The following is a 57,671-nucleotide window of genomic DNA, read 5'->3' as shown; positions in this document are numbered from 1 at the left end:
GGCACCCGCCCCGACGCCGCACGGGCATGGAGCAAGCCCCGGCGGACTGCTGCCCGCCGGGGCTGAAGGCTCTGCGTGGTCTGTGGTGTCAGGCCGCGACGACATCCACGACGTCGGCCGGGGGCTTGATGGTCACGCGCTCCTCGGGCATACCGGCCAGGGACGCGACGGACACCGAATTGAGCTTCGGCCGCACCGGTGCCGGCACCGTGTCGGTCGCCGCCGCGGAGGCGGCCAGCTCGGCGAGCGCCAGCTCGTCGCTGACCTCTCGCATCAGCTCGGACATGCGGACATCCAGCGCGTCGCAGATCGCCGAGAGCAGCTCGGAGGACGCCTCCTTCTGCCCCCTCTCGACCTCGGACAAGTAGCCGAGCGACACCCGGGCGGAGGACGAGACCTCGCGCAGGGTGCGGCCTTGGCGCTGACGCTGTCGGCGCAGCACGTCACCCAGCAGGCGACGAAGCAGAATCATCGCTGGCTCCCTCCTCGGACCTCGGATGCGGATCCTTCTCGCCCCACCGTACCGCCTCGGGCCGTAGCCGTGCCGGGAGCAAGTACGTGTTCACTCAGGGCTGCAAACATCCATTCCCCCCGTGTTGTTCCGTATCCTGTGCCCGCGCATTTTCTGTGAGTTCGCTCAACAGCAGCGCGAGCACGGCCTGAACGCTGTCACGACGGATCCGGTCACGATCCCCCGCCAGCGCCAGCCGTCGTACTGATTCCTGGCCGTCCGGGCCCTGGACGGCCACGTAGACGGTGCCCACCGGCTGCCCGTCCTGCGGATCGGGCCCGGCCACGCCGGTGGTGGCGATGCCCCAGTCTGCGCCGAGTACCCGCCGCACCCCGCGCGCCATCTGCCGCGCGACCTCGCCGTCCACGGCCCCGCGCGCGGCCAGCAGCGCGCCGTCCACGCCGAGCAGTTCCCGCTTGACGTCCGTGGCGTACGCCGTGACCGCCCCGCGCACCACCCGTGAGGCCCCGGGGACGGCGGTCAGCTCGCCGGACACCAGCCCGCCGGTCAGCGACTCGGCCACCGCCAGGCTCTGCCCGCGCCCGGCGAGCACCTCCAGCGCCCCGGCCGCCGCAGAGCCCGGCGCGCTCACCGGGCGTCGGTCCTCTCGGCGGTTCCGGCCCGCTCGGCGCGCTCCCGGGCCAGCCCGGCCCGCCGCAGCACCACCGCCTGCCGGACGTAGTCGAGCCCGGTCACCACCGTCAGCACCACCGCCACCGCCATCACCCACCAGCGGAAGGTGGCCAGCGGCCCGCTCAGCACCAGGACGTACATGCCCACGGCGGTGCCCTGCGCCAATGTCTTGATCTTGCCGCCCCGACTGGCCGGAATCACTCCGTGCTTGATCACCCAGAACCGCATCAGCGTGATGCCGAGCTCCCGGAAGAGGATCACGCCGGTGACCCACCAGGACAGGTCCCCCAGCCCCGACAGACAGATCAGCGCGGCCCCCATGATCGCCTTGTCCGCGATCGGGTCGGCGATCTTGCCGAAGTCGGTGACCAGGTTGTACGTGCGCGCCAGATGCCCGTCGAAGACATCGGTGATCATGGCGATGGCGAAGGCCGCCCAGGCGAACGACCGCCAGACCGGGCTCGTCCCGCCGTCGTGCACCAGCAGCAGCACGAACGCCGGCACCAGCACCAGCCGCAGCATCGTCAGGACATTGGCGATGTTCCACAGCCCGGCCTGCCGGACGGCCGGCGCGGTGCGCGGCCCCCCGGCGGCGGAAGCCGAGGCTCCGCTCATCTGCCCGCCTCCTCGCTACACCCCGTACCGTCCACCGACAGCACCTCCGCCACGAGGTCCACGCCCTCGCTCGCGACCACCTTTGCTTCGACCATACGACCGGGACGCAGGTCCTGGTCGGTCGTGAGCAGCGTGACCCCGTCGGTCTCCGGCGCCTGGTGCGCGGCCCGCCCGACGATCCCGTCGTCCTCGTCGTCGACCCGGTCCACCAGCACCCGGACGGTCTCCCCGACCCGCTCGGCCGCCCGCTGCGCGGTCAGCTCCTCGGCGAGCCGGGACACCCGCGCCAGCCGCTCGGCGACCACCTCGGGGTCGACCTTGCCGTCGTAGCCGGCGGCCTCGGTGCCGTCCTCGTCGGAGTAGCCGAAGACACCGATGGCATCCAGCCGGGCCTCGCTCAGGAAGCGCTCCAGCTCCGCCAGGTCGCTCTCCGACTCGCCGGGGAAGCCGACGATGAAGTTGGAGCGGGCACCGGCCTGGGGCGCCTTGCTGCGGATGGTCTCCAGCAGCTCCAGGAAGCGGTCGGTGTCGCCGAACCGCCGCATCGCGCGCAGCACCCCCGGCGCGGAGTGCTGGAACGACAGGTCGAAGTAGGGGGCCACCTTGTCGGTACCGGTCAGCACGTCGATCAGGCCGGGCCGCATCTCGGCGGGCTGCAGGTAGCTGACCCGGATCCGCTCGATGCCGTCGACCGCCGCCAGCTCCGGCAGCAGCGTCTCCAGCAGTCGGATGTCGCCCAGGTCCTTGCCGTAGGACGTGTTGTTCTCGGAGACCAGCATGATCTCCTTCACGCCCTGCTCGGCCAGCCAGCGCGTCTCGCCCAGCACGTCCGAGGGACGGCGGGAGATGAAGGAGCCGCGGAAGGACGGGATCGCGCAGAACGAGCAGCGCCGGTCGCAGCCCGAGGCCAGCTTCACCGAGGCCACCGGGTCGTTGCCCAGCCGGCGGCGGAGCGGCGCCCGCGGCCCGGAGGCCGGCGCTACGCCCGCGGGCAGGTCCTGGGGCGGGGCCGCCGGCTCGCCGGCATCGGACTGGGAGTGGCCGGGCAGCGCGACGCCGGCGGCGTCCTGGCGCTCGGCCGGGCTGATCGGCAGCAGCTTGCGGCGGTCGCGCGGGGTGTGCGAGGCGTGGACGCCGCCGCTGAGGATGGTCTGGAGCCGGTCGGAGATGTCGGCGTAGTCGTCGAACCCGAGCACCCCGTCCGCCTCGGGCAGCGCCTCGGCGAGCTCCTTGCCGTAGCGCTCGGCCATGCAGCCGACGGCGACGACGGCCTGGGTCCGGCCATGATCCTTCAGATCGTTGGCCTCCAGCAGGGCGTCGACGGAGTCCTTCTTGGCGGCCTCGACGAAGCCGCAGGTGTTGACGACGGCGACGTCCGCGTCGGTGGCGTCCTCGACGAGCTCCCAGCCGTCCGCTGCCAAGCGGCCTGCGAGCTCCTCCGAGTCCACCTCGTTACGGGCGCAGCCAAGGGTGACAAGGGCGACGGTGCGGCGTTCGGGCATGGTGCTCAGCCTACTTCGTCCCGGACACCCCCATGGCGCGCAGGTCTCCGCCGCCCGTCCCCGGGGGCGTGGGGCGGGCGGCGGAGACCTTCCGGGCACGGTTCCTCAGCCGGCCTGCGGGTCTCCCGGCGTGTAGCTCAGCCGCTCCACGGAGCCCTCGTCGCCGACCTTCTTGACCTCCTTGCCGTTGACGTACAGCTGTACGGCGCCGGCGTTGCCGACGACGAGGTCGATCCGCTTCTTGTCGGTGAACGTCTTCGACTCCCCCTGCTTGAGCAGCCCGTCCTGCAGGAGTTTGCCGTCGGCGTCCTTGGCGGAGACCCAGCTCTGCCCGTCCTTGGCGGTCACCTTGATCGTGACCTTGTCCTTGGGCAGTCCGGCGATGGCGCTGTCGGAGGGTGCCGGCTGGGCCGGCTGGGGGGCTCGGGGGTGGATGGTGCGGGCCGGGCCCGGCTTGTCGGCCTTGGCGGTGTCGGAGGCGATCGGGGTGCCCTCGTGCTTGCTGCCGCTGCTGAAGAACGTGAAGCCGGCGAAGCCGATGACGGCGACGATGGCCGCGACCATCGCGGCGGTCCAGTTGGGGCGGCGGGGTTCCGATCGGATCCGCTCCGCCTCGAAGAGCGGAGCGGCGACGGTCGGGGAGGGCCGGCCGCCGTGCTCGGCGTCGTAGCGTTCGATCAGGGGTTGGGGGTCCAGGGAGACGGCACGGGCGAGCGAGCGGATGTGTCCGCGCGCATAGACGTCACCGCCACAGCGCGAGAAGTCGTCCTGCTCGATCGACTGCACGATGGGAATCCGCACCCGCGTCGCCGTACTGACCTCTTCGACGGTCAGTCCCGCGCTGATGCGGGCCTGCTGGAGGACACGGCCGACCGACGGCCGGTCGGGACCGGCGGAAGGCCGGTCCTCTTCAGGGGAGTTGGGGGAGTTGCCGATGGACACGGGGGCGCCTTTCGAGCGTGTAGCCACCTGCTGGAAGTTCAGTCTAGGGGTGTTGCGAAAGGGTCGGGCAAGCGGGAGAGCCGGGTTTGTACGCCATCAGAACGCCCCGCGGCGCTGCCTCGGGGCCGGAGGCCGCAGGGGCCTCCTCCGCCTCCCTCAACTTGACGTACGGCCAGGGAAAACGGTTGCCTCCGCGCACGGACAACGCGGTCCGCACGTACGTGCTACTGGATAGCCTCCCCCCGGATGACCGCCAGCACTCCGTCCAATTCATCGGGCTTGACCAACACGTCGCGCGCCTTGGAGCCCTCGCTCGGCCCGACGATGTTCCGGGACTCCATGAGGTCCATCAGTCGCCCCGCCTTGGCGAATCCCACCCGCAGCTTGCGCTGGAGCATCGACGTCGATCCGAACTGGGTGGACACCACCAGCTCCGCCGCCTGGCACAGCAGGTCGAGGTCGTCGCCGATGTCCTCGTCGATCTCCTTCTTCTGCTTGGTGCCCACCGTGACGTCGTCCCGGAAGACGGGCGTCATCTGGTCCTTGCAGTGCTGGACGACGGCGGCCACCTCCTCCTCGGTGACGAACGCGCCCTGCATCCGGACCGGCTTGTTCGCGCCCATCGGCAGGAACAGCCCGTCGCCCTTGCCGATCAGCTTCTCGGCACCCGGCTGGTCCAGGATGACCCGGCTGTCGGCCAGCGAGGAGGTCGCGAACGCCAATCGGGACGGCACATTGGCCTTGATCAGGCCGGTGACGACGTCGACCGACGGCCGCTGGGTGGCCAGCACCAGGTGGATGCCGGCCGCGCGGGCCAGCTGCGTGATCCGGACGATGGCGTCCTCGACGTCCCGCGGCGCGACCATCATCAGGTCCGCCAGCTCGTCCACGATCACCAGCAGGTACGGGTACGGCGACAGCTCCCGCTCGCTGCCCTCGGGCGTCTTGAGCTTGCCGGACCGGATGGCCTCGTTGAAGTCGTCGATGTGCCGGTAGCCGAACGCCGCGAGGTCGTCGTAGCGCAGGTCCATCTCCCGCACCACCCACTGCAGCGCCTCGGCGGCCCGCTTGGGGTTGGTGATGATCGGCGTGATCAGGTGCGGGATGCCCTCGTAGGCCGTCAGCTCCACCCGCTTGGGGTCCACCAGCACCATGCGGACGTCCTCGGGGGTGGCCCGCATCATGATCGAGGTGATCAGGCAGTTGATGCAGGACGACTTGCCCGAACCGGTCGCACCGGCGACCAGCACGTGCGGCATCTTCGCGATGTTCGCCATCACATAGCCGCCCTCGACGTCCTTGCCGAGCGCGACCAGCATCGGGTGGTCGTCCCCGGCGGCGTCCGCGAGGCGCAGCACGTCGCCGACGTTGACCATCTCGCGGTCGGTGTTCGGGATCTCGATGCCGACCGCGGACTTGCCGGGGATCGGCGAGATGATCCGCACGTCCGGGGAGGCCACGGCGTAGGCGATGTTCTTGGCCAGGGCCGTGATCTTCTCGACCTTCACCGCGGGGCCGAGCTCGACCTCGTAGCGGGTGACCGTCGGACCGCGGGTGAAGCCGGTGACCGCGGCGTCGACCTTGAACTCGGTGAAGACGTTCGTCAGCGCGTCCACTATGGCGTCGTTGGCGGCGCTGCGGGACTTGCCGGGACCGCCGCGGGTGAGCAGGTCGAGCGACGGCAGGGCATAGGTGATGTCGCCGGCGAGCTGGAGCTGCTCGGCGCGCGGCGGCAGGTCGCCGGACGCCTCCGGCGCGGCCTTGGTGAGGTCCGGCACCGACGTCTTGGTGAGATCGGGCACCGAGGGGCGCCGGGCCTCGGGGGCCGGCGTCGCCGCGGGCGGCTCCGCACCGCGGGCCGGCGGCACCGCACCGCTCTGCTCCCCGGTGTCCGCGCCGCGCTCCCGCCGCTCCCCGGAGATGCCGCCGCTGAGCTCGGCGACCAGCGGCGAGGGCTGGACGCCGTGCAGCACCGCGCCGTCCAGCGCGGCGGCGGCCGCGGCGGCCACGTCCACGGCGTCCATCGGCCGGGCTGCGGGCTGCGCCGCGCGCCGCGGCCGACGCCGCTTGGCCAGCGCGGCCTCCTCCAGCACGTCCGGATCGCTGTCCGCCGCCGGGCCGCGCCGCGCCCTGCGGGCCGGCTGCTCGCGCCACTCCGCCGCGTACCCGGTCTCGTCGTCCTCGTACACCGCCCCGGCGGCATCGTCCGGCGCCTCCAGCAGGCCGAGCCGGGTGCCGAGCGCCCGGAGCCGCTGCGGGATGGCGTTCACCGGCGTCGCGGTCACCACCAGCAGTCCGAAGACGGTCAGCAGCACCAGCAGCGCCACCGCCAGGGTCTGCCCGACGGTGAAGATCAGCGGCTTGGACACCGCCCAGCCGACGTAGCCACCGGCGTCCTGTATGGCGGCCAGTCCGTCACCCCGCCCCGGGGATCCGCAGGCCATCGCCACCTGTCCGAGCACGCCGACCACCAGCGCCGAGAGCCCGATGATGATCCGTCCGTTGGCCTCCGGCCGCTCCGGGTGCCGGATGAGCCGGACCGCGATGCCGCCGAGCAGTATCGGGACGACCAGGTCGAGCCGCCCGAACGCGCCGGTGACCAGCAGCTCGACGAGGTTGCCGACCGGACCGGAGAGGTTGGACCAGGTGCCGGCCGCGATGACCAGCGCCAGGCCCAGGAGCAGCAGCGCCAGCCCGTCCTTGCGGTGCGCCGGGTCGAGGTTCTTGGCGCCGCGGCCGAAGCCGCGGAACACCGCCCCGATGGCGTGCGCGGTACCGAGCCAGCAGGCCCGCGCGAGGCGGTAGACGCCGCCGGTCGGCGACGGCGCCGGCTTCGGCGCCGCTTTCTTGGCCGGCGCCCGCTTCGCCGGGGCCTTCTTGGCGGCCGGGGCCTTCTTGGCCGGCGGCCGCTTCGCGGGCGCCTTCTTGGCGGCGGTCTTCTTCGCGGCGCCCCCGGACTGTCCGGCGCGCGGCTTCGAGGGGCCCGCCGTGCGCTGGGTTCCCTTGCCGGACGTACGTGAGGCCATGCCGACGAGATTACAGGCGCCGGCGTGCCTGGCACGAGCGCACGGCGCTTCACCCATTCGTGTCGCGCGGCGGACTCATGAAAGGCCGTCAGACGGCCTCCTACGCCCTGTCAGCCGGCCGGCGCCCCGGCACCGGGCTCCAGGGCGTCCAGCGCCCGTCGCAGGCCGGTCAGCTTGCGCTCCAGGTGCGCGGCGGTGGCCACCGCCGCGGCGTCCGCGGACTCGTCGAGCTGTTTGGAGAGCGCCTCGGCCTGCTCCTCGACCGCGGCCAGCCGCGCGGAGAGCTCGGCGAGCAGCCCGGCGGACTCCTTGGTCTCGCCGACGCTCTGCCGGCCGCCGTCCAGTTGCAGCCTCAGCAGCGCGGCCTGCTCGCGCAGTTGGCAGTTCTTCATGTACAGGTCGACGAAGACCGAGACCTTGGCGCGCAGCACCCACGGGTCGAACGGCTTGGAGATGTAGTCGACCGCGCCGGCCGCGTAGCCACGGAAGGTGTGGTGCGGGCCGTGGTTGATCGCGGTGAGGAAGATGATCGGGATGTCACGGGTGCGCTCCCGCCGCTTGATGTGCGCGGCGGTCTCGAAGCCGTCCATCCCCGGCATCTGCACATCGAGCAGAATCACCGCGAAGTCGTCGGTGAGCAGTGCTTTGAGCGCTTCCTCCCCGGACGATGCCCGCACCAGTGTCTGATCGAGCGCGGAGAGGATCGCCTCCAGCGCCAGCAGATTCTCCGGCCGGTCATCGACCAGGAGGATCTTGGCCTTCTGCACCATGGCCCGTCCTCCTCGCCCCGGCATCGAACCGGACGCCGCCCCAGGGGACGACTCCGTCACGCCGCCCGTCCTTGTGCCGGTCATGGTAGCTGCACCCCGCCTGTCGCCACACCCTGTCACCGCGATGTCACTGTGCACGTAGCAGAAACGCAGCGAGAGACGAGAAGGTTCCCCGAATCCCGCGCTTCCACACGTCCACGGCCACACTCAGTCAGCACGCGATGATCCTCTTCCGGCTCCCATACTGGACGCCCGAGGGACGGCCCGTCACCTCTGGCGCATCCAGTGCTCCATGACCGACAACAGATGATCGGTGTCCACCGGCTTGGTCACGTAGTCCGACGCCCCGGAGTCGATGCTCTTCTCCCGGTCGCCCTTCATCGCCTTCGCGGTGAGCGCGATGATGGGCAGCCCGGCGAACTGCGGCATCCGCCGGATCGCCGCGGTGGTCGCGTAACCGTCCATCTCCGGCATCATGATGTCCATCAGGACCAGCACGATGTCGTCGTGCTGCTCCAGCACCTCGATGCCTTCCCGGCCGTTCTCCGCGTACAGCACCGACAGGCCGTGCTGCTCCAGCACGCTGGTGAGCGCGAAGACGTTGCGGATGTCGTCGTCGACGATCAGCACCTTCTCGCCGTGGAACCCGCCCTCGAAGCCCGGGTCGACCAGGTCCTGACCGTTGCCGAGCCAGGACTCGTCCACCTGGTGGCCGGACTGCTGCCCCATCGACGGGGACGGGTGCGGCGCACCGACCGCGCCGACGGCCGGCTGACCCGGCAGCGCGAACCGCCGCGCACCACCCGAAACCGCCCGCCGGCGGCGCCGGTTGAGGCTTCCGCCGCCCGGCTCGCGCTGCGGCTCCTCGCTCTCCTGGCCGCCGTCCTCGACCTCGCGCGCCTCGGCGTCCAGCGCCAGCCCGCCGGCGACCAGCTGCGGGTAGCCCTGCGGCGGCAGCCCGCCCGGGTTGTGCGGCAGGTACAGGGTGAACGTCGAGCCGCGGTTGGGCTCGCTCTGGGCGTGGATCTCGCCGCCCAGCAGGCGGGCGATCTCCCGGCTGATGGACAGGCCCAGACCGGTGCCGCCGTACTTGCGGCTGGTGGTGCCGTCGGCCTGCTTGAACGCCTCGAAGATGACCCGCATCTTGCTCGACGCGATGCCGATGCCGGTGTCGGTCACCGAGAAGGCGATCATGGCCGCGTCCGGGTCGCGCAGCGAGCCGTGCTCCAGCAACTGCTCGCGGATGGCCACCGGGACGTCCTCGCCGGCCGGCCGGATCACCAGCTCGACGGCGCCGCTGTCGGTGAACTTCACCGCGTTGGAGAGCAGGTTGCGCAGCACCTGCAGGAGCCGCTGCTCGTCGGTGTGCAGCGTCGCCGGCAGCTCCGGCGAGACCCGCACCGAGAAGTCGAGCCCCTTTTCGGCGGTCAACGGCCGGAAGGTGGCCTCGACGTAGTCGACGAGCTGGACCAGCGCGATCCGGGTCGGGCTGACGTCCATCTTGCCGGCCTCGACCTTCGACAGGTCGAGGATGTCGTTGATCAGCTGGAGCAGGTCCGAGCCGGCGCCGTGGATGGTCTCGGAGAACTCCACCTGCTTCGGGGAGAGGTTCCCCTCGGCGTTGTCGGCCAGCAGCTTGGCGAGGATCAGCAGCGAGTTCAGCGGCGTGCGCAGCTCGTGCGACATGTTCGCCAGGAACTCCGACTTGTAGCGCATGGAGACCGCGAGCTGCTCGGCGCGCTCCTCCAGGACCTGCCGCGCCTCCTCGATCTCGGTGTTCTTCACCTCGATGTCGCGGTTCTGCGCCCGCAGCTGCTCGGCCTTCTCCTCCAGTTCGGAGTTGGACAGCTCCAGCGCCTTCTGCCGGCTCTCCAACTCCGCGGAACGCTCGCGCAGTTGCTCGGTCAGCTCCTGCGACTGGCCCAGCAGCACCTCGGTCTTGGTGTTCACCGAGATGGTGTTCACGCTCGTCGCGATCATCTCGGCGATCTGGCTGAGGAAGTCCTTCTGGATCTGGGTGAAGGGCTGGAAGGATGCCAGCTCGATCACGCCGAGCACCTTGTCCTCGAAGAGCACCGGCAGCACGATGATGTTGGCCGGCGGCGCCTCCCCCAGCCCCGAGGCGATCTTGAGGTAGCCGGAGGGCACGTTCTCCACCAGGATCGTGCGGCCCTCCTCGGCCGCCGTCCCGATCAGCGTCTCCCCCGGCCTGAACGTCGTCGGCATCTCGCCCATGGAGTAGCCGTACGAGCCCATCAGCCGCAGCTCGTACCGGCCGTCGCCGTCGGTGCCGATCTCCTGCACGTCGGGCCGCGCGGCGAGGAAGAACGCGCCGTGCTGCGCGGAGACCGCGGGCGAGAGCTCGCTCATGATGAGCGTGGCCACGTCCTTGAGGTCGCGGCGGCCCTGCATCAGACCGGAGATCCGGGCGAGGTTGCCCTTGAGCCAGTCCTGTTCCTCGTTGGCGAGGGTGGTCTCCCGGAGCGTGGAGATCATGGTGTTGATGTTGTCCTGGAGCTCCAGGATCTCGCCGGCCGCGTCCACGTCGATGCGGACGTTGTGGTCGCCGAGGGTCACCGCCGCGGCGACCGCGGCGATGGCCCGCACCTGCCGGGTGAGGTTCCCGGCCATCTCGTTCACCGACTCCGTCAGGTCCTTCCAGGTGCCGGCCACGCCGCGCACCTGCGCCTGACCGCCCAGCTGCCCCTCCGTGCCCACCTCGCGGGCCACCCTGGTGACCTGCTCGGCGAACGACGACAGCTGGTCGACCATCGTGTTGATGGTCGTCTTCAGCGCCAGGATCTCGCCCCGCGCGTCGATGTCGATCTTCTTGGTCAGATCGCCCTTGGCGATGGCGGTGGTGACCATGGCGATGTTGCGGACCTGACCGGTCAGGTTGTTGGCCATGGAGTTCACCGACTCGGTGAGGTCCTTCCACGTGCCGGCGACGCCGGGCACCCGGGCCTGACCGCCCAGGATGCCGTCGGTGCCCACCTCACGGGCGACCCGGGTCACCTCGTCGGCGAACGACGAGAGCGTGGTCACCATGGTGTTGACGGTGTCGGCCAGCTGCGCGACCTCGCCGCGCGCCTCGACCGTCACCTTCTTCGTCAGGTCGCCGTTGGCCACCGCCGCCGAGACCTGCGAGATGTTCCGCACCTGGATGGTCAGGTTGTTGGCCATCAGGTTGACGTTGTCGCTGAGGTCCTTCCAGATGCCGGTGACGCCCGGAACCCGCGCCTGACCGCCGAGTTGGCCTTCCGTACCGACCTCGCGGGCCACCCTCGTGACCTGCTCGGCGAACGAGGACAGCTGGTCGACCATGGTGTTGACGGTGGTGACCAGTTCGAGGATCTCGCCCTTGGCGTCGACGGTGATCTTCTTGGACAGGTCGCCGCGTGCCACCGCCGTGGTCACCTCGGCGATGTTGCGCACCTGCGACGTCAGGTTGTTCGCCATGAAGTTGACGGACTGGGTGAGGTCCTTCCACGTCCCGCTGACGCCCTGGACCTCGGCCTGGCCGCCCAGGATGCCCTCGGTGCCGACCTCGCGGGCGACCCGGGTGACCTCCTCCGCGAACGAGGAGAGCTGGTCCACCATCGTGTTGAGGGTGTTCTTCAGCTCCAGGATCTCGCCGCGGGCGTCCACGTCGATCTTCTGCGACAGGTCACCGCGCGCGACCGCCGTCGCGACCTGCGCGATGTTGCGGACCTGCGCGGTGAGGTTGCCGGCCATGCCGTTCACCGAGTCGGTCAGGTCGCGCCAGACGCCGGCGACGCCCGGCACCTGCGCCTGCCCGCCGAGCCGGCCCTCGGTGCCGACCTCCCGGGCGACCCGGGTCACCTGCTCGGCGAAGGCGGAGAGCTGATCGACCATCGTGTTGATGGTGTTCTTGAGCTCCAGGATCTCGCCGCGTGCATCGACGTCGATCTTCTGCGACAGGTCGCCGCGCGCCACGGCCGTCGTCACCTGGGCGATCTGCCGCACCTGCGAGGTGAGGTTCCCCGCCATGAAGTTGACGGAGTCGGTCAGTTCCTTCCAGGTGCCGCTGACGCCGTCCACCCGCGCCTGACCGCCCAGCCGGCCCTCCGTGCCCACGTCCCGGGCCATGCGGGTGACCTGGTCCGCGAACGACGAGAGCTGGTCCACCATGGTGTTCACGGTGTTCTTCAGCTGGAGCATCTCGCCGGAGACGTCGACGGTGACCTTCTGGGACAGGTCGCCGTTGGCCACCGCGGTCGTCACCTGGGCGATGTTGCGCACCTGCCCGGTGAGGTTGCGGAAGGCCGTGTTGACGGAGTCGGTGAGGTCCTTCCAGGTGCCGGCCGCGCCCGGTACGGCGGCCTGCCCGCCCAGTTCGCCCTCGACGCCGATCTCCCGCGCCACCCGGGTCACTTCGGAGCCGAACGCCGAGAGCTGGTCCACCATCGTGTTGACGGTGTTCTTCAACTCCAGCATCTCGCCGGCCACATCGACGGTGACCTTCTGCGACAGATCGCCGTTGGCCACCGCCGTCGTCACCTGCGCGATGTCCCGGACCTGCCCGGTGAGGTTGCGGAAGGCGTTGTTGACGGAGTCGGTGAGGTCCTTCCACGTGCCGGCGGCGCCCGGCACCTGCGCCTGCCCGCCGAGCTGGCCCTCGGCCCCTACCTCGTTCGCGACCCGCGTCACCTCGTCGGCGAAGGTGCGCAGGGTCTCGGTCATCGTGTTGATGGTGTCGGCCAGCTGCGCCACCTCGCCGCGCGCGCTGACCGTGACCTTCTGCGAGAGGTCGCCGTTGGCGACCGCGGTGGTGACCTGCGCGATCCCGCGCACCTGCGCGGTGAGATTGCCCGCCATGAGGTTGACGGAGTCGGTCAGGTCCTTCCACACCCCGGCCACGCCGGGCACCTGGGCCTGGCCGCCCAGCTCGCCCTCCGTGCCCACCTCGCGGGCGACCCGGGTCACCTCGGAGGCGAACGAGGACAGCTGGTCCACCATCGTGTTGACGGTGTTCTTCAGCTCCAGCATCTCGCCGGCGACATGGACGGTCACCTTCCGCGACAGATCGCCCTTGGCGACGGCCGTGGTGACGAGAGCGATGTCACGCACCTGCGCGGTCAGCCGGGACGCCATGGTGTTGACGGAATCCGTGAGGTCCTTCCACGAACCGGACATTCCGCGCACCCGCGCCTGGCCGCCGAGCTTGCCCTCGGTGCCGACCTCGCTGGCCACCCAGGTGACCTCGTCCGTGAAGGCGGAGAGCTGGTCCACCAGGCCGTTGACGGTCCGGCCGACCTTCAGGAATTCACCCCGCAGGGGATGCTCCGAAGAGCTGTCCGAACTCCGCGACCGCAGGTCCATCCGCTGCTCCAGGTCGCCCTCGGAGACCGCGGAGAGCACCCGCCCCACCTCGGAGACCGGCCGCACCAGGTCGTCGACCAGGGCGTTGGACGCCTCGATGGCCGCGGCCCAGGAGCCCTCGGCCGCACCGACCTCCAGCCGCTCCGTGAGCTTGCCCTCCCGCCCGACGACCCGGCGCACCCGCGCCAGCTCACCGGTCAGATGGAGGTTGCGGTCGGCGACCTCGTTGAAGACCGCCGCGATCTCCGACATGACGCCTTCGCCGGAAACCGTGAGCCGCTTGCGGAAGTTCCCGTCCCGCATGGCGACGAGCGCGGCGAGCAGCCGATTCAATGCCGCCGCATCGACCTCAGTCGTCCCATTCGTCCGGGATCGTCCGCCTTTCGCGCGCGTGCTTGCGCCCCGCGCCGCTGCACCAGACTCCACCGTGTCCCTCCTGCAGGGTCGACTGTTCTCTCCGGGCTCTCTCTTCATGCTTGCCCAGTGTTTCACCATGCCTCAACCAGGCCATAACAGTTCGGCAGCATCGCACACCGTCCCGATGCACGATTGGGGCGAAAGACACGTGACCGGCATCCCCGGGCCCGGCGAAGGTAAGTAACCTGGCATACGGCTTTCCATCCGCCCCGGTATTTCCCTACGGGCGGTGGTGCGAGCACGACAGGTATTCGGAGGGGCACCACGACATGGGGGAGCAGATCACCGACACACGCATGAGGAGACCAGTGATCACCGCGCGGGCCGCCGCCACCTTCGAGCCGGTCGGGCGCTCGGTCGCCACTGCCCGTGCCTTCGTCCGCGACACCCTCCAGGGTTGGGGCTACGCCGACGTCGTCGACGACGCCGTGGTCCTCACCAGCGAACTGGTCACCAATGCCGTGGTGCACGCAGGCACCGCCGCCGACGTGCTGTGCCTGCGCACCGACGGCGGCATCCGGATCTCCGTCGCCGACCGCTACCCCGAGCGCGAGATCCCCCTCCAGAACACCGGCCAGACCGTGGTCCACCCCGACCGCGAGGGCGGCCGCGGCCTGCTGCTGTGCGGCGCGCTGGCCGCCCGCTGGGGCGTGGAGTACACCGCCGCCCAGAAACACGTCTGGTTCCACCTCGACCTCCCCGAGCGCCCGGCCGGCACCCGTTCCGCCGGCCCCGCCCTCCCCGTGGACGCCCTCCCGGTCGCCGAGACCCGGGTCCGGGTCGCGGTCGTCCAGATCGACCCCGGCGGCTGCGTCACGTTCTGGAACGAGGACGCCCAGGACCTCTTCGGCTACGACCCCGAACAGATCATCGGCAAGCCCCTCACCGACTTCGCCGCCTGGCCGCACACCCCCGGCACCGGCACCGGCATCGCCGAGGCGCTCCAACTCTCCCGCTGGGAGGGCTCCTACGGCATAAGGGGCGCCGACGGCCGGGTCGTTCCCGTCTACGCCTCCCATCTGAGGGTCCGCGACACCGACGGCGAGGCGTCCACGGTCTGTCTCCTGGTCCGCGACCACGAGCGCGCGATCCTGCAGAGCCCGCAGCGTCCCCCCTCCGCCGACGGCGCCTCCGCGCCCGAGGGGCGGCCCACCGACCCCTTCGAGGTCTTCATCGGCTCCCCCGCCCCCGACGACCTCGACGGCCTGCTCCAGCGCACCGTCGAACGGGCCCGCGACATGCTCGACGGCGACGCCGCCTACCTCCTGCTGGCCACCGACGACGAGACCGAGCTGGAGGTACGCGCCTCGACGGGCCTGCCCTCCGCCCGCCAGCGGTTCGCCCGCGTCCCCGTCGAGGCCGGCTCCGGACGCTACGGCTCGGCCCGGATGCCCGCCGTCCACGAAGACCTCACCGCCGTCCCCGGCGCCGTCCCGCTGCTCGCCGGCACGGGCATGCGTTCGGTCGTCACCGTCCCGCTCAAGGTCGAGGGCCGGCTCACCGGCTCACTGGGCGTCGCCGCCGAGAGCCCCTCCCGCTACACCAACGAAGAGGCCCTGCGCCTCCAGTTCGCCGCCGACCGCATCGCCCTCGCCGTCGAACGGGCCCGCCTCACCGAACTGGAGAAGCTCCGCCGCGGCTCCCTGTCCTTCCTCGTCGAGGCGTCCGACCTACTGGCCGGCACCCTCGACCGCGACCAGACCCTGGCCCTGATGGCCCAGATGACGGTCCCCACCCTCGCCACCTGGTGCGCCGTCTACACCGTCGCCGACCAGACCTCGGAACCGGAACTCTCCTACGTCCTCCACGAGGACGAGGACCGCATCGACGGCCTCAAGACCCTGCTGATGAAGGTCGACCCGCCCGAACCGGTCCCCACGCCCGGCGCCCGCGTCTGGACCGCACCCGCCGACGCCGCCCACGACGCGGCGCTGCGCACCTCCCTGCGCAGCCTCGGCCTGGAGGAGTCCGCCCGCCCCTCCAAGGGGCCCGGCGCGACCCTCGCCACCGCCTCCGCGGTCGGCGGCGAGACCGTCGTCCTCCCCCTCGTCGCCCGCAACCGCGTCATCGGCATGCTCACCCTCGGCAAGCCCACCGAGGAGCACTTCCGCCAGGAGATCCTCGAACTCGCCGAGGACCTCTCCCGCCGAGCCGCCCTGGCCCTGGACAACGCCCGCCTCTACAGCGAGCGCACCGCCATCAGCCAGTCGCTCCAGCGCAGCCTGCTGCCCCCGGAGCTCCCCGACATCCCCGGCGTCGAGGCCGAGGTCATCTACCGCGCGGCCGGCGAGGGCAACGAGGTCGGCGGCGACTTCTACGACCTCTTCCCGATCCGGGACGGCGCCTACGGCTTCGCCATCGGCGACGTCTGCGGCACGGGGCCGGAGGCCGCCGCCGTCACCGGTCTCGCCCGCCACGCCCTCCGCCTCCTCGCCCGCGAGGGCTTCGGCGGCCCCGCCGTCCTGGAGCGGCTCAACGCCGCCATCCTCGACGAGGGCGCCCGCAGCCGCTTCCTGACGCTCCTTTACGGCGAACTGTGGCCGCAGGACGACGGCAGCGCGCTCCTGAAGGTGGTGTGCGCCGGCCACCCGCTGCCGCTCCGCCTCCGCCAGGACGGTTCGGTCGAGCCGGCCGCCGAGCCCCAGCCCCTCCTGGGCGTCATGGACGACCTCGAACTCTACGAACAGACCGTCACCCTTGCACCGGGCGACGTCCTGCTGTGCGTCACCGACGGCGTCACCGAACGCCGCGAGGGCACCCGCATGCTCGGCGACGACGGCCTCACCGACGTCCTGACGACGTGTACGGGCCTCACCGCCGGCGCCGTCGCCGCCCGCGTCCTGCGCGCCGTCGAACGCTTCGCCGCCGAACCGGCCTCCGACGACATGGCCATTCTCGCCCTGCGCGTCCCCGAAATCCCCGCCGCCTAGCCCCAGTCGGGCCGGGCGGCGGGGCAACCCCCGCCCCACAAACGAAAAAGTCCCCCACCAACCGGTGGGGGACTTTCCCTTATCTGAGCCCCAATACGGAATCGAACCGTAGACCTTCTCCTTACCATGGAGACGCTCTGCCGACTGAGCTATTGGGGCCGGCAACGAGATAAATACTACCCCACTCCCGCACTGTTTCCGAACCGGCCCCGCCGCCCTAGAAAGCCGGTTGCAGCAATCCCCCCAGCGCATTGCAGGCCGCCGCCATTCGCTGCACCTCACGCCGCGTCATTCCGGCATCCACCGGCAGCGCCAACGTCTCGTCGACCGCCCGCTCGGTCTCCGGCAGAAAGACATCCCGCCGCAGCCCCGGCATCCGGTACACCGGCGTCTGCACCGGCACCTTGCAGCCAACTCCCTTGGCCCGCAAGGCCCGTGCGAACGCGTCCCGGTCCGGCCGCCCGTTCCCCGGTACCCGCACCACATACCGCTCATAGCTGTGCCCGGCCGCGGGCGCCGGCGTCCGCACCCCGCTCAGCCGTCCGTCCAGATACCTGGCGTGCTCGCGCCGCAGCTCCGCCTCCTCCGGCCGCACCCCGGGCTCGTCCTCGACCAGCACCAACAGCCCGTGTCGTTGGCCGACTTCACGCATCCACGGCACGTCCGCCGGCCGCCCGAACCGGTGCACCGTCACCACCGCGGCGGTCCGCCGGGTCACCACATCCGCCACCGCCGCCGGATCCAGGCAGTAGCTCTCGGCATCCACATCGGCGAACACCGGCACGGCCCCCAACTCCACGACGGCCCGGGCGACTTCGGCACTGCCGTAGGCCGGCACCACCACCTCGTCACCAGCACGGACACCGGCCGACCTGAGCGTTCCCACTGTCCCCATGCCGCGGAGCATGTCCAGGACAGTTGAACGTCACGTTACGTCCAAGACTGCAAACCCCTAACAAAAAAGCTCCGGTCCCTGAACCAGAAGGTTCAGGGACCGGAGCTGAATGATAGTTCGGCGGCGTCCTACTCTCCCACAGGGTCCCCCCTGCAGTACCATCGGCGCTGAAAGGCTTAGCTTCCGGGTTCGGAATGTAACCGGGCGTTTCCCTAACGCTATAACCACCGAAACACTATGAAACTATGAACAACCGTTGGTCTGTTCGTGGCTTCAGAACCAACACAGTGGACGCGAGCAACTGAGGACAAGCCCTCGGCCTATTAGTACCAGTCAACTCCACACCTTACGGCGCTTCCATATCTGGCCTATCAACCCAGTCATCTACTGGGAGCCTTACCCCATCAAGTGGGTGGGAGCCCTCATCTCGAAGCAGGCTTCCCGCTTAGATGCTTTCAGCGGTTATCCTTTCCGAACGTAGCCAACCAGCCATGCCCTTGGCAGAACAACTGGCACACCAGAGGTCCGTCCGTCCCGGTCCTCTCGTACTAGGGACAGCCCTTCTCAAGACTCCTACGCGCGCAGCGGATAGGGACCGAACTGTCTCACGACGTTCTAAACCCAGCTCGCGTACCGCTTTAATGGGCGAACAGCCCAACCCTTGGGACCGACTCCAGCCCCAGGATGCGACGAGCCGACATCGAGGTGCCAAACCATCCCGTCGATATGGACTCTTGGGGAAGATCAGCCTGTTATCCCCGGGGTACCTTTTATCCGTTGAGCGACGGCGCTTCCACAAGCCACCGCCGGATCACTAGTCCCTACTTTCGTACCTGCTCGACCCGTCAGTCTCACAGTCAAGCTCCCTTGTGCACTTACACTCAACACCTGATTACCAACCAGGCTGAGGGAACCTTTGGGCGCCTCCGTTACCCTTTAGGAGGCAACCGCCCCAGTTAAACTACCCACCAGACACTGTCCCTGATCCGGATCACGGACCCAGGTTAGACATCCAGCACGACCAGAGTGGTATTTCAACAACGACTCCACACCAACTGGCGTTGGCGCTTCAAAGTCTCCCACCTATCCTACACAAGCCGAACCGAACACCAATATCAAGCTATAGTAAAGGTCCCGGGGTCTTTCCGTCCTGCTGCGCGAAACGAGCATCTTTACTCGTAATGCAATTTCACCGGGCCTATGGTTGAGACAGTCGAGAAGTCGTTACGCCATTCGTGCAGGTCGGAACTTACCCGACAAGGAATTTCGCTACCTTAGGATGGTTATAGTTACCACCGCCGTTTACTGGCGCTTAAGTTCTCAGCTTCGCCCCACCGAAATGGAGCTAACCGGTCCCCTTAACGTTCCAGCACCGGGCAGGCGTCAGTCCGTATACATCGCCTTACGGCTTCGCACGGACCTGTGTTTTTAGTAAACAGTCGCTTCTCGCTGGTCTCTGCGGCCACCCCCAGCTCACCGTGTAAAACGGATCACCAGAAATGGCCCCCCTTCTCCCGAAGTTACGGGGGCATTTTGCCGAGTTCCTTAACCATAGTTCACCCGAACGCCTCGGTATTCTCTACCTGACCACCTGAGTCGGTTTAGGGTACGGGCCGCCTTGAAACTCACTAGAGGCTTTTCTCGACAGCATAGGATCATCCACTTCACCACAATCGGCTCGGCATCAGGTCTCAGCCTTAACGTGCGACGGATTTACCTACCACACGGCCTACACCCTTACCCCGGGACAACCACCGCCCGGGCTGGACTACCTTCCTGCGTCACCCCATCGCTTACCTACTACAAGTCTGGTCCGTCGGCTCCACCACTCCCCTCAACTCCGAAGAGATCAGGGCGGCTTCACGGACTTAGCATCGCCTGATTCAGTATTGGGCGCTTCAAAGCGGGTACCGGAATATCAACCGGTTGTCCATCGACTACGCCTGTCGGCCTCGCCTTAGGTCCCGACTTACCCTGGGCAGATCAGCTTGACCCAGGAACCCTTAGTCAATCGGCGCAAGAGTTTCCCACTCTTGTATCGCTACTCATGCCTGCATTCTCACTCGTGAACCGTCCACAACTCGTTTCCACGGCTGCTTCACCCGGCACACGACGCTCCCCTACCCATCACAACAGGCGTTAGCCCTCATGCTGCAATGACACGACTTCGGCGGTGTACTTGAGCCCCGCTACATTGTCGGCGCGGAATCACTTGACCAGTGAGCTATTACGCACTCTTTCAAGGGTGGCTGCTTCTAAGCCAACCTCCTGGTTGTCTCTGCGACTCCACATCCTTTCCCACTTAGCACACGCTTAGGGGCCTTAGTCGATGCTCTGGGCTGTTTCCCTCTCGACCATGGAGCTTATCCCCCACAGTCTCACTGCCGCGCTCTCACTTACCGGCATTCGGAGTTTGGCTAAGGTCAGTAACCCGGTAGGGCCCATCGCCTATCCAGTGCTCTACCTCCGGCAAGAAACACACGACGCTGCACCTAAATGCATTTCGGGGAGAACCAGCTATCACGGAGTTTGATTGGCCTTTCACCCCTAACCACAGGTCATCCCCCAGGTTTTCAACCCTGGTGGGTTCGGTCCTCCACGAAGTCTTACCTCCGCTTCAACCTGCCCATGGCTAGATCACTCCGCTTCGGGTCTTGAGCATGCTACTCCAACGCCCTATTCGGACTCGCTTTCGCTACGGCTTCCCCACACGGGTTAACCTCGCAACATACCGCAAACTCGCAGGCTCATTCTTCAAAAGGCACGCAGTCACGACGCAAAGAACAAGTCTCTGCGCGACGCTCCCACGGCTTGTAGGCACACGGTTTCAGGTACTATTTCACTCCGCTCCCGCGGTACTTTTCACCATTCCCTCACGGTACTATCCGCTATCGGTCACCAGGGAATATTTAGGCTTAACGGGTGGTCCCGCCAGATTCACACGGGATTTCTCGGGCCCCGTGCTACTTGGGTGTCTCTCAAGCAAGCCGCTGACGTTTCAGCTACGGGGGTCTTACCCTCTACGCCGGACCTTTCGCATGTCCTTCGCCTACATCAACGGTTTCTAACTCGCCCTGCCGCCGGCAGACGACAGAAGAGAGATCCCACAACCCCAACCACGCAACCCCTGCCGGGTATCACACGTGACTGGTTTGGCCTCATCCAGTTTCGCTCGCCACTACTCCCGGAATCACGGTTGTTTTCTCTTCCTGCGGGTACTGAGATGTTTCACTTCCCCGCGTTCCCTCCACACTGCCTATGTGTTCAGCAGCGGGTGACAGCCCATGACGACTGCCGGGTTTCCCCATTCGGACACCCCCGGATCAAAGCTCGGTTGACAGCTCCCCGGGGCCTATCGCGGCCTCCCACGTCCTTCATCGGTTCCTGGTGCCAAGGCATCCACCGTGCGCCCTTAAAAACTTGGCCACAGATGCTCGCGTCCACTGTGCAGTTCTCAAACAACGACCAGCCACCCACCACCCCAACCCGAAGGCTGAGTTCACTGGGACCGGCATCGCGAAGGTTCAGACCATAGTCCGCACCCTCAGATACCCAACAGCGTGCCCGACCCGACCAGATGAGACCCTGCGTTCCACGCCGAAGCAGTACTAACAGTCCTCACACCAATCGCGCCGAGTAGTCAACGTTCCACCCATGAGCAACCAGCATCAGACACTCGCTGATGTACTGGCCTCTGACCAAGCACAAAGCTCGGTAAGAAATGCTCCTTAGAAAGGAGGTGATCCAGCCGCACCTTCCGGTACGGCTACCTTGTTACGACTTCGTCCCAATCGCCAGTCCCACCTTCGACGATTCCCTCCCACAAGGGGTTGGGCCACCGGCTTCGGGTGTTACCGACTTTCGTGACGTGACGGGCGGTGTGTACAAGGCCCGGGAACGTATTCACCGCAGCAATGCTGATCTGCGATTACTAGCAACTCCGACTTCATGGGGTCGAGTTGCAGACCCCAATCCGAACTGAGACCGGCTTTTTGAGATTCGCTCCACCTCACGGCATCGCAGCTCATTGTACCGGCCATTGTAGCACGTGTGCAGCCCAAGACATAAGGGGCATGATGACTTGACGTCGTCCCCACCTTCCTCCGAGTTGACCCCGGCAGTCTCCTGTGAGTCCCCATCACCCCGAAAGGCATGCTGGCAACACAGAACAAGGGTTGCGCTCGTTGCGGGACTTAACCCAACATCTCACGACACGAGCTGACGACAGCCATGCACCACCTGTACACCGACCACAAGGGGGGCACTATCTCTAATGCTTTCCGGTGTATGTCAAGCCTTGGTAAGGTTCTTCGCGTTGCGTCGAATTAAGCCACATGCTCCGCTGCTTGTGCGGGCCCCCGTCAATTCCTTTGAGTTTTAGCCTTGCGGCCGTACTCCCCAGGCGGGGAACTTAATGCGTTAGCTGCGGCACGGACGACGTGGAATGTCGCCCACACCTAGTTCCCAACGTTTACGGCGTGGACTACCAGGGTATCTAATCCTGTTCGCTCCCCACGCTTTCGCTCCTCAGCGTCAGTATCGGCCCAGAGATCCGCCTTCGCCACCGGTGTTCCTCCTGATATCTGCGCATTTCACCGCTACACCAGGAATTCCGATCTCCCCTACCGAACTCTAGCCTGCCCGTATCGAATGCAGACCCGGGGTTAAGCCCCGGGCTTTCACATCCGACGTGACAAGCCGCCTACGAGCTCTTTACGCCCAATAATTCCGGACAACGCTCGCGCCCTACGTATTACCGCGGCTGCTGGCACGTAGTTAGCCGGCGCTTCTTCTGCAGGTACCGTCACTCTCGCTTCTTCCCTGCTGAAAGAGGTTTACAACCCGAAGGCCGTCATCCCTCACGCGGCGTCGCTGCATCAGGCTTTCGCCCATTGTGCAATATTCCCCACTGCTGCCTCCCGTAGGAGTCTGGGCCGTGTCTCAGTCCCAGTGTGGCCGGTCGCCCTCTCAGGCCGGCTACCCGTCGTCGCCTTGGTGAGCCACTACCTCACCAACAAGCTGATAGGCCGCGGGCTCATCCTTCACCGCCGGAGCTTTCCACACGGAGATCATGCGACCCCGTGTCATATCCGGTATTAGACCCCGTTTCCAGGGCTTGTCCCAGAGTGAAGGGCAGATTGCCCACGTGTTACTCACCCGTTCGCCACTAATCCCCGACCGAAGCCGGTTCATCGTTCGACTTGCATGTGTTAAGCACGCCGCCAGCGTTCGTCCTGAGCCAGGATCAAACTCTCCGTGAATGCTTACCGGTAATCCGGTATCAACACTCGCGTTGAGCGGAACCACAAGGAGGAATAATCCTCGCGGTTCACAGCGTCCTCGCTGTGCGCCTCCCAAAGCTATTGGAAGGACTTTTCAAAGGAACCTCATCTCCAAGATGGAGACGGGGTATCAACATATCTGGCGTTGACTTTTGGCACGCTGTTGAGTTCTCAAGGAACGGACGCTTCCTTCGGCCACCCTCTCGGGCTTCCTCCGGGCGCTTCCCTTCGGTCTTGCGTCTCCGACTCTATCAGATCCTTTCGGCTCCGATTTTCGCCGGTGCGATTCGGCCTTTCGGCTTCCTCGCGGTTCCAACCTTACCAGATCCTTTTTCGCTTCCGGGCCGCTTCCCGAGGGGCGCTACCGGCTTCGAATTCGGTTCCGATTTTCGTCGGAGGGTTTTGCCTTTCGGCTGATTCCGACTTTATCAGATTGCTCTGGGTCGGAATTCCGCGGTCTGTGGGAGGCAGTCCGTACGCGCAGCGTGCGGTGCTTCCCGTTCTGGCGGAGCCGCAAACGTACTGGAGCGGGGCGCCTGGATGCAAATCCAGGCGCCCCGCTCCTACTTGAGGACCTTCGTGCGGACGGTCCGTCAGACCTCGACGACCACCGGGAGGATCATCGGGCGGCGACGGTAGTTGTCCGACACCCACTTGCCGACCGCGCGGCGGATCAGCTGCTGGAGCTGGTGGGGCTCGGCGATGCCGTCCTGGGCCGCCTTGGCCAGGGCCTCGTCGATCTTGGGGACGACGGCGCCGAAGTCCTTGTCGTCGATGCCCGAGCCACGGGCGTGGACGTTGGGGCCGCCGACGGTCTTGCCGGTGCTGCTGTCCACGACCACGAAGATCGAGATGATGCCCTCGTCGCCCAGGATGCGGCGGTCCTTGAGGTGGGCCTCGGTGACATCGCCGACCGAGAGGCCGTCGACGTAGACGTAGCCGGCCTGGACCTTGCCGGCGATCTTGGCGATGCCGTTGACCAGGTCGACGACGACGCCATCCTCCGCGATGACGATGCGGTCCTTGGGGATGCCCGTCAGCGCGCCCAGTTCGGCGTTGGCGCGGAGGTGGCGCCATTCGCCGTGAACCGGCATGAGGTTCCTCGGCTTGCAGATGTTGTAGAAGTACAGCAGCTCGCCGGCCGAGGCGTGGCCCGAGACGTGGACCTTGGCGTTGCCCTTGTGGACCACGTTGGCGCCCCAACGGCTGAGGCCGTTGATCACGCGATAGACCGCGTTCTCGTTACCCGGGATGAGCGACGAGGCCAGGATGACCGTGTCGCCCTGGACGATGCGGATCTGGTGGTCGCGGTTGGCCATCCGGGAGAGGGCGGCCATCGGCTCGCCCTGGGAGCCCGTGCAGACCAGCACCACTTCTTCGTCCGGCAGGTCGTCGAGGGTCTTGACGTCGACGACCAGGCCCGCGGGAACGTTCAGGTAGCCCAGTTCGCGGGCGATGCCCATGTTGCGAACCATGGAGCGGCCGACGAAGGCGACCCGGCGGCCGTACTCGTGCGCCGCGTCGAGGATCTGCTGGATGCGGTGCACATGGCTGGCGAAGCTGGCGACGATGATGCGCTTCTGCGCGCTGGCGAACACCTGGCGCAGCACGTTGGAGATGTCGCGCTCCGGCGGGACGAAGCCGGGGACCTCGGCGTTCGTGGAGTCGGAGAGGAGGAGGTCGATGCCCTCCTCGCCGAGCTTGGCGAAGGCCGGGAGGTCGGTCAGCCGACGGTCCAGCGGAAGCTGGTCCATCTTGAAGTCGCCGGTGTGGACGACCATGCCCGCAGGGGTGCGGATGGCGACCGCGAGCGCGTCGGGGATGGAGTGGTTGACGGCGACGAACTGGCACTCGAAGGGGCCCAGGCGCTCGCGGTCGCCCTCGGCGACCTCCAGCGTGTAGGGGCGGATCCGGTGCTCCTGGAGCTTGGCCTCGATGAGGGCCAGGGTCAGCTTGGAGCCGATCAGCGGGATGTCCGGCTTCTCCCGGAGGAGGTAGGGGACGCCGCCGATGTGGTCCTCGTGGCCGTGCGTGAGCACGATGCCGTCGATGTCGTCGAGGCGGTCCCTGACGGACGTGAAGTCGGGCAGGATCAGGTCGATTCCGGGCTGCTCCTCCTCGGGGAAGAGCACTCCGCAATCGACGATCAGCAGCCGGCCGCCGTATTCGAAGACCGTCATGTTGCGGCCGATCTCGCCCAGGCCGCCGAGCGGGGTGACGCGCAGGCCACCTTCGGGAAGCTTCGGCGGAGCGCCGAGCTCAGGGTGCGGATGACTCAAAAGACTCTCCTCACCATGCGCGCCACGCTGCCGTCGAGGCACGTGGCGCGCATGACATTCGTGCACTTGCTATGTGGCGGTTGTTGTTCCGTATGCAGTTATGAAGTCTGTGTTCTAAAGCTGTACCCCGCCGGCGGCGAGATCGCGCTTGAGCTGCTCGGTCTCCTCGGGGGAAAGCTCCACCAGGGGCAGCCGCAGCGGGCCCGCGGGCAGGCCCTGCAGGTCGAGGGCGGCCTTGGTCGTGATCACGCCCTGGGTGCGGAACATGCCGGTGAACACGGGGAGCAGCTTCTGGTGGATCTCCGTCGCCTTGGTGACGTCACCGGTGAGGTGGGCGTCGAGGAGGGCGCGCAGCTCCGGGGTGACGACGTGGCCCACGACCGAGACGAAGCCGACCGCGCCGACCGAGAGCAGCGGGAGGTTGAGCATGTCGTCGCCGCTGTACCAGGCGAGGCCGGAGCGGGCGATGGCCCAGCTGGCGCGGCCGAGGTCGCCCTTGGCGTCCTTGTTGGCGACGATCCGGGGGTGCTCGGCGAGCCGGACCATGGTCTCGGTGTTGATCGGGACGCCGCTGCGGCCGGGGATGTCGTAGAGCATCACGGGCAGGTCGGTGGCGTCCGCGATGGCGGTGAAGTGCCGCAGCAGGCCCTCCTGCGGGGGCTTGCTGTAGTACGGCGTGACCGCGAGCAGGCCGTGCGCGCCGGCGTCCTGCGCGGCGCGGGCCAGCTCAAGGCTGTGCCGGGTGTCGTTGGTACCGGCTCCGGCGACGACGAAGGCACGGTCGCCGACGGCTTCGACCACGGCGCGGACCAGCTGGGCTTTCTCCGCATCGCTGGTGGTCGGGGACTCTCCAGTGGTGCCGTTGACGACAAGACCGTCGTTGCCGGCGTCCACCAGATGTGCGGCGAGCCGCTGCGCGCCGTCAAGATCGAGAGCGCCATCCGCCGTGAACGGCGTGACCATGGCGGTCAGCACCCGCCCGAAGGGGGTCTGCGGTGTGGAAGTCGGAGCCATGGGTCCCACGCTACTCGTAGGGCGCCGCGGGGTGTGCCGCTGGGGAGTAGGGATGTGGACTCCGGCACTGCCTGCTCGGGGGTTCAAGCAGTGCCGGGTCCGTTTGTTCAGCGTAAATGAACTTCTCAAAGCGCCGCAATCCGGACACTTCGGACGAGTTTTCCGGCGGCGGGGCAGCCTGCTCGCCGGCCCGGAAGGTACGGCGCCGTGCGCGCGCGCAGCGTTACGGAGCGATACGACCGTTCGCGTTGAAGGCGGCGTAGGTGAGGGGCATCAGCTTGGCCCAGTGGGCCTCCATCTGCTCGCCGACCATCTCGATCTCGCGCTGCGGGAACGAGGGGACCTTCGCCTGCTCGTGCTGCGTCCGCAGGCCGAGGAAGTGCATCAGGGAGCGGGCGTTGCAGGTGGCGTACATCGAGGAGTAGAGGCCGACGGGGAGTACCGCGCGGGCGACCTCGCGGGCCACACCGGCGGCGAGCATCTCCTGGTAGGCGCCGTACGCCTGGCGGTAGGAGTCCTCCATGGCGCGGCCGGTGAGCTCGTGCTGTGCGGGGGTGCCCTCGACGAACTCGTACTTGCCGGGGCGACCCTGCTGGACGAGTTTGCGGGACTCGCCGGGGACGTAGAAGACCGGCTCGAGCTGGCGGTAGCGACCCGACTCCTCGTTGTACGACCAGCCGACGCGGTGCCGCATGAACTCGCGGAAGACGAAGATCGGGGCGCTGATGAAGAACGTCATGGAGTTGTGCTCGAACGGGCTGCCGTGCCGGTCCCGCATCAGGTAGTTGATCAGGCCCTTGGAGCGCTCCGGGTCCTTCTGCAGCTCCTCCAGGGACTGCTCGCCGGCCGTCGAGACCCGGGCCGCCCACAGCACGTCGCTGTCCGCTGCGCTGTGCTTGACCAGCTCGACCGTCACCTCGCTGCGGAAGCTGACGGGGGCGCTTTCGGCGCTGTCGGGGGTGTGGGACACCGGCGGTTCCTTCCATTCGATCCTCGTGCGCGTCCAGCCTACGGCCCGCCACCGACAGGCCGGGAAACGGCAGCTGATGCCGCGTTAGCGATGAATTCGTAACAAAACGGAAAAAGGAGGCCCCTCCTGCGAGTCGACGGGCGGCGGTTGATATTTTTCACAGAAGTAACGGAAAACGGGCACCAAAAGGACGCCTCAGTCGTCTTTCCCTGTGACAGTGCCCACTTCGAGGTTCCAAGGAGAGCCCCCTCATGTTCCGCCGGCGAGAGCCCGTCCCGTTCGCCTTCGTTGCCGAGGCAGACCGGTTCCGCAGCAATATCACTCCCCCGCCGCGCCCGCGCCCGTCGCGTGCGCAGCTCGTCGGCCAGTCCCTGATCACACTCACCGTGGTGGGTGGTCTGACGGGCGCCCTGCTGTTCGGCCTGCCGGCCCTCCAGCAGGACACCTCCGGTTCGACCGGGGTGCACCAGTCCGAGGCAGCGCACCGCTGAGCCGGCGGTGGAGCGGGCCACCGGGGTCCCGCCCGGGTGGTTCCGCTCCGCCAGTCCCGATAGCCTCACCGCTCACAGCTTCCGTCGGCATGACGTCCGTGCTGACCAGCCCTGAGTGAGGACCCAGCCGTGCCCCTGCCCTTCCTGACGGCCGACCGTGCCCTCCAGGCCGACGGCCGTGCGGATCCCGTCCCCCCGCCGCCTCACGGCCCCGACCACTGGCGCCGTCCCTACCGCCCCGGACCGTGGCGCGTGGGGACGGCGGCGGTGTTTTTGCTGCTCGCCGCGTTCGTCCTGTTCTCCGCGCTGATCATCGCGCTGGCCGGGTCGCCTGCCGGGGCGGCGGTCTGCGCGGCGGTGGGGCTGGTGGTGATCGCGCTGGCACTGCGGCTGGTGCGGGTGGGGATCTGGGTCAGCGCCCGGGGGCTGCGCCAGGTGCAGCTGCTGCGCACCACGACCCTGCCGTGGTCCGCGGTCGCGGCGGTCCGCACGGTCCAGCAGCCGGTGCGCTGGCTGGGCTGGCCGCGGACGGTGCAGGGCCAGGCCCTGCACGTCGAGCGGGTGCGCACGGAGCCGCTGCGGACCCTGCTGACGGATCACAACGCGGACTTCCTGGGCCGCCCGAGGACGTTCGAGCGGGCCGCCGATGTGCTGGAGGCGTGGGCGGCGGAGTACCGCGCGCACTGATCACGACGACCGCCCGGGTCCGTACGGAACAGCCGTACGGAGCCGGGCGGTCGTCGTGTGCGGGACTCAGGCGGTCCGGGCGGGCTCGGGGTCGCCGGGGACCGTCCTGCCGTCGTGCAGGGCGATGGCGCGCTGCATGGCCTTGCGGGCCCGCGGGGTGTCCCGGGCGTCCCGGTAGGCGACGGCGAGCCGGAACCATGTGCGCCAGTCGCCGGGCGCCTCCTCGGTCTCGGCCTGTCGCCGGGCGAAGACCGCGTCGGCCGCGTCCCGGTCGATCCGGCCGCCGGGGGTGCGCGCGATGTCGTCGAGCGGCAGGCCGCCCTCCGCCTCCAGCTCGCCGGCCAGCCGGTTCGCGTCGCGGGCGAAGCGGGTGTTGGCCCACAGGAACCAGCCGCCCAGGCACGGCAGTACGAAGGCCACCGCGCCCATGCCCATCGCCGCCGGCTCACCGGTCATCAGGAGCAGCACGCCCTCCATGGCCACCACGCCGAAGACCAGCACCAGCACGGTGGCGAGGAAGATGTACGTGATCTTTCCACCCATTGCCGTCAGCCCAGATCGAGGAAGTTCTCCAGGCCCACCGTCAGGCCCGGGGCGTCCACCACGCGTCGCACGCCGAGCAGGATGCCCGGCATGAAGCTGCTGTGGTGCAGCGAGTCGTGGCGGATGGTGAGGGTCTCCCCCACGCCGCCGAGCAGCACCTCCTGGTGTGCCAGCAGGCCGCGCAGCCGCACCGAGTGCACCGGGACGCCGTGCACGTCCGCGCCGCGGGCGCCGTCCAGGGCGGTCCGGGTGGCGTCCGGCTGGGGCGGGCAGCCGGCCTCCGCACGGGCCTCGGCGATCAGCTGGGCGGTGCGGGCGGCGGTGCCGGAGGGCGCGTCCGCCTTGTTGGGGTGGTGCAGCTCGATGATCTCGGCGGACTCGAAGAACCGGGCCGCCTGCTGCGCGAAGCGCATGGTGAGCACGGCGCCGATCGAGAAGTTCGGAGCGATCAGCACGCCCGCGCCGGGGGCGGCGTCGAGCCAGGTGCGCAGCTGCGCGAGGCGCTCGTCGGTCCAGCCGGTCGTGCCGACCACACCGTGGATGCCGTGCCGCAGACAGAAGTCGAGGTTGTCCATGACCGCGTCCGGGGTGGTCAGTTCCACCACGACCTGGGCACCGGCCTCGACCAGCGTCTCCAGCTTGTCGCCCCGGCCGAGGGCCGCGACCAGCTCCAGGTCCTCGGCGGCCTCGACGGCCCGGACGGCCTCAGAGCCGATACGGCCCTTGGCTCCCAGGACGGCCACGCGCAGCTTGCTCATCGTTTTCCGCTCTCTCTCGTGGTGGGCCGGCACGCTGACGCCGTCGCCTAGGCGACGGCGTCCTCCAGGCGGGCCGCCTGCCGGTCCTTCAGGGGGCCGATGACGGACAGCGAGGGGCGTGCGCCCAGGACATCACGGGCCACCGCGCGAACCTCGTCCGGGGTCACCGCCGATATCCGCGACAGCACCTCGTCGACCGACATGTGCTCGCCCCAGCACAGCTCGCTCTTGCCGAGCCGGTGCATCAGTGCTCCGGTGTCCTCCAGGCCGAGGACCGTGGAGCCCCGCAGCTGGCCGATGGCGCGGCGGATCTCGTCGTCGGTGAGGCCCTCGGCCGCCACCGTGTCGAGCTCGTCGCGGCAGATCTTCAGGACGTCGTGCACCTGGTTGGGGCGGCAGCCGGCGTAGACGCCGAACAGCCCGCAGTCGGCGAAGCCCGAGGTGAAGGAGTACACGCTGTACGCCAGGCCGCGCTTCTCGCGGACCTCCTGGAAGAGGCGGGAGCTCATCCCGCCGCCCAGGGCGGTGTTCAGCACGCCCATCGCCCAACGCCGGTCGTCGTTGCGGGACATCCCGGGCATGCCGAGGACCACATGGGCCTGCTCGGTCTTGCGGCCCAGGAGCTCGAACCGGCCGGCGGTGCGCAGGGTCCGGCTGCCGGCGCGCGGGGCGACCGGGGCAGCGTCCTGCCGGCGCAGCGCGCCGGCCTGCTCGAAGGCGCGCCGCACCAGGCGGACGACCTTGGCGTGGTCGACGTTGCCGGCCGCGGTGACGACCAGGTGGGTGGGGTCGTAGTGCTTCTTGTAGAAGCGGCGGATGCGGTCGGCGGTGAGCGCGTTGACGGTGTCCACGGTGCCCAGGACGGGGCGGCCCAGCGGGGTGTCGCCGAGCATGGTGTGCGCGAACAGGTCGTGCACGCAGTCGCCCGGGTCGTCCTCGGTCATCGCGATCTCTTCGAGGATCACCCCGCGCTCGGCGTCGACGTCCTCGGCCTCGATCAGCGAGCCGGTGAGCATGTCGCACACCACGTCTATGGCGAGCGGCAGGTCGGTGTCGAGCACCCGCGCGTAGTAGCAGGTGTATTCCTTCGCCGTGAAGGCGTTCATCTCGCCGCCGACCGCGTCGATGGCGGCCGAGATGTCCAGGGCGGAGCGCCGTTGGGTGCCCTTGAAGAGCAGGTGCTCCAGGTAGTGGGTGGCGCCGTTCAGGGCCGGGGTCTCGTCGCGGGAGCCGACGTGTGCCCAGATCCCGAAGGTGACGGAGCGGACGGTGGGCAGCGTCTCGGTGACCACGCGCAGCCCGCCGGGGAGGGTGGTGCGGCGGACCGTGCCGGCGCCCGCGGCGCCCTTCAGAAGCGTTTGGGTACGGGCGACGGCCCGCCCCTCCGTGGAGGTGCGGGCCGTCGTCGCGTGCGTGCGGGACGTCACTTGGCGGCGTCGTCCTTCGTGTCGTCCTTGGCGGCGTCCTCGCCCTCGATCACGGGGATCAGGGAGAGCTTGCCGCGCTGGTCGATCTCGGCGATCTCGACCTGGACCTTGGCGCCCACGCCGAGCACGTCCTCGACGTTCTCGACGCGCTTGCCGCCGGCCAGCTTGCGGATCTGCGAGATGTGCAGCAGGCCGTCCTTGCCCGGGAGCAGGGACACGAACGCACCGAAGGTGGTCGTCTTGACGACGGTGCCCAGGTAGCGCTCGCCGACCTCCGGCATGGTCGGGTTGGCGATGCCGTTGATCGTGGCACGGGCGGCCTCGGCGGCCGGGCCGTCGGCGGCACCGATGTAGATGGTGCCGTCGTCCTCGATCGTGATGTCGGCGCCGGTGTCCTCCTGGATCTGGTTGATCATCTTGCCCTTGGGGCCGATGACCTCGCCGATCTTGTCCACCGGGATCTTGACGGTGATGATCCGCGGCGCGTTCGGGGACATCTCGTCCGGGACGTCGATGGCCTCGTTCATCACGTCGAGGATGTGCAGGCGCGCGTCGCGGGCCTGCTTCAGCGCGGCGGCCAGGACCGAGGCGGGGATGCCGTCGAGCTTGGTGTCGAGCTGGAGCGCGGTGACGAACTGCTTGGTGCCGGCGACCTTGAAGTCCATGTCACCGAAGGCGTCCTCCGCACCGAGGATGTCGGTGAGGGCGACGTAGTGGGTCTGGCCGTCGATCTCCTGGGAGATCAGGCCCATGGCGATACCGGCGACCGGGGCCTTGAGCGGCACGCCGGCGTTGAGCAGCGACATCGTGGAGGCGCAGACCGAGCCCATGGACGTCGAGCCGTTGGAGCCCAGCGCCTCGGAGACCTGGCGGATCGCGTAGGGGAACTCCTCGCGCGTCGGCAGCACCGGCGCGATGGCGCGCTCGGCGAGCGCACCGTGGCCGATCTCGCGGCGCTTGGGGGAGCCCACGCGGCCGGTCTCACCGACGGAGTACGGCGGGAAGTTGTAGTTGTGCATGTAGCGCTTGCGGGTCACCGGGGAGAGGGTGTCCAGCTGCTGCTCCATGCGGAGCATGTTGAGGGTGGTGACGCCCAGGATCTGGGTCTCGCCACGCTCGAACAGCGCGGAACCGTGCACCCGCGGGATCGCCTCGACCTCGGCGGCGAGCGTACGGATGTCCGTCACGCCACGGCCGTCGATGCGCGTCTTCTCCTTGATGACGCGCTCACGGACCAGGGCCTTGGTCAGCGAGCGGTACGCGGCGGAGATCTCCTTCTCGCGGCCCTCGAACTCCGGGAGGAGCTTCTCGGCGGCCAGCGCCTTGACGCGGTCCAGCTCGGACTCGCGCTCCTGCTTGCCGGCGATGGTGAGCGCCTGGGCCAGCTCGGTCTTGACGGCGGCGGTCAGCGCCTCCAGGACGTCGTCCTGGTAGTCGAGGAAGACCGGGAACTCGCCGGTCGGCTTGGCGGCCTTGGCGGCGAGGTCCGACTGGGCCTTGCACAGGACCTTGATGAAGGGCTTCGCGGCCTCCAGGCCGGCGGCGACGACCTCCTCGGTCGGGGCCTCGGCGCCGCCCTTGACGAGCTCGATGGTCTTCTCGGTGGCCTCGGCCTCGACCATCATGATCGCGACGTCGCCGTCGGGCAGCACCCGGCCGGCCACGACCATGTCGAAGACCGCGTCCTCCAGCTCGGTGTGGGTCGGGAACGCGACCCACTGGCCGTTGATCAGGGCGACGCGGGTGCCGCCGATCGGGCCGGAGAAGGGCAGGCCGGCCAGCTGCGTGGAGCAGGAGGCGGCGTTGATGGCGACCACGTCGTAGAGGTGGTCGGGGTTGAGCGCCATGATCGTCTCGACGATCTGGATCTCGTTGCGCAGGCCCTTCTTGAAGGACGGACGCAGCGGCCGGTCGATCAGGCGGCAGGTGAGGATCGCGTCCTCGCTGGGGCGGCCCTCACGGCGGAAGAAGGAGCCGGGGATCTTCCCGGCTGCGTACATCCGCTCCTCGACGTCGACGGTCAGCGGGAAGAAGTCCAGCTGGTCCTTCGGGTTCTTGGAAGCGGTGGTGGCCGACAGCACCATGGTGTCGTCGTCCAGGTACGCCACGGCGGAGCCGGCGGCCTGCTTGGCCAGGCGGCCCGTCTCGAAGCGGATGGTGCGGGTGCCGAAGGAGCCGTTGTCGATCACGGCTTCGGCGTAGTGGGTCTCGTTCTCCACCAGGAATATCTCCTCGTCTGCGTCCGCTGCCCGTGTGGCAGGGGACCGTCTTCGGTGGAGCGCCGGTGCGGGCCGGTCTTCGATCGAAGCACCCGGAGTGGTGCCGCATGGAGTGACCATGCGCCGTCCGGGGGCCACTACCGAGGACCGGCGGCCAGGAGGCGCTCCTACCGCGTTCGCTTTTGCGATATGGCACCAGACTACAAAGGTTCCGTCCACCGCGCGGCGGTACGGCTGTCAGGTGCGTACGGCAAAGGGAGCGGCCCCCGGTGGGAACCGCTCCCTTTGTGGCGTCTTACTTGGCGCCCGCCGCGCCGCGGCGGATGCCCAGGCGCTCCACCAGCTGGCGGAAGCGCATGATGTCCTTCTTCGCCAGGTACTGGAGCAGGCGGCGGCGCTGGCCGACCAGCAGCAGCAGACCACGGCGGGAGTGGTGGTCGTGCTTGTGGGTCTTGAGGTGCTCGGTCAGGTCCGAGATGCGGCGGGAGAGCAGCGCGACCTGGACCTCGGGGGAGCCGGTGTCACCCTCCTTGGTGGCGAACTCGGCCATGATCTGCTTCTTCGTGGCGGCGTCGAGCGACACGCGTACTCCTTTGGGTTGTGGTCCATGAGCGTCCCTGGATTTACGGCACAGGGAATCTTGGATGACTCGAATGGACCGTCACACAGCGTACCAGCTGGAAACGGCCCCCCGACCGGGTGGTCGGGGGGCCGTCCTGCGGGCGGTGCCGCGCGCTAGCTGCTGGTGAGGCCGCGCACGGTGCCGTACACGTCGAGGACCGCCAGGCACAGCGGCACCAGGGACAGCAGGACCAGGCCGTCGAAGATGTCGAGGATCCGGCCCCAGAAGGGGGTGACGCCCTTCTTCGGGACGACCAGGCCGACGCCGACGAGGATCGCCGCGCCCACCGCGATGCTGGTGGAGAACCAGACCGTGCGGATGTTCAGCGGACCGGAGTCCTGGAAGCGCTCCAGGGTGACGAAGATGTCCATCGGCGGGTGCAGCGCGATGCCCAGGATGAGCAGCACGATGGTGAAGATGCCGGCGATGGTCAGGCAGGCGACCTGGGCGGTGTAGTCGAAGAGCCGGGCGCGCAGCATGATCGTGATGCCCGCGGTCATGGCCAGCACCTGGGCCCAGACGTTGTCGGAGAAGCCGAGGACGATACCGGCGGAGCCGACGACCAGGGCGGAGCAGCCGGCGACCAGGCCGAGCAGGAGCTCGTGGCCGCGCTTGGCCTGGTTGCCGATCTTCACGAAGTCGACGGACTCGGTCTCGGAGCCGGACTCCAGGGCGCCCTTGGCGATCTGGTCGGGCGAGCGGTAGCCGATGGGCAGGCGGGCGAACCGGGCGGAGAGGCTGGGCAGCCAGGCGACCATGGCGATGGAGACGACGGCGGTGACCGCGGCGACCTCGATCGGGGCGGCATCGGTGAGGATCGCGCCGAAGACCGCGACGGTGCCGACGGCGGAGAGGAAGGCGGCCGCGACGAAGGGCGCGTCACCGCGCGGGAGCAGCACCACCAGCAGCACCGAGGCGATCAGCACCGTCACGCAGCCGACGAGCAGGTGGAGCCGGCCGGGGCCGCCGCCGGAGTCGACGGGGAAGATGCCGGAGCCCGCGATGAGCAGGTGCGGCAGCGCCGAGAGGCCCAGGGCGATCGACGAGGCGTGGTCGTCGTAGACCCGGGCGCGGACGCCGGCCAGGGCCACCAGGACGACGCCCACCACGCCGGCGATGATGCCGGGGAGGCGGTGCATGTCGCGGTTGACCGGGTTGGAGAACCACAGTGCGAAGGCCATCATCACCAGCAGCAGCACGCCGGCGCTGAGGCCGACGACGCGCATCAGGTCGTCGCTCCAGCGGCTGCGGTTCTGCTTGACCGCGGAGGCGATGGCGTCCGAGACGTCGTCGAAGACCGGCAGCGGCAGCGACTCGGCGAACGGCTTGAGCAGCAGCAGGTCACCATCGAGGATCTGCTGCTGGGCCAGCGACTGCCCGGCGTCGAGCACCGTTCCGTCGCGGCGTACGAGGTGATATCCGGTCGGGGCGCCCTCGGCCTGGGACTGCCCGGAGAGCCGCAGGATCTCCGGATAGATATCGACGAGTGCCACGTCCTCCGGCAGTGCCACGTCGATCCGTGCGTCCGGCGCGGCGACTGTGACCCGGCAGAAGCCGGTGCCAGTGCTCGTGCTCACCTGGCGGTTCCCCCTATCCGTTGGGCGTTTTGTCGCGTCGCGCGCCCTATATATAAGGCCGTCCTGACGGGGCTGTGGCGCGCTCGCGGTGCGTCAGCGTACCGTCCGAACGGGGCACTGCCCCACCCACCCCTTGACTTGACGCGTAACAGTAGGATCAACGCCTGCGTCGGGCCAAGGACTTGGCTCGGGGGACCGTCGAATCCAACGGGGGCGGTCCGAGACTGCGAGATGCATGAAGGACTGATGCCTCGGTGAGCGTTGTCATCGTCAAGCGCCCGCCCCGGTCGCTGCCACCTGAAGTCCCCTCGGAGGAGGTGGTACTTGAGGCACCTCCGGAGCTTCCCCGCGAGGGCGAGCCGGAGAACCTGCTGATGACCTTCCTGCCCATGATGGGCATGGCGTCCTCGGCCGGCTTCCTGTTCATGGGGAAGCAGCCGTTCATGATGATCATGGGCGGATTCATGGTCGCCTCCACACTGGCGATGGCGATCATGCAGATCGTCAAGGCCCGACAGGGGCCTTCCGGACAGATGCTCCAGGAGCGCCAGGACTACCTCAAGTACCTCGCCCAGAAGCGGAAAGAGGTGCGGCGCACCGCCCGCAGGCAGCGGGACGCCCAGCTGTTCACCCATCCCGATCCGAGCCAGCTGTGGTCCGTCGTGGCCGAGGGCAAGCGGGTGTGGGAGCGCCGGGCGAACGACCCGGACTTCGCCCAGGTGCGCCTGGGGCTGGGGCCGCAGCAGTTGTCCACTCCGCTGCGCGCGCCGGAGACCGCTCCGGTCGACGAGCTGGAGCCGCTGACCGCGCACGCGATGAAGGAATTCCTCGACAAGCACGGCCATCTGGAGAGCCTCCCGCTGGCGGTGTCGCTGCGCGCCTTCTACCACCTGACCGTGTCCGGCGACCCGGACACCGTCTACGGCGCCTCGCGCGCCATCGTCGCCCAGCTGTGCACGCTGCACTCGCCCGAGGACCTGGTGGTGGCCGTGGTGGCCGCGCCGGGTGCGCAGGCCGAGTGGGAGTGGACCAAGTGGCTGCCGCAGGTCCAGGACAAGACCACCGACGGCGCCGGTACCCGCCGGCTGGTCGTCGGCGACCTCGGTGAGATCGAGGAGTTGCTGGCGGACGAGCTGGACGGCCGCGGGCGGTTCAACCCGCAGGGCGCTCCGGTGACCGACACCCCGCACGTCCTCGTCGTGCTGGACGGCGGCGAGGTCCCGATGGACTCGGTGATCGCCGGGGCCGAGGGCCTGCAGGGCGTCTCCATCCTGGAGATCGTGCCGGGCGACCTGGACGAGATCCGCGGTGGTCTGGCCATCCAGGTGTGGCCGGGCAAGCTGGTGCTGGAGTCGGCGAGCGGCGCGGTCTACAACGGCGTGTGCGACACCCTGTCGATCGCCGAGGCGGAGGCGCTGGCCCGTCAGCTGGCGCCGCTGCGCGCCGGTTCGGGTGCCGACGGCGAGGAACCGCTGCTGTCCGCGCTGGACTTCACCGACCTGCTCAACATCGGTGACGCCGGTGCGCTGGACGTCTCCAAGACCTGGCGGCCCCGGACGCTGTCCGAGCGACTGCGCGTACCGCTCGGTGTCGACAAGGACGGCCAGCCGGTCATGCTGGACATCAAGGAAGCCTCGCAGCAGGGCATGGGCCCGCACGGCCTGTGTGTCGGTGCGACCGGTTCCGGTAAGTCCGAGGTGCTGCGCACCCTGGTGCTCGCGCTCGCGGTCACGCACTCCTCGGAGACGCTGAACTTCATCCTCGCCGACTTCAAGGGTGGCGCCACCTTCACGGGTATGGCGGAAATGCCGCACGTCGCGGCCGTCATCACCAACCTCGGTGAGGACGTCACGCTGATCGACCGCATGCGCGACTCGATCACCGGTGAGCTCCAGCGCCGTCAGGAACTGCTGCGCTCGGCGGGCAACTACGCGAACATCACCGACTACGAGAAGGCGCGTGCCGCCGGCGCTCCGCTGGACCCGCTGCCGTCGCTGGTGATGATCATCGACGAGTTCTCCGAGCTGCTCGCCGCCAAGCCCGACTTCATCGAGATGTTCATCCAGATCGGCCGTATCGGCCGTTCGATGGGTGTGCACATGCTGCTCGCCTCGCAGCGTCTGGAAGAGGGCAAGCTGCGCGGTCTGGACACCTTCCTGTCCTACCGACTCGGTCTGCGGACCTTCTCCGCCGCCGAGTCGCGGACCGCGATCGGTGTGCCGGACGCCTACCACCTGCCGAACGTTCCCGGTTCCGGCATCCTGAAGTACGACACCGAGACGATGGTCCAGTTCAAGGCCGCGTACGTCTCGGGCACCTACCGCGGTCCGGGCGGCGGCGGTCGCGGCGGCAGCGGCGGCGGTCGGGCCAACCGGCTCCCGGTGCCCTTCACGGCCGCCCCGGTCGTCGAGCAGATCATCGAGGACCCGACCCCGATCGAGCCGGACACCCCCGAGATCGACGACGCGCTGGCCGACACCGTCCTGGACGTCATGGTCCAGCGGATGCAGGGCCAGGGCCCGCCGGCCCACCAGGTGTGGCTGCCGCCGCTGGAGGAGCCGCCCACGGTCAACCAGCTGCTGCCGGCCCTGGCGGTCACCCCCGAGCGGGGCGTGCACGCGCCGGAGTACACCGCGCTGGGCAAGCTCGTGGTGCCGGTCGCGCTGGTGGACAAGCCGTTCGAGCAGCGGCGTGACGTCATGTACCTGGACTTCTCGGCCGGTGCCGGTCACGGTCTGGTCGTCGGTGGTCCGCAGTCCGGCAAGTCGACGCTGATCCGTTCCGCGATGGCGGCGTTCGCGCTCACCCACACCCCGTCCGAAGTGCAGTTCTACTGCCTCGACTTCGGTGGCGGCGGCATGCTGTCCATGGAGGGCCTGGCGCACGTCGGCGGTGTCGCCTCGCGTCTGGACGCGGAGAAGGTCCGCCGTACGGTCGCCGAGGTCACCGGCATCCTCAACGAGCGCGAGGAGTTCTTCCGCTCCAACAACATCGACTCGATCGGCACGTACCGCCAGCGGCGGGCCGCGGGCGCTTTCCCCGACCAGAAGTGGGGCGACGTCTTCCTGATCATCGATGGTTGGGGCACGTTCAAGACCGACTACGAGCAGCTCGACCCGGTGATCCTGGACATCGCCAGCCGGGGTCTCGGTTTCGGTGTCCACCTGATCCTCGCGGCCTCCCGCTACACCGAGGTGCGTCCCGCCCTGCGCGACCAGCTCCTCAACCGCGTGGAGCTGCGCCTGGGCGACCCGATGGAGTCGGAGTTCGACCGCAAGCGCGCGGAGAACGTCCCGATGGGCAAGCCGGGCCGCGGCCTCTCCCCGGAGAAGCTGGACTTCCTGGCCGCGCTGCCGCGCCTGGACGGCATGAGCGACCCGGAGACCATCAGCGACGGCGTCGCCAACCTGGTGCAGACCGTCAACGAGCACTGGAAGGGCGAGCCCGCCCCCAAGGTGCGGATGCTGCCGACGATGCTGCACGCCAGCGACCTGCCCCGAGGTGGCGACTACCCGGAGCACGGCATCGCGATCGGTGTCGACGAGACCACGCTGTCCCCGGCGTTCATCGACTTCGAGACCGACCCGCTGCTGGTCATCTACGGCGACAGCGAGTCCGGCAAGTCCTCGCTGCTGCGCCTGCTGACCAAGCAGATCGCCGAGCGGTACCCGGCGGACAAGGCGCTCCTGGTGGTCTCCGACTACCGGCGCGCGCTGCTCGGCGAGCTGCCCGACTCGCACGTGTACAAGTACTGTGCCGCGGGGCCGCAGCTCCAGGAGGTCATCAGCGGACTGGCCGGTTCGCTGGGCCGACGGATGCCGGGGCCGGACGTCACGCCGGAGCAGCTGCGCAACCGCAGCTGGTACGACCTGCCGGACGCGTTCGTGGTCGTCGACGACTACGACCTGGTGGCGACCAGTAGCGGCAACCCGCTGCAGCCGCTGCTGGAGTACCTGCCGTTCGCCCGTGACCTGGGTCTGCGCCTGATCCTGGCGCGCAGTTCCTCGGGTGCCGGCCGGTCCTCGTTCGAGCCGGTCATGCAGCGTTCCAAGGAGCTCGGTGCGCAGGGTCTGATCCTGTCGGCCGACCCGGGCGAGGGCCCGCTGATGGGCAACATCAAGGGTCAGCAGCTCACGCCCGGCCGTGGCATGTTCATCACCCGCAAGCGCGGTGCGCAGCTGGTCCAGACCGGCTTCCTGCCGCTCAGCGGCCAGTAACAGACGGCCCGTACAACGGCGGTGGGGCGTCCCTCTCAGGAGGGGCGCCCCACCGCCGTTTTCGCCATTCGGTTGTTCGCGTTGTTCGCGTTGTTCGCGTTGTTCGCGCGCCGCCTTCGGGTCAGCCGAAGGCGCCGTGCTGGGTGACGTCCGGGCCGGGCGGGGCCGATGCGTCCGCGGCCCGGCCCTCGCCGGAGGCGGCGCCGGCGGCCTTCTCCGCCGTGTCGCCGGCCGGTGCGGAGCCCTTCGCCGGCGCCTTCCCGTCGGCCGCCTTCGCCGCCGACTTCTCCGCCGCCTTCTGTCGCGCGGCGGCCTTCGCCTCCTGCTCCTCCGCCGCGCGCTGCGCCTCGGCCGGGTTCGTCCGGACGCCCTTGGCGATGCCCTCGCCGCCGCGCGTCGCCGCCGCGCCGTCCCGGGGCGTGCCGAACGGGTCGGGCCCGTGGGCGGCCGTGGACGAGTCCCACTGGTGCCGCAGTTGCGGGGCCTGGGTCTGGCCGCCCCGGCCTCCGCGCTTGCCGAACGCGCCGCCGAGGCCGTTGGCGAGCTGGCCCAGCGCCATGAGGCCGTAGGCCATTCCCTGGCCCGACGACTGCGAGGCGGGCTGTGCGGCGCTCGCCGAGCCGCTGTCGTGGGCCCCGCCGGCGCTGTCCTCATGGTGGTTGTCGGCGGCGTTCTCCAGGTCGGCCGCGGCCAGTTCGAAGACCGGCAGGGACTCGTCGACGGACCGTTTCAGCTGGTGCCACTCGGCGGCGAACGCCTCGCCCGCCGGGCCGTGCCAGTCGGCCGAGGCGGCGGCGCCGACGTGCCGGTCGAGGTCGCGGACGAGCCCGTCCAGGTGCTTGCCCATGTCCCGCCAGCCGGCCGCCGCCTCGTGCAGCGCATGGGGATTGCGTCGTGGTTCCGTCACTTGACGCTCCGCATCATCTCGACCAGCTCGTCCTCTGTGGCCTGGGTGTTCGCGGCGGTCTCCTTGATGCCGCCACCGACCTCGGCCAGCCGCTGTTGGAGCTGCGCCAGGGCGCGCTCGGCCTCCTCGAACAACTCGCGGAAGGGCCGGGCCGCTTCATCGCTGCCGAAACCGTCCCTGAGCGCGTCGGCGTCCGTACGCCGTCTGAATGCGCTCAAGCGCCGGCTCAGTTCTTCCGCTCGAATCTCGAAGGTCGTACCGAGCTTGTGCAGCTCCTCGGTACTGAGCCGGACTTCATCGGACATCATTTCTCCCCGAATTGAATGACAGCGACCTGCTGTACATCGCCTCAGGTCTAGCACACCCGCAATAGGCCCGAAGCCCCTGGCGGAGTCGCTTCTGCGCGAAGCACGGAAGCGACTCCGGAGCAATATCCGGCAATACCGACAACCCCTGCCTTGACGACCCGTTCACATCCGTCATTACACTCAGGACGCCGGTGCAGCACGCGCGGTTGCTGTGCCACCACGTACAAGGGGGCAGACATGAGCAATGAGCGGCAGATCCAGGACGAGGACCTGATGGACGTCGCCCACGACCATGAGCAGGCGGCCCGCCTGCGGAAGGCACTGAAGGTGCTCGCGGAGAACCCCAAGGTGGGCGGCAAGCTCCAGGAGATGGCCCAGGAAGTGCTCTCCGGCCGGATGGGCATGAAGGAAGCCATCGAAACGCCCGGCTACATGGACGCCCTGGGCGACCGGATGAACCAGATCCGGCACGCGGCCGAGAACCAGACGGCGGCCGAGCGCGAGGAGTCCCGCGCGAAGTTCGCCGAGTGGCAGAAGAAGCAGGACGAGGAGGAGGACCGCGAGCGCGCCGAGCGCGACGGCCCGAGCCTCAACCTCGTCACCGGCCCCCGCCGCGGCGGCGGCCGCGGCCACCGCTGAACCGCACCCCCTGCCCCCGACCCTGAAGACGAGACGATCCGCCCGGGTGGGCCGGGTGAGCCGGCGCAATGCGGGCGGATCGTGGCGTTTGACGGGGTTTCGGTGGCTTTTCGACAGGGCTCGCGGTGACTTCCCGCCGCCTTCCCGCCGGGACCCTCCGCGGGTCCCCTCCCGGATCATCCGGCTTTTGATCTCTGTTCGGCATCATTCCGCGTCGCCCGGCGGCGTTCTTCCTCGCTCGGCAACGCTCGCCTCTTCCGGCTCGCTCGGCGAAGATCCGGAGGAATATCACGCCGATCCACCCCGAGTCGGGCAAGTGCACACGGGATAAGAACGCACCGGAAAAGCACACACCAGACAAGAACGCGACATCGCACAGAAATTGCAAAACGGGAATAAGGCCCACCTTTCCCTTGCGCCCCGGCCTCCCCCTGCTCGCCCAGGTGCGGTGCTCTGTGTGCCGGTTCCGGAACAGCCGCCCCTCGGCCGTCCCTCGATTCCGGACCGGAACATAGGATCTAGCCAGTACTTGCACGGATCCACGGGAGTGGTGGGCGGGATCGATGGGGGACGAGGAAGTCATGAACGCCTCAGACGACGCGGCCGGCACTGCGGCCCACTACGCGCCGCACCCGTACGTCGGGGGCCGCACCGCCGCCCTCCGTGCCCTCGCCGCCTGGCGCATGCGGTGGCCCGGCGCACCGCGGGTGGTCGTGCTCACCGGCAGCCCCGGCAGCGGGAGTTCCCGCCTGGTCGCGGGATTCCTGATGCTGTGCGACCCCGACTACCGCAAGCAGCTCCCGCTGGACGACCTGGACCCGGCGACGGTCCCCCCGGACCTCCCGGCGCCGGCCGTACCGAGCCCCCGGGGCCTGACGGCCGCACAGGTGCTGTGGCTCCTCGCCGACCACCTCGGCCTCGCCGCCGGGCGCACGGCGGACGTCTTCTCCGAACTCGCCGCCCACGAGGAGCCGCTGACGGTCGTCGTACCGGACGTCAACCTGGCCGGTCCGGTGCGCGCCGCCAACGAGCCGGCGCGCCTGGTGCGCGAGGTCCTGGTACCGCTCGCCGCGACGCCGACGGTGCACCTCCTGGCCGACGTGCCCCGTGAGCTCGCGGCCGAGCTGGCCGGTGCGCTGCCGCGCGGCCAGGTGCAGGTGATCGACCTCGACGCGCCCGAGTGGGCCGACCCCGAGGGCCTGGTCCTGCACGCCGAGACCGCGCTCACCCCGGAGGCCGGCGCCCCCGACCTCCCGTTCACCACCGACCCGGACGCGCGCCGGGCGCTCGCCGAGGCGCTGGCCCGGCGCGCCGACGGCAGCCGGCTGACGGTCCACCTGGCCGTGCGGTCGCTGTTCGCCCACCCCGAGGGGTTCGATCCCGCCGACGAGGCGCAGCTGCCCCGCACCGTCGGCGACGTCCTCGACCTGCACGCCCGCCGTCTGGGCGCCGATCCGCGCACGCTCCGGCAGATGCTGGCGCCGCTGGCGTTCGCCGAGGGCGACGGGCTCCCGGTGCAGCTGTGGCACCCGTTGGCGAACGCCGTCGCCGGACGCGACATGGGCCGGGTCATCGCCGACGGGATGCTGCTCGCCGCCCCGTTCGTGGAGCCGGTGACGCTTCCCGCGGACGGCGGTGACGAGGGTGCGGACGGCGGCGAGGGTGCCGCGGACGGCGTTGCCACGGACCGCCCGGAGGCGTCCGGGGACGAGCGCGCCTCCGGCGCCCCGGAGACCTCCGGTGGCGCCCCCCGCACGCTGATCCGCCTGACCCACCCGGGCCTCGCCGCCGAGCTCCGCGCCGGCACGGCGGACCCCCGGGACGCCCAGACCAAGATCGCCATGGCGCTGCTGGAGGCCGTGCCCCAGCAGGACTGGTCCCAGGCCGACCCTTACGTCCGCGACTACCTCGCCGCGCACACCCTCGAAGCCGGTCTGCTCCCGCAACTCCTCACCGACCCGGGCCTGTTCACCCACGCCGACCCGACCCGGCTGCGCACCGCCGTCGAGGCCGTACCGCTCGACCAGTTGGGCGCACCGGCCCGTACGTATCTGCGCACCGCTCCCCTGCTCACCCGCTCCGAGGCCCCGCTCGACATGCGGGCGGCGCTCCTGGAGACCGCGTTCGTCGAGGACGGGCTGCTGCCGTACGCGGAGGCGCTGCACGGGCTGGGCCTGGACCTGCCGTGGCGCACCCTGTGGAGCCTGCCGCTGCCGGGCGTGGCCTCGGTGACGGCCGGGTTCCTGCCGGCGCAGGAGGGCGCGGATCCGGCGGCGCCCGGTGGCGCCCGGCGCCCCGTCGCCGCGCTGCTGGTCCCGGCGGGGACGCCCGGCTCCCGTCCACTGCCGGCGGCGGACGCCCCGGAGCCGGCGGCGACTACGACTACAGCTGCGGATACGGCTGCGGATACGGCTGCGGCGGAGCCCGCGGCCCCTCCGGCCGACGCCGCCCCCGCGCCCACGACCACCGCCCTTCTCCTCCACGACCTCCTCCGCCCGGTCCCCGTCGACGCCGACCCCGCGCAGGTGCTGCGCCCGTCGGAGCAGGAGCAGGCGGCGGCTCCGTACGGGTTCAGCCGCGGTGCCGACTACCTACGGGTGTGGGCCCGGGCGAGCGGAGAGGTGGTGACCGCGCTGATCTCCGACTCCCCGTTCCGGGACGCCGACCTCACCCCGGACGGCATCCTCCTCGTCGCCACCGAACGCGGTGTGACGGCTCGTCAGATCCTTGCTCCGGCACCCGCTGCGGCGCCTGCCCCGGCACCGGACGCCGAGCCGACTGAAGCCACCGACGCCACTGGAGCAACCGAGGCCACTGGGAACACCGAGGGCACCGGGTCGGCCGGCGCCACCGGGGCGGTCGATGCCGCAGCCCCCGCAGCCCCCGCCGCCATCCCCGGCCAGGCCGCCGCGCCGACCACCGTCCCGTCCACCGACGCCGCCGCCCACGGCCGCACCCGCGGCCCCGAAGGAGACCACTCGTGAACACCCAGGCGCAGGCAGACCCCACCGCCCAGCCGCCGGTCGTCGGCCCCGGCAACACCGCCGTGGCGACCTATCTCGACCCGTCCACCGGCGAGGAGACCAGCCTCGCCAAGGTCTCCCGCCCCGGCCTGCCGCCCGCCGAGTACCAACTGTTCGAGGAGTTGCGGCGGCAGGGCGTGGACGGTGCCGCGGTCCGCGCCGTCCACACCGACCTGCGGCCGGCGATGCTGCCCGGCGGCTACACCGGCGACTTCGTCCTCCGGGCCTTCCCCAACGCCGCGTTCTCCTGCACCACCGACTACGGCGCGCGCCCCGAGGAGCGCGCCGCGGGCATCGCCGGGCTGCTCCGGCACATCGAGACCATGCACCAGCTCGCGGGCCGGCAGGCGCCGCCCCAGCCGCATCGGGCGCCCGTTCCGCAGGCCGTCGCGCCCGCGCCGCCACTGCCCGCCGCGGACCTCGGCGCCCATCTCGCCGAGGTCTTCGGCCCCGACGGCGTACGGCGCCCCGACGCCGCGGCGCTCGGCGCCACCCGGCTTCCGGAGGACACCAGGACCACCCTGACCGAGGCCGGCCTCCCCGCCCAGGTGCCCTGCTTCTTCACCGCCGACGACCCGGCCGCCCCGCCGGCCGGCGGCCTGTTCGCCGACGTCGCCACCCACCTCCGGGAAACCGGGACGCACGCCCAGCCGCAGATCCTGGAGATCCTCTCCGGATACGTCCGCCTCGGCACCGACGGCCTGTACACCATCGCCGTCCAGTGCGTCGCACCGGAGGACGACCCGAGCCAGCTGGGCACCCTGTGGGCCGTCCAACCCGGCACCGGCGGCGCCCGCTTCGTCAACGGTTCCCTCGCCGCCTACCTGCGCTCGCTCGCCCTCCTGGTCACCACGCGCCGGCAGCTGGCGCACCTCGACCCGTACGCCGCGGGCGCCGCGGTCGCCGCCTTCCAGGAACAGCTCGTGGCCCTCGACCCCTGGTCGCTGGACGACGCCGACAACTGGTGGTCCCTGGTGACCGAGCAGATGTGGCACGGCCTGTTCTGACGCTCCGACTGGCCTGCGCCCCGAGCTCCGCGGAACGAGGCAAGCCGAAACAGGGGGAGTTTCCCGCATGACCGAAACAAAGTTCTGCTTCTCGCAGGACGAGTCCGCGCAGCACTTCACGGCACTGCCGGGCTGTGCGGCATGGGGAGCCCTCCAACCGGGAACGGGGAGGTTCGCTGCCGCGTCACCCCTGGCCCGAGTCCACGGCCGCAGCGGAAGCGACGACCACGAGCCGGCCTTCGCCCTCACGGCGGCGACAGAGCCCGCCCACACCCTGTGCACCGTCGCCCCCCAGGCCGATGCCGCTCCCTCCCAGACCGTTTTTGCGGTACATGACGGATCCGGCCGGTTCATCGGTCGGATCACCCAGGGGCGTTCCCCACTGGGAATCCGCCAGGCATGGCGCATCGAGGACGCGGACAGGCAGTGCAGCGCGGTTGCCTATAAGGGGAACATCCGCGGTTGGGTGGCGTATTGGGCATGCTCGCCGTTCTGGGCCCTCATGGCGTTGGTCTACCTCCTCAACGGCGACCTGCACCCGAGCCGTTCGCTGTGGAGCAAGCCCCACCGCGCCCGCTGGCGCATGCGGGCCGGCGGCGGGCCGAGGAAGATCGCCCTCGACTTTCAGAACGGCCGATACCGCGCGGACGCCGAAGCACTGGATGCGAACCTCATCCATGCGCAGGCTGTGCTGTACGGCGCGTAGGGCCGAGGACACCGGCACTCATGCCCCAGCCCCCCGCAAGCGCCCCGGCAGGACATCGCCATATCGGGACATTCCCGAGATTACCTCACCCTCCGCTGATATAGCGCCTCTGCCATACGTGCCATCGCATCACTCAACGACGCACTCGACGTTTCGAGTCGAATTCAAATTTCTTCTCTTCCACAAAGCTGCGTTAAGGTGGCGAGATGCGCCGAACCGCGATCGCCGTGCCGGTCGGCGCACCCTGCTTCACCGACGCGAAACTCGTTTTCGCACGACTGCGGGCAGGATCACCGTGACGAATAGCCGGGCGAAGGGGGAATCGCATTATGGCAACGGAATTCAAAATCGATGTCGGGCGTATCCAGGAGATGCTGTCCAAGCTCTCGGAGGCAGGCGATCGCATGCGGGACGCACAGCGCCGCCTCGAAAAAGTGGGCCCGAAGACTCTGGGCACCGACGGCCTCGACGATGCCTGTGACGAGTTCCAGGACCAGTGGGGCGACGGCATCAAGCGGATCACAAAAGCCTCAAATGAAATTCACGAGAAGCTCAAGCTGACGCTGGACGCCTATAAGGCAGGCGAAGAAGAAAACGCCAAGATGATGGGCAAGAAGTAACCACCAACACAGTTCGACGCCGACCCGCCCGGCAGCAGAGAACAGATCAACCACAGGGGGAGACGCATGTCTTGGCGCAGCATGTTCATCGAGGACGACTCGGCCTGGCCCGGCGTCGGTTTCAATCCGGCCAAGGGAGATCTGGGCCAGATCCAGGCACTCGCTTCGGATGTGAAGTCCGTGGGCGACGAGCTGGATGAACTCGACCACATGCTCAAGTCGATCGGCCAGAACGACGGCGCATGGGAAGGTGATGCAGCGCAGGCTTTCGCAAAGAAACTCGGCGAACTGCCCAAGTACCTGCGCCAGGGCAGCGAATCCATGCACGACTGCGCCAAGGCTCTACGGGGCTGGCACAACCATCTGCAAGGATTCCAGGACAAGGCCGGAACGATCGAGGCGGAGGCGGCGTCAGCCCGCAAGCAGCTGAAATCCGACCAGGACCACTACAACGGTCTGGCCGATCAGTACAACTCGCTCAACCTGGCGACAGTGGATGCCAACGACCCGGGGTTCAAGCAACTCATCAGTAATCTGGGCGATGCCAAGGATGCGGCCAACACTTCCAAGGACAAGCTGGAACACCTCATACGCGAGGCCGAGCGCATCCATGCCCAGTGGAAAGACCGCGCCGGCGAGGCCGAACGCGCGATCCTCAAGGCATCGGAGAACCACCCGCCGGACATCCACTGGTGGAACAAGGCCATCGACGGCCTGAAGTCCGGCTTCCGGGCATTCACGGACTGGCTGGTGGACCACGCCGATCTGCTGTCGACCATCTCCTCGGGTCTGGCAGCGGCAGCGCTCGCCTGCGAGTTCGTCCCGGTCGTGGGGACGGTGGCGGGTGGCGTACTCGCGGGTGCCTCCGCTGTCTGCGCCGCCGGAGCCATGGCAGGTCACTGGATCGGCAACGCCCGCGGGAACGGCACACCGGGATGGAAGATCGGTCTCGATGCACTCGGGGTCATTCCCGGAGTCGGCGGCATCGCGAAGTCGGCAGTGGCCGGAGCCAAAACAGCTGTGGGCGCGGCCGAGGGCGCCAGCTTCCTGGGAAAGATGGCCGCCGGAGCGAAAGGGTTGGCCCGGGGCGAGGAACTCGGCCAAAAGATCTACGATGGTGTGCGATCCCCCCTCAGCCAGAAGGGCATCAACATGCTCCTGAAGGGCAAATTCCCCGAAGGAAAGGTGCCGAGCGCAGTGGAGGCCGGCATCCAATTGCCCATCAAGGCAGGGTCGTTCATCCATGGCGCCGTGAAGCAACTCTCCGGTGGAGAAGACGAGTAGGGGCCCGGCGCAGCGCGGGGACAGTAGACAACTTTCACGCGGCTATTCGGGTTGCGCGAATCGGAGGTAGAGCGGAAGTGCCACTGAGCGCACCCACCCCGACGCACACCCCTGCCGCGTGCGCAGCGAAGGGACTCAGAACATGTCGGATGACGCCAGCGACAGCATGACTACGGTGATGCCACCCCATCAGCAGAAATCGACCAAACTGCGCATCGGCTGGATCATGCCGCCGTTCGTCCGTGAGCTCCCCGTCGATGCCATCGATGACGAAGTGGCAGCCACGCAGCTGTACGAGTTGGTCACAGACCTCCTGCCGAATCATCCGCAGGATCACCAGTACCGCTTCGCGCTGGGACTTTCGGCGCAGTTGGAACCAATGGTGGAGGCCAATGTCATCTACGCCGGACTCTGCCCGCTCGAAGTCGAGGGGCGGCCGAGCCTGTCGACCATAGTCGTCAGCCAGGTGGTGCACGACGGCGCGGACGAGTCCGAGGCTCTGCGCAAGACACGCGAGATCCTCGAACGGAAGTACCCGGACGACGACTGGGAATCCGTGGAGTTGAGCTGCGGTCCCGCCCTCATCCGCGTCGGGATGTCCTCGTACGTCATCAGCGCGGAATGGTCGGCGTCGGGCCGCGAACTTCCGGTTACCCAGTCGCAGATGCAGGCCTACATCCCCCTGCCCGGCACGACGGAGATGCTGATCTTTGAACTCAGCTCGCAGGCGGGTGAAGACTGGGATCTCCACGCCGAACTCTTCCGCGAAGTCCTGAACACGGTCGACTGGGGCACGGACCAGGAGGTTGCGGACTACCGCGCCATGCGGAGCGCACCGTCGGCATCGGCCTCGACCGAGCCGGACGAGGCCGTCAAGAAGGCCCTCTACTGGCACTCCAGTAGGCTGCTCGACGCCATAGCCCTGCGCGGACGCGTGGGGGGCCAGGACCCCGTTGCCACGATCACCTGCGCGGACTGCTGGGCCAAGAGCCTGCGCACCCCGTGTTCCGCGAAGCACGTGTGGCACATCGATCTCGTGCCGGCCAGTGAGCTTCGCGGAGCGCTGTCGCGGGTGTCGGCGGAGTTCTCCGCCAGTGGTTGGGAATCGGAGACGACGGAGGCGGGAGGCACCTTGCGGGCGTGGGCAGTCGACGCCTCAGGAAATCGCGCGGGTCATTCGTTCACGCTGTCCGTCGACGCATCCGCCGTCCGCCTCACAGCCGAGGTGACGTCCCCGTGCACCCGCTCCACCGGCGCCGCCCCAACGGGCTCGATTTTCGGGTGAATTGAGAGGTACTCAGAATGAGTCAACATGACCTAGCGGAACGCATACGAGCGGTACTTCCCGCCGACGAACGCCACGCCGAGATTTTCCGTGCCATTCACATCACCCAGAGCGTCGAAGGTGGCGGTGACGCACCGAAGTTCGCACGGCCGGAGGTACTGGTCGGGCACAGCATGCCGGGCGACGGCTGGGCACGCGCCTTCTCCTTCGTCCCACTGATCTTCAAGATTGTCTTCAACGCCTTCCCGGAGCCGGATGCAAGCAGCAATGACCCCGCAGTGAGATCGGGTAGGCAGCGGAAGAACTCTCGTTTCTTCGGGACCTGGGAGGGCTTGGCAGGACAGTGGATGGCGGCCCTGCAACCGCTGTGTTCCGGGGGCGTGGCCACAGCCGTCGCGCTCACTGAAAGCCAGGTGCGCTTCGTCTACTGGCAACAGCGCCGCGGCGGCGGGAAATTGGGTGACGCCTACGAGATGGGACCGTCCTTCCGCCGTGACACCATCGCTTGGACGCGCCGCAGGCGCAAGGACAGCAAGGAATTTCAGATCGGCTTCACCGACGGCTCCTGGGGGACAGCCCTGATCCCCCGAGACGACGCCTTCCTGAATGCCTTCCCGCACACGCTGACTCCCGAGGATCCCATTCCGTAGCGTTGACCTCGGTTCGTCAGCGGTCGTGAGTGCGCGACTGGGGTGCCGGTTCGCAGGCGAGCACGTGCCAGACGCTGTGATGTCGTGATGCCGCCCTCCGGGCGACGACGGGAATGTGACGACAGGTCCCAGCCCGAGCCGCTCAGGGCAACAGCAGCCAGTCCGCGGCGATCGCCGCCGCGAGTCCCAGGCCCAGCAGCCAAGTGCCCAGCCGGGTACGCCCGTTGCGGGCGAGTTCGATGACGATCCCGCAGAGTACGAGTGCCGCCCCGTACACCCCGACCACCAGGACCGAGTGGCGGGTCGCCAGTCGTACCACGAGCAGCACCGCCATCGCGGCCATCATCACCGAGGCCAGCACGACCCGCACCCGCCGTGCCTGGCGAGGCGTCAGCCCCATCCGGCCGCTCTCCGCCGGGTCGTCGGCCTGACTGTCGTCGGCCTGACCGTCGTCGGCCTGACCGTCGTCGGCCCGGTCCTGCTCGGCCTGGTCGTGCTCGGTCCGGCCGTGTCCCGACTGTTCGTCCTCGACCGGCCCCTGCTCGACCGTCGCCTCACCACTGCGCCCCGCTGCATCCATGAGCGGGAATGCTACGGCGAAGACCGGTGGCACGTGGCACCGGAGTCGGAGCGGAGCGACAGCGGACCGGCAGGGAGTCGACGGCGGCGCGGCGTCACCACGTCTCGATCGCCCAGCACTTGTTGAGGTAGGTCCGGACCTCGTCGAGGGTGAGCCAGCACTCCCACATCTTGCGTGTGGCGCCGTCGCCCCAGGGGTTGCCGAGGCAGATCCGGCCGCCGGCCACGTCGACGTCCTTCACGAAGTAGGCGTGGCTGGTCGCCAGCCGTCCGCCTGCCAGCTTTTCGCGGTCGTTCCCCCTGCCCCAGGTGCCGACGGCGATGGCATGGCCACGCGCCCGCCGGTCGGCGATCTCGTGGCAGAGCCAGGGCGAGTGGTAGTCGAGCGGCTGCGGCTCCCGGCCGGTGAGCAGGCCGAACGCGTCGTTCACGAAGCCGCCGGTGACCTGTTCGTAGCCACCGCGCAGCTTCGCGACGGCCTTCTCGTAGTAGCCGGGCCAGGTCTCCGCGTAGCGGGCGTCGTCCGTGTGTCCCTTGGCGCACCACAGCATGTTGTGGCCGTAGGGCAGGTCGGGCACCATCGTGATGTCGACCGGCCGACCCTGGACGTAGAGCGTGCAGGTGACCGTGCCGTTGGCCTCGAGTCGGAGATGGCGGGCGGCGTGCTGGGGGTTGGCCTGGATCACCCCTTGGATGCTGGTGAGGAACCAGCAGGTGCCGAACCGTCCCTGGTCCATGTCCTGCCAGGACATCGCCTCCGTCGAGCCGGAGACCCGCTTCCAGTCCTGGGTGAAATAGGCGCCGTCGACCTGCGCGAACGGTCCCTCCGGCAGAACCCAGCCGTGGTCCGCGCAGGCGCACCCCGGGTCGTACTCGGGTTGGCTGCACACCATCCAGGTGCCGACCAGCATCGCCGCGTACGGGCTCACCGAGCGCAGCAGCCAGCTGAACAGTTCGGCCTGTCGGCGCCAGTCGTAGGCCGGTTCGCCGTGCTCGTCCTCGACGTGGGTGAGGTCGTCCCACCGCTCCAGGCCCTGCTGGCCCCACCGGCGGACCACCATGTCGAGCTCGGTCGGCGGCAACGGGACCAGGAGGTTGGCCACCTGGTCCAGCAGCGAGCGCGCGTTGTAGCGGGTCTCGTCGGCGAACAGCATGTTCCACGCCTGCTGTCCGACGGCCTCGGCCCGCTGCGGGTTCGGCGGCGGGCCCGGGGGTTGCCAGGGGAGTTCGACCAACGGGTGGCCGTCCTGGACGTAGTTCAGCCGGCTCAGCCCGATGCTGTCGTTGACGCCGCGCACCAGGTCGACCGCGCCGAGCACGGCGCCGCCGCCCGGGATGAAGTCCGCGGCGAAACCGGCCACTTGGCGCCAGTTGTTACGGCCGTATCCCACCGTTCCTCCCCCGTGCAGCCGCCCAACCGCCCGTGGGAGGGGCGGCTTGTGCGGAGCGTGTGATGGGCCTCGCACCCTGGCGCCCGGTCTTAACGAGTCCTTCGTGCGATGTGAGGCCCACAATCGCTCATGAAGGGTACCTGACATGGGGACTCCGGGGTACTTGGCATGGGAGACTCCGGGTTTCGGGTTGAGCCCGAGGCAATCGGCAGTTACGGGTCAACGGTCCTGAGCAGGGGGACCGGCTCGGGACGATCCTGCCAACGGTAGCCGGCATCACCCTCTCGTCCGCCGCATTCGACCACCTGCCGAGCGCGCAGAACCTGGCGACGGCACCCCAGAACCCCCGCCAGGCGCCCCACAGGAAGCTCGGGAAGATATTCCCGTCCCCCTCATGGAAGGAGAGCCGGCAGACGAGGATCGAGAGCGCCGGGAAACTTGCGCCTTTCTCGCCCCGGCCCTCAACGCCCTTGCGGCCATAGCCTCCACACTTGGAGGCGAGTTTCACAGACGCACGAAGCCACAACGGTTTTCGGCGGTCTGTCCATGAAAGGGCGCACAATCACAGGCGGCATGCCCTACCTCCCGTCCGATTCGTACCGGAATTCCGCCATCGGACCGCTGGCTTGAACGTCGGTAGAGGAGGTCTCTCACACGCCCCAAATGAAGGCCAGATAAGGTTTCTCCGCACGTGCGGGGGCGTGCGCCACGGCTGAGCCATTCCCCCGTCGTCCTGCGCTCGCCGCACCTCGACCGCACGCTGGACGCCCAGACCTAAGAGGGGAACTATGCCGCATCGAGAACCGCCAGGAAGCCCTGGCAATGCCGTCCCGTATGAGCAATGGCCCCACCACGGCACCTCGTTGCAGGGACAGGGCATGACTCAGTCCCCCTTCCCCGCGCAGGGACCGTCCGCACCGCCCGGCCCTCCCGGCAACGCACCGCAGAACGGCTACGCCCCGCAGGGCGGTTGAGTCCCACAGGGGGCGCCGGCGATGCCCGCTGCCCCGGTAATTCCCGGACATGTCCCAGGAATTCCCGGTATCACTCCCCCCCCCCACAAAAGAAGACGGCGCGTTCCTGCCTCATGGCGTTTCTGGGAGCGGTCGGTGCGCTCGCGCTTCTGGCGGGCGGGGCGTTGACCGTCCACACCTATCAAAATTACAACCAGTCCATGAGTAACTCGACCGGATTCGGCCCCACGATGTGGCGCAATGAGCCCATCGACAAGCTGTTTCCCGAAGCCTTGGGTTCCAAGTCGAACGCCCGGTCCGACAGCACCGACCCCAAGCGTGCCCAGTGGCACCGTCTCGGCATATCAGAGAAGACCGGGTGTGACGAAGGTCTGAACAGCGCCCTGGTCACCGAGGTGAAGAAGCTTGGTTGCCAGGGTGTCTTGCGCGCCACCTACGTGGACCCGACAGGCAACACCCTGGCGACGGTCACTCTCATCGCGTTCCCAAAGGACACCAAGTCCGAGCCCATGCACGGATTCTTCAGGCGAGCGCCAGGACAAGGCCCCTTCGGAGGACCTGGTTCAGGCATATCCCGTCCCGGGTACCCTCGCGGCCAACTGGAGCGATGCACAACGCAACGGCTCGGCCGGCGACTTCTCGAACACTCTCTACATCCCTTACGCCTTCGCGGCCTCGACCGGTGCGGTGGATGGCCGCAAGGCGGGTCACCTACCGGGCCAGTGGGGCAAATACGACGGGAACCAGGACCGCAGGCCATGGACCGGAGCTGCCCAGAGTCTGATCAGGGCCCTGGAGACACATCTGGGTGAGCTGCTGTTTGAGGAGACCAAGAAATGACCTCGCCTACACGATCCCCCCGCACCGGCACGGCCATTGCGGCGGCCGGCCTCAGCCTGCTGCTGTGCGGCACAGCGGCCGCGCCTGCGGCGGCCGCCACACCCGCCAGCTGGGAGTACCAGGCGCTCGGGCTCGCCGCGGCGCAGAAGACCGCCCAGGGTGAGGGCATCACAGTCGCGGTCCTGGACAGTGGCGTCGAGGCCGATCACCCGGCGCTGGCAGGAAGAGTGACCACAGGGCCCGACTTCTTCCATGACGGCCTCCAGTCCGGTAATCCCAACCGGGGCGCGCACGGCACCGCGATGGCCTCCGATGTACTCAAGGTCGCACCACAGGCGAAGATCCTTTCCGTCCGGGTACTTGATGAGAACAAAGAACACCCGCCGTTTCGGCAGAACAACCCCCTCGCCGAGGGCATTGATTACGCTGTTGATCACGGCGCCGACGTCATTTCGTTGTCGCTGGGCGGTGACCAGTTCGGCAATTACGACAATGACGAGGTCAACGCTCTGGCCCGCGCGGCAAACAAGGGGATCCCGGTCATCGCTTCCGCGGGCAACGACGGGGCCATGTTCAACGACACCTCATTCCCGGCCGGTTATCCGGGAGTGATCTCTGTCGCCGCCACCCAGCAGGACGGCAACCGCGCGGACTTCTCCACCGTGCGGTCGTACAACGCCATCGCGGCTCCGGGTGTGGACATCGCCAGTGCGAAGAACACCGGCGGCTTCGCCAATGTCAGCGGCACCTCGCCGGCGGCGGCACTCACGTCCGGCGTCGTGGCCCTGATGTTCTCGCACAATCGCAAACTGACGCCCAATCAGGTACGTGCGCTGCTGACCACAACGGCCCATCACCCCGCAGGCGGGCGCAACCCCCTCGTCGGGGCCGGGCAGATCAATGCCGCTGCGGCGGTGCAGGGCGCGTCGAGCCCTCCCGCCGACAAATCCGTCCCAACGAAGTACACGGGCAAGGAGTACCCGATAGGGACGGACGGCACCCCCAAGAAGCACCACCCCCCGATGCAGACGGGGAAGTTGGCCGTCGGCTACACCACGGCCGGGGTCGGCCTGCTGATGGTTGTTTCCGCGGTGCTGATAGGGGTTCTCGCCAGGAAGCGTGCGAAGGCGGACGCGGCAGCGCCGTCGCAGAGTCCGCTCCCTTTCGCCGGTCCGCCACGGTAGCGAGGTGACGGGTGGTGGCGACTCGCTCGCGCACGCCATCCGTCACCCAGCTTGTACCGCACCTCGGTACTGAGCCGGACTTCTCGGACATCTTTTCCCCGAATATCCGGAAGACCCCTGGCGGAGCGGCTTCGGCGCGAAGCGGGAAAGGCGCGCGGGGAATTTCCGGCAATACCGTCAGCCCCGCCTTGACGCTCTGTTCACGCTCCTCATTACACTCAGGGCGCCGGTGCAGCACGCGCGGTTGCTGTGCCACCACGTACAAGGGGGCAGACATGAGCAATGAGCGGCAGATCCAGGACGAGGACCTGATGGACGTCGCCCACGACCATGAGCAGGCGGCCCGCCTGCGCAAGGCACTGAAGGTGCTCGCGGAGAACCCCAAGGTGGGCGGCAAGCTCCAGGAGATGGCCCAGGAAGTGCTCTCCGGCCGGATGGGCATGAAGGAAGCCATCGAAACTCCCGGATACATGGACGCCCTGGGCGACCGGATGAACCAGATCCGGCACGCGGCCGAGAACCAGACGGCGGCCGAGCGCGAGGAGTCCCGCGCGAAGTTCGCCGAGTGGCAGAAGAAGCAGGACGAGGAGGAGGACCGCGAGCGCGCCGAGCGCGACGGCCCGAGCCTCAACCTCGTCACCGGCCCCCGCCGCGGCGGCGGCCGCGGCCACCGCTGAACCGCCCTGCCGGGATCGGGGAGACGATCCGCTCTCGCCTGGCCGGTGCGTCCGGCTCGGGGAGGGCGGATCGTTGCGTTGAGAAGCTCCACCGAAGTCGTCGGTCGACGTTCTCAAGAAATAACGCTCCGGGCACTGCGGATGGCAGCCCGACATCGCTCAGAAATCACGGAAACGGGACAATCGGTCGTCGGCGCGGCCCTGTTCACCTATCCCAGGTTGTCGCGGTGCCGGGGCATCGGCTTGGATCGCCTTCTGTGAGTACCTTCCAGTCGCCGCCGCCATCCGACCCGTCCGTCCCCGGCTTCGGTCCCGCGCAACCGCACTACGGTCAGCCGCAGGGCGCACCGTCTCAGCCGTACCCGCCGCAGGGCGCACCGTCTCAGCCGTACCCGCCGCAGTCCCCAGTGCCGCCCTACGGCCCGCCGCAGCCCCTGCAGCCCCTGCAGCCCCTGCAGCCCCAGATGGTCAGGCCGCAGGGCCCGCCCCCGCAGGCACTCGCGGTCCCCGGCATGCGCCTGCTCGCCCGCTTCATCGACTCCCTGATCACCAGCACGCTGACCCTGGGTGTCTGGATTGCGACGAGTGCCTGGTTGTACAGCCTCAAGGGCGAGGACTCCCGCGGGACGCCTGTGGCGCTCATCCTCATCGCCTGGGAACTGCTCGTCATCCTCTTCTTCGAACCGCTGACGACGGCGATGGGCGGCACCATCGGCAAAGCCATCTGCGGGCTGCGCGTCGTCCACGTCGAAACTGGCAACAAGCTCGGCTTCGGTCACGCCCTGGGACGCTGGCTGGCCTATCTGGGCATCGGCATGGTGCCGGTCCTGGGCCTGATCAACGTACTGTCCTGCATCTGGAACGAGCCGTTCCGGCAGTGCATGCACGACAGGGCCGCCAACACCGCGGTCGTCAAACGCCGCTGGCAGTAACACACCGGCCCCGGCACGGCCGTCGGCGACGCCAAGGCTCGCGGCCCTCACCCCCTGGCCCCTGGAAGACCCGGGCAACTGGTGGTCCTGGCAACTGTCCGGGGGGGGCGGGAACTGCCGGCGCCGCGCAAGGCACCCCTGGAGCTAACCCTCCTGCTTCATCCGGTCGGCGAACATCTTCGACAGCTTGCTCAAGGTGGCGTCGAGGGCGTCCTGCTTACCGCTCCCGAGGTAATGCACCGTGCCGACGTAGTGCCCCTCGTGGACAACGACCTGCTGGTCGCCCCGGGCCGCCCCCTCGACACCCACGAACGCCACGCTCTCGGATCCGAACTTCTCGGCGTTCAAGTTCCGAAGTCTGGACGGGTGGTAAGGGGGCGTCCATTTCCGGAAGGCGTCCCTGGCCGCCTTGTCGCTGCCGTACGCGACCACATCGAAGACAGCCCGTTTGCTCTCGTCGCCGCTCCCGTACACGACATGCCCCTGAGCCACAGCGCTCTTGCACCAGCCCGAGGGCATGTCGGGGGTGGAGCTGCACTTCTTACGGGCCAGAGCTGCGGTGGACGGCTTGCTAGTCACCGTTCTCAGCTCCGTCGGCATGCTCTCGCGCGGCGGCAGGATGCTCTCGGTCGACTTCACTCCCGTCCCGCATCCCGCCAGAGCGAAGGACACGGCAAGCACCAGAACTCCGAACCTCTGCGCCTTCTGGCGCCTACCGAACCACACAGCAACTCCTCGGATCTCGACACACGGCTCTCAACTTTGTATCAGGAGAGGATGACGCCACCGCGACGATCCACAGTTCCGCTTCTGCGCAGGACGGGTATTCAGGGGCATTTCTCTCATTCTCATCCACACTCCGACTCCAGCCCCTCAGTGCAACAGCAACCAGTTCGCCGCCAACACAGCCGCCAGCCCGATACCCAGCACCCAACTCCCCTGTCACGTCGGCTCGGTTCGACTCCCACCCCCGCCCTTCGAGAGTGTCCGATCAC

The 57,671-nt window shown here is 68.6% G+C and carries 38 protein-coding genes, 1 tRNA gene and 3 rRNA genes; 15 read left to right on the top strand and 27 right to left on the bottom strand.

All coding sequences use genetic code 11. From position 1 onward, the window contains the following. Positions 1-88 precede the first annotated feature (88 nt). The 8 genes from JNO44_RS30545 to JNO44_RS30510 all read right to left on the bottom strand — a co-directional run bounded on the left by JNO44_RS30545 (position 89) and on the right by JNO44_RS30510 (position 13,768). Positions 89-472: a helix-turn-helix domain-containing protein gene (locus JNO44_RS30545; RefSeq protein ID WP_039632193.1), complete on the bottom strand. Its 384-nt coding sequence runs from the start codon at positions 470-472 to the stop codon at positions 89-91. Between the two features lie 94 nt (positions 473-566). After that, complete coding sequence (locus JNO44_RS30540) at positions 567-1,103, bottom strand: CinA family protein (RefSeq protein WP_205366919.1); 537 nt, start codon at positions 1,101-1,103, stop codon at positions 567-569. Continuing rightward, positions 1,100-1,759 (bottom strand): CDP-diacylglycerol--glycerol-3-phosphate 3-phosphatidyltransferase, encoded by a 660-nt coding sequence (gene pgsA / locus JNO44_RS30535; RefSeq protein WP_205366918.1) that lies wholly within the window; start codon positions 1,757-1,759, stop codon positions 1,100-1,102. Before pgsA ends, JNO44_RS30540 begins: the two co-directional genes overlap by 4 nt. Beyond that, entirely contained in the window at positions 1,756-3,261 is a 1,506-nt protein-coding gene (gene rimO / locus JNO44_RS30530; protein WP_205366917.1) for a 30S ribosomal protein S12 methylthiotransferase RimO, read from the bottom strand. Before rimO ends, pgsA begins: the two co-directional genes overlap by 4 nt. A gap of 105 nt (positions 3,262-3,366) precedes the next feature. Then, positions 3,367-4,203: a helix-turn-helix domain-containing protein gene (locus JNO44_RS30525; protein ID WP_205366916.1), complete on the bottom strand. Its 837-nt coding sequence runs from the start codon at positions 4,201-4,203 to the stop codon at positions 3,367-3,369. A gap of 224 nt (positions 4,204-4,427) precedes the next feature. Then, the gene (locus JNO44_RS30520; protein ID WP_205366915.1) at positions 4,428-7,229 is read right to left on the bottom strand and encodes a DNA translocase FtsK; all 2,802 of its coding nucleotides are present in this window, start codon (positions 7,227-7,229) and stop codon (positions 4,428-4,430) included. Positions 7,230-7,339: 110 nt separating this feature from the next. Further along, entirely contained in the window at positions 7,340-7,999 is a 660-nt protein-coding gene (locus JNO44_RS30515; RefSeq protein WP_205366914.1) for a response regulator, read from the bottom strand. Positions 8,000-8,266: 267 nt separating this feature from the next. Beyond that, entirely contained in the window at positions 8,267-13,768 is a 5,502-nt protein-coding gene (locus JNO44_RS30510; protein ID WP_205366913.1) for a HAMP domain-containing protein, read from the bottom strand. Between the two features lie 299 nt (positions 13,769-14,067). Between JNO44_RS30510 and JNO44_RS30505 the strand changes: the two genes are divergently transcribed. Beyond that, entirely contained in the window at positions 14,068-16,689 is a 2,622-nt protein-coding gene (locus JNO44_RS30505; protein WP_205370769.1) for a SpoIIE family protein phosphatase, read from the top strand. A gap of 86 nt (positions 16,690-16,775) precedes the next feature. Here the strand turns inward: JNO44_RS30505 and JNO44_RS30500 are convergent. From JNO44_RS30500 to thyX, 8 genes are all read right to left on the bottom strand, one after another. Beyond that, positions 16,776-16,848: transfer RNA gene (locus tag JNO44_RS30500), tRNA-Thr, on the bottom strand. A gap of 58 nt (positions 16,849-16,906) precedes the next feature. Continuing rightward, on the bottom strand, positions 16,907-17,584 hold the full coding sequence (locus tag JNO44_RS30495) for a DegT/DnrJ/EryC1/StrS family aminotransferase (protein ID WP_205366912.1): 678 nt from the start codon (positions 17,582-17,584) through the stop codon (positions 16,907-16,909). 115 nt (positions 17,585-17,699) lie between these two features. After that, a 5S ribosomal RNA gene (gene rrf / locus JNO44_RS30490) occupies positions 17,700-17,816 on the bottom strand. A 71-nt stretch (positions 17,817-17,887) separates the two neighbouring features. Continuing rightward, positions 17,888-21,010 (bottom strand): 23S ribosomal RNA (locus tag JNO44_RS30485). Positions 21,011-21,316: 306 nt separating this feature from the next. Then, positions 21,317-22,845: ribosomal RNA gene (locus tag JNO44_RS30480) — 16S ribosomal RNA — on the bottom strand. Together the 16S, 23S and 5S rRNA genes form the textbook arrangement of a ribosomal RNA operon. Positions 22,846-23,459: 614 nt before the next feature. Continuing rightward, on the bottom strand, positions 23,460-25,145 hold the full coding sequence (locus JNO44_RS30475; RefSeq protein ID WP_205366911.1) for a ribonuclease J: 1,686 nt from the start codon (positions 25,143-25,145) through the stop codon (positions 23,460-23,462). A gap of 114 nt (positions 25,146-25,259) precedes the next feature. After that, positions 25,260-26,159 carry a 4-hydroxy-tetrahydrodipicolinate synthase gene (dapA, locus tag JNO44_RS30470; protein WP_039632212.1) on the bottom strand — a complete coding sequence of 300 codons (900 nt, stop codon included), beginning with the start codon at positions 26,157-26,159 and terminating at the stop codon, positions 25,260-25,262. A 223-nt stretch (positions 26,160-26,382) separates the two neighbouring features. Continuing rightward, a complete protein-coding gene (gene thyX / locus JNO44_RS30465; RefSeq protein WP_205366910.1) occupies positions 26,383-27,129 on the bottom strand; it encodes an FAD-dependent thymidylate synthase in 747 nt (248 codons plus the stop codon). A gap of 251 nt (positions 27,130-27,380) precedes the next feature. Here thyX and JNO44_RS30460 point away from each other — a divergent pair, with 251 nt between their 5' ends. Both JNO44_RS30460 and JNO44_RS30455 read left to right on the top strand, forming a co-directional pair. Then, complete coding sequence (locus JNO44_RS30460) at positions 27,381-27,620, top strand: hypothetical protein (protein WP_039632216.1); 240 nt, start codon at positions 27,381-27,383, stop codon at positions 27,618-27,620. A 129-nt stretch (positions 27,621-27,749) separates the two neighbouring features. Next, the gene (locus JNO44_RS30455) at positions 27,750-28,307 is read left to right on the top strand and encodes a hypothetical protein (protein WP_205366909.1); all 558 of its coding nucleotides are present in this window, start codon (positions 27,750-27,752) and stop codon (positions 28,305-28,307) included. Between the two features lie 66 nt (positions 28,308-28,373). On the opposite strand, the gene JNO44_RS30450 is transcribed toward JNO44_RS30455, so the two are convergent. From JNO44_RS30450 to eccD, 6 genes are all read right to left on the bottom strand, one after another. Next, positions 28,374-28,850, bottom strand: coding sequence for a tetratricopeptide repeat protein (locus tag JNO44_RS30450; RefSeq protein ID WP_205366908.1), 477 nt, complete (start codon positions 28,848-28,850; stop codon positions 28,374-28,376). Between the two features lie 5 nt (positions 28,851-28,855). Next, positions 28,856-29,608, bottom strand: coding sequence for a 4-hydroxy-tetrahydrodipicolinate reductase (gene dapB / locus JNO44_RS30445; protein WP_205366907.1), 753 nt, complete (start codon positions 29,606-29,608; stop codon positions 28,856-28,858). 47 nt (positions 29,609-29,655) lie between these two features. Next, positions 29,656-31,035, bottom strand: coding sequence for a M16 family metallopeptidase (locus JNO44_RS30440; RefSeq protein WP_205366906.1), 1,380 nt, complete (start codon positions 31,033-31,035; stop codon positions 29,656-29,658). Further along, the gene (locus JNO44_RS30435) at positions 31,032-33,254 is read right to left on the bottom strand and encodes a polyribonucleotide nucleotidyltransferase (RefSeq protein ID WP_205366905.1); all 2,223 of its coding nucleotides are present in this window, start codon (positions 33,252-33,254) and stop codon (positions 31,032-31,034) included. Before JNO44_RS30435 ends, JNO44_RS30440 begins: the two co-directional genes overlap by 4 nt. A gap of 295 nt (positions 33,255-33,549) precedes the next feature. Then, complete coding sequence (gene rpsO / locus JNO44_RS30430; protein ID WP_039632228.1) at positions 33,550-33,837, bottom strand: 30S ribosomal protein S15; 288 nt, start codon at positions 33,835-33,837, stop codon at positions 33,550-33,552. Positions 33,838-33,989: 152 nt separating this feature from the next. Next, complete coding sequence (eccD, locus tag JNO44_RS30425; RefSeq protein ID WP_205366904.1) at positions 33,990-35,453, bottom strand: type VII secretion integral membrane protein EccD; 1,464 nt, start codon at positions 35,451-35,453, stop codon at positions 33,990-33,992. 254 nt (positions 35,454-35,707) lie between these two features. Between eccD and eccCa the strand changes: the two genes are divergently transcribed. Next, complete coding sequence (gene eccCa, locus JNO44_RS30420) at positions 35,708-39,670, top strand: type VII secretion protein EccCa (RefSeq protein ID WP_205366903.1); 3,963 nt, start codon at positions 35,708-35,710, stop codon at positions 39,668-39,670. Positions 39,671-39,791: 121 nt separating this feature from the next. On the opposite strand, the gene JNO44_RS30415 is transcribed toward eccCa, so the two are convergent. Both JNO44_RS30415 and JNO44_RS30410 read right to left on the bottom strand, forming a co-directional pair. Continuing rightward, positions 39,792-40,577, bottom strand: a complete 786-nt coding sequence (locus JNO44_RS30415) for a WXG100 family type VII secretion target (RefSeq protein ID WP_205366902.1) — start codon at positions 40,575-40,577, stop codon at positions 39,792-39,794. After that, a complete protein-coding gene (locus JNO44_RS30410; RefSeq protein WP_240167717.1) occupies positions 40,574-40,882 on the bottom strand; it encodes a WXG100 family type VII secretion target in 309 nt (102 codons plus the stop codon). Before JNO44_RS30410 ends, JNO44_RS30415 begins: the two co-directional genes overlap by 4 nt. A 240-nt stretch (positions 40,883-41,122) precedes the next feature. On the opposite strand from JNO44_RS30410, the gene JNO44_RS30405 reads away from it, so the two are divergent. From JNO44_RS30405 to JNO44_RS30370, 8 genes are all read left to right on the top strand, one after another. Next, entirely contained in the window at positions 41,123-41,524 is a 402-nt protein-coding gene (locus JNO44_RS30405; protein ID WP_205366893.1) for a hypothetical protein, read from the top strand. Between the two features lie 581 nt (positions 41,525-42,105). Next, complete coding sequence (locus JNO44_RS30400; protein WP_240167716.1) at positions 42,106-44,508, top strand: ATP-binding protein; 2,403 nt, start codon at positions 42,106-42,108, stop codon at positions 44,506-44,508. After that, a complete protein-coding gene (locus JNO44_RS30395) occupies positions 44,505-45,554 on the top strand; it encodes an SUKH-4 family immunity protein (RefSeq protein ID WP_205366900.1) in 1,050 nt (349 codons plus the stop codon). Before JNO44_RS30400 ends, JNO44_RS30395 begins: the two co-directional genes overlap by 4 nt. A gap of 67 nt (positions 45,555-45,621) precedes the next feature. Then, the gene (locus JNO44_RS30390) at positions 45,622-46,260 is read left to right on the top strand and encodes a hypothetical protein (RefSeq protein WP_205366899.1); all 639 of its coding nucleotides are present in this window, start codon (positions 45,622-45,624) and stop codon (positions 46,258-46,260) included. A 329-nt stretch (positions 46,261-46,589) separates the two neighbouring features. Next, entirely contained in the window at positions 46,590-46,880 is a 291-nt protein-coding gene (locus tag JNO44_RS30385; RefSeq protein ID WP_205366898.1) for a WXG100 family type VII secretion target, read from the top strand. Between the two features lie 81 nt (positions 46,881-46,961). Beyond that, the gene (locus JNO44_RS30380; protein ID WP_205366897.1) at positions 46,962-48,164 is read left to right on the top strand and encodes a putative T7SS-secreted protein; all 1,203 of its coding nucleotides are present in this window, start codon (positions 46,962-46,964) and stop codon (positions 48,162-48,164) included. 142 nt (positions 48,165-48,306) lie between these two features. Continuing rightward, positions 48,307-49,449 carry a hypothetical protein gene (locus tag JNO44_RS30375; protein WP_205366896.1) on the top strand — a complete coding sequence of 381 codons (1,143 nt, stop codon included), beginning with the start codon at positions 48,307-48,309 and terminating at the stop codon, positions 49,447-49,449. 17 nt (positions 49,450-49,466) lie between these two features. Beyond that, positions 49,467-50,099, top strand: coding sequence for a hypothetical protein (locus JNO44_RS30370; RefSeq protein WP_205366895.1), 633 nt, complete (start codon positions 49,467-49,469; stop codon positions 50,097-50,099). Positions 50,100-50,241: 142 nt separating this feature from the next. Here JNO44_RS30370 and JNO44_RS45215 read toward each other — a convergent pair whose 3' ends face one another. Together JNO44_RS45215 and JNO44_RS30360 are read right to left on the bottom strand one after the other, a co-directional pair. Further along, on the bottom strand, positions 50,242-50,499 hold the full coding sequence (locus JNO44_RS45215) for a hypothetical protein (protein ID WP_205370761.1): 258 nt from the start codon (positions 50,497-50,499) through the stop codon (positions 50,242-50,244). A 274-nt stretch (positions 50,500-50,773) separates the two neighbouring features. Beyond that, positions 50,774-52,069, bottom strand: coding sequence for a C2 family cysteine protease (locus JNO44_RS30360; protein WP_235094527.1), 1,296 nt, complete (start codon positions 52,067-52,069; stop codon positions 50,774-50,776). A 1,810-nt stretch (positions 52,070-53,879) separates the two neighbouring features. On the opposite strand from JNO44_RS30360, the gene JNO44_RS30355 reads away from it, so the two are divergent. The 3 genes from JNO44_RS30355 (at position 53,880) to JNO44_RS30345 (ending at position 56,676) form a co-directional block, all read left to right on the top strand. After that, complete coding sequence (locus JNO44_RS30355; protein ID WP_205366894.1) at positions 53,880-55,067, top strand: S8 family peptidase; 1,188 nt, start codon at positions 53,880-53,882, stop codon at positions 55,065-55,067. Between the two features lie 275 nt (positions 55,068-55,342). After that, positions 55,343-55,744, top strand: coding sequence for a hypothetical protein (locus tag JNO44_RS30350; protein WP_205366893.1), 402 nt, complete (start codon positions 55,343-55,345; stop codon positions 55,742-55,744). 464 nt (positions 55,745-56,208) lie between these two features. Further along, entirely contained in the window at positions 56,209-56,676 is a 468-nt protein-coding gene (locus JNO44_RS30345; RefSeq protein ID WP_235094525.1) for an RDD family protein, read from the top strand. Between the two features lie 144 nt (positions 56,677-56,820). Here the strand turns inward: JNO44_RS30345 and JNO44_RS30340 are convergent, their stop codons facing one another. Next, complete coding sequence (locus tag JNO44_RS30340) at positions 56,821-57,402, bottom strand: hypothetical protein (protein ID WP_205366892.1); 582 nt, start codon at positions 57,400-57,402, stop codon at positions 56,821-56,823. Positions 57,403-57,671 lie beyond the last annotated feature (269 nt).

Origin of the sequence: Streptomyces noursei (assembly GCF_016917755.1) — a bacterium.
Classification (GTDB): domain Bacteria; phylum Actinomycetota; class Actinomycetes; order Streptomycetales; family Streptomycetaceae; genus Streptomyces; species Streptomyces yunnanensis.
Note: the sequence above shows the minus strand (reverse complement) of the source record. Positions and strands in the feature narration are given on the sequence as shown.

Excerpts from the sequence above, each read along its gene's own strand:
- JNO44_RS45215 (WP_205370761.1), bottom strand. The coding sequence starts at position 50,499 with ATGGGGCTGACGCCTCGCCAGGCACGGCGGGTGCGGGTCGTGCTGGCC.
- JNO44_RS30385 (WP_205366898.1), top strand. The coding sequence starts at position 46,590 with ATGGCAACGGAATTCAAAATCGATGTCGGGCGTATCCAGGAGATGCTG.
- JNO44_RS30410 (WP_240167717.1), bottom strand. The coding sequence starts at position 40,882 with ATGTCCGATGAAGTCCGGCTCAGTACCGAGGAGCTGCACAAGCTCGGT.
- JNO44_RS30400 (WP_240167716.1), top strand. The coding sequence starts at position 42,106 with ATGAACGCCTCAGACGACGCGGCCGGCACTGCGGCCCACTACGCGCCG.
- JNO44_RS30370 (WP_205366895.1), top strand. The coding sequence starts at position 49,467 with ATGAGTCAACATGACCTAGCGGAACGCATACGAGCGGTACTTCCCGCC.
- rimO (WP_205366917.1), bottom strand. The coding sequence starts at position 3,261 with ATGCCCGAACGCCGCACCGTCGCCCTTGTCACCCTTGGCTGCGCCCGT.
- JNO44_RS30495 (WP_205366912.1), bottom strand. The coding sequence starts at position 17,584 with ATGGGGACAGTGGGAACGCTCAGGTCGGCCGGTGTCCGTGCTGGTGAC.
- JNO44_RS30520 (WP_205366915.1), bottom strand. The coding sequence starts at position 7,229 with ATGGCCTCACGTACGTCCGGCAAGGGAACCCAGCGCACGGCGGGCCCC.
- pgsA (WP_205366918.1), bottom strand. The coding sequence starts at position 1,759 with ATGAGCGGAGCCTCGGCTTCCGCCGCCGGGGGGCCGCGCACCGCGCCG.
- JNO44_RS30380 (WP_205366897.1), top strand. The coding sequence starts at position 46,962 with ATGTTCATCGAGGACGACTCGGCCTGGCCCGGCGTCGGTTTCAATCCG.
- JNO44_RS30350 (WP_205366893.1), top strand. The coding sequence starts at position 55,343 with ATGAGCAATGAGCGGCAGATCCAGGACGAGGACCTGATGGACGTCGCC.
- dapA (WP_039632212.1), bottom strand. The coding sequence starts at position 26,159 with ATGGCTCCGACTTCCACACCGCAGACCCCCTTCGGGCGGGTGCTGACC.
- JNO44_RS30405 (WP_205366893.1), top strand. The coding sequence starts at position 41,123 with ATGAGCAATGAGCGGCAGATCCAGGACGAGGACCTGATGGACGTCGCC.
- JNO44_RS30450 (WP_205366908.1), bottom strand. The coding sequence starts at position 28,850 with ATGGGTGGAAAGATCACGTACATCTTCCTCGCCACCGTGCTGGTGCTG.
- JNO44_RS30460 (WP_039632216.1), top strand. The coding sequence starts at position 27,381 with ATGTTCCGCCGGCGAGAGCCCGTCCCGTTCGCCTTCGTTGCCGAGGCA.
- JNO44_RS30345 (WP_235094525.1), top strand. The coding sequence starts at position 56,209 with ATGGTCAGGCCGCAGGGCCCGCCCCCGCAGGCACTCGCGGTCCCCGGC.
- JNO44_RS30545 (WP_039632193.1), bottom strand. The coding sequence starts at position 472 with ATGATTCTGCTTCGTCGCCTGCTGGGTGACGTGCTGCGCCGACAGCGT.
- JNO44_RS30390 (WP_205366899.1), top strand. The coding sequence starts at position 45,622 with ATGACCGAAACAAAGTTCTGCTTCTCGCAGGACGAGTCCGCGCAGCAC.
- dapB (WP_205366907.1), bottom strand. The coding sequence starts at position 29,608 with ATGAGCAAGCTGCGCGTGGCCGTCCTGGGAGCCAAGGGCCGTATCGGC.
- JNO44_RS30515 (WP_205366914.1), bottom strand. The coding sequence starts at position 7,999 with ATGGTGCAGAAGGCCAAGATCCTCCTGGTCGATGACCGGCCGGAGAAT.
- JNO44_RS30355 (WP_205366894.1), top strand. The coding sequence starts at position 53,880 with ATGACCTCGCCTACACGATCCCCCCGCACCGGCACGGCCATTGCGGCG.
- JNO44_RS30375 (WP_205366896.1), top strand. The coding sequence starts at position 48,307 with ATGTCGGATGACGCCAGCGACAGCATGACTACGGTGATGCCACCCCAT.